51 protein-coding genes (1 of these 51 running past the window's edge) are annotated in these 57,671 nt (G+C 55.9%); 27 read left to right on the top strand and 24 right to left on the bottom strand.

The genetic code is table 11. The features are described 5' to 3' along the window. The 5 genes from LA5095_RS29375 to LA5095_RS29350 form a co-directional block, all read left to right on the top strand. Positions 1 to 317, top strand: the final stretch of a protein-coding gene (locus tag LA5095_RS29375; RefSeq protein ID WP_055391523.1) for a hypothetical protein. The gene continues 385 nt to the left of window position 1, outside the view; the window shows 317 of its 702 coding nt (coding positions 386-702); its start codon lies beyond the left edge, outside the window; its stop codon occupies positions 315 to 317. Between the two features lie 2 nt (positions 318 to 319). Continuing rightward, positions 320 to 1,066 carry a hypothetical protein gene (locus LA5095_RS29370; protein ID WP_055391522.1) on the top strand — a complete coding sequence of 249 codons (747 nt, stop codon included), beginning with the start codon at positions 320 to 322 and terminating at the stop codon, positions 1,064 to 1,066. Further along, entirely contained in the window at positions 1,063 to 2,901 is a 1,839-nt protein-coding gene (locus LA5095_RS29365; RefSeq protein ID WP_055391521.1) for a V-type ATP synthase subunit A, read from the top strand. Before LA5095_RS29370 ends, LA5095_RS29365 begins: the two co-directional genes overlap by 4 nt. A gap of 68 nt (positions 2,902 to 2,969) precedes the next feature. Then, positions 2,970 to 3,644, top strand: coding sequence for a Crp/Fnr family transcriptional regulator (locus LA5095_RS29360; RefSeq protein ID WP_055391520.1), 675 nt, complete (start codon positions 2,970 to 2,972; stop codon positions 3,642 to 3,644). A 521-nt stretch (positions 3,645 to 4,165) separates the two neighbouring features. Then, positions 4,166 to 4,558: a hypothetical protein gene (locus LA5095_RS29350; RefSeq protein ID WP_055391518.1), complete on the top strand. Its 393-nt coding sequence runs from the start codon at positions 4,166 to 4,168 to the stop codon at positions 4,556 to 4,558. Positions 4,559 to 4,863: 305 nt separating this feature from the next. Here the strand turns inward: LA5095_RS29350 and LA5095_RS29345 are convergent, their stop codons facing one another. Continuing rightward, positions 4,864 to 5,586, bottom strand: coding sequence for a cysteine hydrolase family protein (locus tag LA5095_RS29345; protein ID WP_055391575.1), 723 nt, complete (start codon positions 5,584 to 5,586; stop codon positions 4,864 to 4,866). Positions 5,587 to 6,026: 440 nt separating this feature from the next. On the opposite strand from LA5095_RS29345, the gene LA5095_RS29340 reads away from it, so the two are divergent. From LA5095_RS29340 to LA5095_RS29330, 3 genes are all read left to right on the top strand, one after another. Then, positions 6,027 to 7,016 carry an ABC transporter substrate-binding protein gene (locus LA5095_RS29340; RefSeq protein ID WP_055391574.1) on the top strand — a complete coding sequence of 330 codons (990 nt, stop codon included), beginning with the start codon at positions 6,027 to 6,029 and terminating at the stop codon, positions 7,014 to 7,016. Between the two features lie 124 nt (positions 7,017 to 7,140). Beyond that, positions 7,141 to 8,439 (top strand): SDR family oxidoreductase, encoded by a 1,299-nt coding sequence (locus tag LA5095_RS29335; protein WP_055391573.1) that lies wholly within the window; start codon positions 7,141 to 7,143, stop codon positions 8,437 to 8,439. Beyond that, the gene (locus LA5095_RS29330) at positions 8,439 to 8,912 is read left to right on the top strand and encodes a DUF2269 family protein (protein ID WP_055391517.1); all 474 of its coding nucleotides are present in this window, start codon (positions 8,439 to 8,441) and stop codon (positions 8,910 to 8,912) included. The genes LA5095_RS29335 and LA5095_RS29330 overlap by 1 nt, the downstream gene beginning before the upstream one ends. Before the next feature lie 124 nt (positions 8,913 to 9,036). Here the strand turns inward: LA5095_RS29330 and LA5095_RS29325 are convergent, their stop codons facing one another. The 8 genes from LA5095_RS29325 to LA5095_RS29290 form a co-directional block, all read right to left on the bottom strand. Then, positions 9,037 to 9,432: a hypothetical protein gene (locus tag LA5095_RS29325; RefSeq protein WP_055404504.1), complete on the bottom strand. Its 396-nt coding sequence runs from the start codon at positions 9,430 to 9,432 to the stop codon at positions 9,037 to 9,039. A 40-nt stretch (positions 9,433 to 9,472) separates the two neighbouring features. Further along, on the bottom strand, positions 9,473 to 10,984 hold the full coding sequence (locus tag LA5095_RS29320) for a BCCT family transporter (RefSeq protein WP_055391515.1): 1,512 nt from the start codon (positions 10,982 to 10,984) through the stop codon (positions 9,473 to 9,475). A 128-nt stretch (positions 10,985 to 11,112) separates the two neighbouring features. Then, positions 11,113 to 12,426, bottom strand: coding sequence for an NAD-dependent dihydropyrimidine dehydrogenase subunit PreA (preA, locus tag LA5095_RS29315; RefSeq protein WP_055391514.1), 1,314 nt, complete (start codon positions 12,424 to 12,426; stop codon positions 11,113 to 11,115). Then, a complete protein-coding gene (locus LA5095_RS29310; protein WP_055391513.1) occupies positions 12,419 to 13,810 on the bottom strand; it encodes an NAD(P)-dependent oxidoreductase in 1,392 nt (463 codons plus the stop codon). Before LA5095_RS29310 ends, preA begins: the two co-directional genes overlap by 8 nt. Positions 13,811 to 14,086: 276 nt before the next feature. Beyond that, positions 14,087 to 14,341 carry a hypothetical protein gene (locus LA5095_RS29305; protein ID WP_055391512.1) on the bottom strand — a complete coding sequence of 85 codons (255 nt, stop codon included), beginning with the start codon at positions 14,339 to 14,341 and terminating at the stop codon, positions 14,087 to 14,089. 226 nt (positions 14,342 to 14,567) lie between these two features. After that, the gene (locus LA5095_RS29300; RefSeq protein ID WP_055391511.1) at positions 14,568 to 16,232 is read right to left on the bottom strand and encodes a CRTAC1 family protein; all 1,665 of its coding nucleotides are present in this window, start codon (positions 16,230 to 16,232) and stop codon (positions 14,568 to 14,570) included. Next, positions 16,229 to 17,656 carry a di-heme oxidoredictase family protein gene (locus LA5095_RS29295; protein ID WP_055391510.1) on the bottom strand — a complete coding sequence of 476 codons (1,428 nt, stop codon included), beginning with the start codon at positions 17,654 to 17,656 and terminating at the stop codon, positions 16,229 to 16,231. Before LA5095_RS29295 ends, LA5095_RS29300 begins: the two co-directional genes overlap by 4 nt. Next, complete coding sequence (locus LA5095_RS29290) at positions 17,653 to 18,918, bottom strand: ROK family protein (protein ID WP_055391509.1); 1,266 nt, start codon at positions 18,916 to 18,918, stop codon at positions 17,653 to 17,655. Before LA5095_RS29290 ends, LA5095_RS29295 begins: the two co-directional genes overlap by 4 nt. A gap of 268 nt (positions 18,919 to 19,186) precedes the next feature. On the opposite strand from LA5095_RS29290, the gene xylF reads away from it, so the two are divergent. The 5 genes from xylF to xylA all read left to right on the top strand — a co-directional run bounded on the left by xylF (position 19,187) and on the right by xylA (position 25,375). After that, positions 19,187 to 20,218: a D-xylose ABC transporter substrate-binding protein gene (gene xylF / locus LA5095_RS29285; protein WP_055391572.1), complete on the top strand. Its 1,032-nt coding sequence runs from the start codon at positions 19,187 to 19,189 to the stop codon at positions 20,216 to 20,218. Positions 20,219 to 20,343: 125 nt separating this feature from the next. Further along, positions 20,344 to 21,639: a sugar ABC transporter permease gene (locus tag LA5095_RS29280; protein WP_055391508.1), complete on the top strand. Its 1,296-nt coding sequence runs from the start codon at positions 20,344 to 20,346 to the stop codon at positions 21,637 to 21,639. A 24-nt stretch (positions 21,640 to 21,663) separates the two neighbouring features. Beyond that, positions 21,664 to 22,431 carry an ATP-binding cassette domain-containing protein gene (locus LA5095_RS29275; protein ID WP_055391507.1) on the top strand — a complete coding sequence of 256 codons (768 nt, stop codon included), beginning with the start codon at positions 21,664 to 21,666 and terminating at the stop codon, positions 22,429 to 22,431. Between the two features lie 161 nt (positions 22,432 to 22,592). Continuing rightward, positions 22,593 to 24,044 carry a xylulokinase gene (xylB, locus tag LA5095_RS29270; protein ID WP_055391506.1) on the top strand — a complete coding sequence of 484 codons (1,452 nt, stop codon included), beginning with the start codon at positions 22,593 to 22,595 and terminating at the stop codon, positions 24,042 to 24,044. 11 nt (positions 24,045 to 24,055) lie between these two features. Next, positions 24,056 to 25,375 (top strand): xylose isomerase, encoded by a 1,320-nt coding sequence (xylA, locus tag LA5095_RS29265; protein ID WP_055391571.1) that lies wholly within the window; start codon positions 24,056 to 24,058, stop codon positions 25,373 to 25,375. 228 nt (positions 25,376 to 25,603) lie between these two features. On the opposite strand, the gene LA5095_RS29260 is transcribed toward xylA, so the two are convergent. Further along, positions 25,604 to 26,113 (bottom strand): MmcB family DNA repair protein, encoded by a 510-nt coding sequence (locus LA5095_RS29260; protein ID WP_055391570.1) that lies wholly within the window; start codon positions 26,111 to 26,113, stop codon positions 25,604 to 25,606. A gap of 132 nt (positions 26,114 to 26,245) precedes the next feature. Between LA5095_RS29260 and LA5095_RS29255 the strand changes: the two genes are divergently transcribed. Continuing rightward, entirely contained in the window at positions 26,246 to 26,746 is a 501-nt protein-coding gene (locus LA5095_RS29255) for a hypothetical protein (protein WP_055391569.1), read from the top strand. A 7-nt stretch (positions 26,747 to 26,753) separates the two neighbouring features. On the opposite strand, the gene LA5095_RS29250 is transcribed toward LA5095_RS29255, so the two are convergent. From LA5095_RS29250 to LA5095_RS29225, 6 genes are all read right to left on the bottom strand, one after another. Continuing rightward, complete coding sequence (locus LA5095_RS29250) at positions 26,754 to 28,538, bottom strand: SulP family inorganic anion transporter (RefSeq protein WP_055391505.1); 1,785 nt, start codon at positions 28,536 to 28,538, stop codon at positions 26,754 to 26,756. Between the two features lie 84 nt (positions 28,539 to 28,622). Beyond that, the gene (locus LA5095_RS29245) at positions 28,623 to 30,299 is read right to left on the bottom strand and encodes a bifunctional protein tyrosine phosphatase family protein/NAD(P)/FAD-dependent oxidoreductase (RefSeq protein ID WP_055391504.1); all 1,677 of its coding nucleotides are present in this window, start codon (positions 30,297 to 30,299) and stop codon (positions 28,623 to 28,625) included. 33 nt (positions 30,300 to 30,332) lie between these two features. Continuing rightward, the gene (locus tag LA5095_RS29240; protein ID WP_055391503.1) at positions 30,333 to 31,226 is read right to left on the bottom strand and encodes an MBL fold metallo-hydrolase; all 894 of its coding nucleotides are present in this window, start codon (positions 31,224 to 31,226) and stop codon (positions 30,333 to 30,335) included. A gap of 37 nt (positions 31,227 to 31,263) precedes the next feature. Beyond that, positions 31,264 to 31,701: a DUF6691 family protein gene (locus tag LA5095_RS29235; RefSeq protein WP_055391502.1), complete on the bottom strand. Its 438-nt coding sequence runs from the start codon at positions 31,699 to 31,701 to the stop codon at positions 31,264 to 31,266. A 4-nt stretch (positions 31,702 to 31,705) separates the two neighbouring features. Further along, complete coding sequence (locus LA5095_RS29230) at positions 31,706 to 32,137, bottom strand: YeeE/YedE family protein (RefSeq protein ID WP_055391501.1); 432 nt, start codon at positions 32,135 to 32,137, stop codon at positions 31,706 to 31,708. A 159-nt stretch (positions 32,138 to 32,296) separates the two neighbouring features. Beyond that, the gene (locus tag LA5095_RS29225) at positions 32,297 to 34,309 is read right to left on the bottom strand and encodes a bifunctional DedA family/phosphatase PAP2 family protein (RefSeq protein WP_055391500.1); all 2,013 of its coding nucleotides are present in this window, start codon (positions 34,307 to 34,309) and stop codon (positions 32,297 to 32,299) included. 238 nt (positions 34,310 to 34,547) lie between these two features. On the opposite strand from LA5095_RS29225, the gene pap reads away from it, so the two are divergent. Further along, positions 34,548 to 36,014: a polyphosphate:AMP phosphotransferase gene (gene pap, locus LA5095_RS29220; protein WP_055391499.1), complete on the top strand. Its 1,467-nt coding sequence runs from the start codon at positions 34,548 to 34,550 to the stop codon at positions 36,012 to 36,014. Here pap and LA5095_RS32840 read toward each other — a convergent pair. Then, a complete protein-coding gene (locus LA5095_RS32840; protein WP_158510452.1) occupies positions 36,011 to 36,178 on the bottom strand; it encodes a hypothetical protein in 168 nt (55 codons plus the stop codon). The two genes, pap and LA5095_RS32840, sit on opposite strands and share 4 nt — an antisense overlap. A gap of 19 nt (positions 36,179 to 36,197) precedes the next feature. Further along, positions 36,198 to 37,376: a pyridoxal-phosphate-dependent aminotransferase family protein gene (locus LA5095_RS29215; RefSeq protein ID WP_055391498.1), complete on the bottom strand. Its 1,179-nt coding sequence runs from the start codon at positions 37,374 to 37,376 to the stop codon at positions 36,198 to 36,200. A 378-nt stretch (positions 37,377 to 37,754) separates the two neighbouring features. Between LA5095_RS29215 and LA5095_RS29210 the strand changes: the two genes are divergently transcribed. After that, positions 37,755 to 38,813, top strand: coding sequence for an N-formylglutamate amidohydrolase (locus LA5095_RS29210; RefSeq protein WP_082442589.1), 1,059 nt, complete (start codon positions 37,755 to 37,757; stop codon positions 38,811 to 38,813). 19 nt (positions 38,814 to 38,832) lie between these two features. Here LA5095_RS29210 and LA5095_RS29205 read toward each other — a convergent pair whose 3' ends face one another. Then, positions 38,833 to 40,014, bottom strand: coding sequence for an NAD(P)/FAD-dependent oxidoreductase (locus LA5095_RS29205; protein WP_055391497.1), 1,182 nt, complete (start codon positions 40,012 to 40,014; stop codon positions 38,833 to 38,835). A gap of 68 nt (positions 40,015 to 40,082) precedes the next feature. Then, entirely contained in the window at positions 40,083 to 41,300 is a 1,218-nt protein-coding gene (locus LA5095_RS29200; protein WP_186009668.1) for an acyl-CoA dehydrogenase, read from the bottom strand. A 169-nt stretch (positions 41,301 to 41,469) separates the two neighbouring features. On the opposite strand from LA5095_RS29200, the gene LA5095_RS29195 reads away from it, so the two are divergent. Genes LA5095_RS29195 through LA5095_RS29185 form a run of 3 tightly spaced genes read left to right on the top strand, consistent with a single transcriptional unit; the run spans position 41,470 to position 44,122 of the window. After that, positions 41,470 to 42,393, top strand: coding sequence for a LysR substrate-binding domain-containing protein (locus LA5095_RS29195; protein ID WP_029063529.1), 924 nt, complete (start codon positions 41,470 to 41,472; stop codon positions 42,391 to 42,393). A 22-nt stretch (positions 42,394 to 42,415) separates the two neighbouring features. Beyond that, positions 42,416 to 43,333, top strand: a complete 918-nt coding sequence (gene yegS / locus LA5095_RS29190; protein WP_055391496.1) for a lipid kinase YegS — start codon at positions 42,416 to 42,418, stop codon at positions 43,331 to 43,333. A gap of 45 nt (positions 43,334 to 43,378) precedes the next feature. Further along, the gene (locus LA5095_RS29185) at positions 43,379 to 44,122 is read left to right on the top strand and encodes a sulfotransferase family 2 domain-containing protein (RefSeq protein ID WP_055391495.1); all 744 of its coding nucleotides are present in this window, start codon (positions 43,379 to 43,381) and stop codon (positions 44,120 to 44,122) included. A gap of 16 nt (positions 44,123 to 44,138) precedes the next feature. Here the strand turns inward: LA5095_RS29185 and LA5095_RS29180 are convergent, their stop codons facing one another. Next, positions 44,139 to 44,882 carry a hypothetical protein gene (locus LA5095_RS29180; protein WP_055391494.1) on the bottom strand — a complete coding sequence of 248 codons (744 nt, stop codon included), beginning with the start codon at positions 44,880 to 44,882 and terminating at the stop codon, positions 44,139 to 44,141. A 313-nt stretch (positions 44,883 to 45,195) separates the two neighbouring features. On the opposite strand from LA5095_RS29180, the gene gmd reads away from it, so the two are divergent. The 3 genes from gmd to LA5095_RS29165 are packed head-to-tail and all read left to right on the top strand — an operon-like array spanning position 45,196 to position 48,537. Next, positions 45,196 to 46,296: a GDP-mannose 4,6-dehydratase gene (gene gmd / locus LA5095_RS29175; protein WP_055391567.1), complete on the top strand. Its 1,101-nt coding sequence runs from the start codon at positions 45,196 to 45,198 to the stop codon at positions 46,294 to 46,296. Between the two features lie 18 nt (positions 46,297 to 46,314). Next, positions 46,315 to 47,280, top strand: coding sequence for a GDP-L-fucose synthase family protein (locus LA5095_RS29170; RefSeq protein ID WP_055391566.1), 966 nt, complete (start codon positions 46,315 to 46,317; stop codon positions 47,278 to 47,280). A gap of 9 nt (positions 47,281 to 47,289) precedes the next feature. Then, positions 47,290 to 48,537 carry a hypothetical protein gene (locus LA5095_RS29165; protein ID WP_055391493.1) on the top strand — a complete coding sequence of 416 codons (1,248 nt, stop codon included), beginning with the start codon at positions 47,290 to 47,292 and terminating at the stop codon, positions 48,535 to 48,537. A gap of 73 nt (positions 48,538 to 48,610) precedes the next feature. Here LA5095_RS29165 and LA5095_RS29160 read toward each other — a convergent pair whose 3' ends face one another. From LA5095_RS29160 to LA5095_RS29150, 3 genes are read right to left on the bottom strand one after another with little or no spacing between them, the layout of a single operon-like run. Beyond that, the gene (locus tag LA5095_RS29160) at positions 48,611 to 49,780 is read right to left on the bottom strand and encodes a DegT/DnrJ/EryC1/StrS family aminotransferase (protein ID WP_235808801.1); all 1,170 of its coding nucleotides are present in this window, start codon (positions 49,778 to 49,780) and stop codon (positions 48,611 to 48,613) included. Then, positions 49,777 to 50,568 carry a glycosyltransferase family 2 protein gene (locus LA5095_RS29155; RefSeq protein WP_055391492.1) on the bottom strand — a complete coding sequence of 264 codons (792 nt, stop codon included), beginning with the start codon at positions 50,566 to 50,568 and terminating at the stop codon, positions 49,777 to 49,779. The genes LA5095_RS29160 and LA5095_RS29155 overlap by 4 nt, the downstream gene beginning before the upstream one ends. Positions 50,569 to 50,577: 9 nt before the next feature. Beyond that, a complete protein-coding gene (locus tag LA5095_RS29150; RefSeq protein ID WP_199485859.1) occupies positions 50,578 to 51,456 on the bottom strand; it encodes an NAD-dependent epimerase/dehydratase family protein in 879 nt (292 codons plus the stop codon). A 213-nt stretch (positions 51,457 to 51,669) separates the two neighbouring features. On the opposite strand from LA5095_RS29150, the gene LA5095_RS29145 reads away from it, so the two are divergent. From LA5095_RS29145 to LA5095_RS29125, 5 genes are all read left to right on the top strand, one after another. Continuing rightward, a complete protein-coding gene (locus tag LA5095_RS29145; RefSeq protein ID WP_055391491.1) occupies positions 51,670 to 52,530 on the top strand; it encodes a hypothetical protein in 861 nt (286 codons plus the stop codon). A 40-nt stretch (positions 52,531 to 52,570) separates the two neighbouring features. Next, positions 52,571 to 53,509, top strand: a complete 939-nt coding sequence (locus LA5095_RS29140; RefSeq protein ID WP_144436212.1) for a glycosyltransferase family 2 protein — start codon at positions 52,571 to 52,573, stop codon at positions 53,507 to 53,509. Positions 53,510 to 53,678: 169 nt separating this feature from the next. Further along, positions 53,679 to 55,310, top strand: a complete 1,632-nt coding sequence (locus LA5095_RS29135) for a hypothetical protein (protein WP_144436213.1) — start codon at positions 53,679 to 53,681, stop codon at positions 55,308 to 55,310. Between the two features lie 354 nt (positions 55,311 to 55,664). Further along, a complete protein-coding gene (locus LA5095_RS29130; RefSeq protein WP_055391488.1) occupies positions 55,665 to 56,705 on the top strand; it encodes a glycosyltransferase family 2 protein in 1,041 nt (346 codons plus the stop codon). Between the two features lie 47 nt (positions 56,706 to 56,752). Then, positions 56,753 to 57,430, top strand: a complete 678-nt coding sequence (locus LA5095_RS29125) for a class I SAM-dependent methyltransferase (protein ID WP_055391487.1) — start codon at positions 56,753 to 56,755, stop codon at positions 57,428 to 57,430. The last annotated feature ends 241 nt before the right edge of the window (positions 57,431 to 57,671 follow it).

The raw sequence follows: 57,671 nt of genomic DNA, 5'->3' as shown, positions 1-57,671 counted from the left end.
CGAAGGAAAATGCTTCGGTGAGCAACACCGAACCAATGGAAATTGTGCTTCCGGAAAAGGTCGTCACCTTCGAGGAACTGAAACAGTCTCCCGAAGCGGTAGAACCGGGAACGCTGACGCATTTCGTGATTGCCCTGGCGGGCGAGGCGCTGCGCGGCGGTGTAACCTTTTCAACCGCACCGGGGTTCGCCGGAATCAAGGTGAAGCTGACCGACAGGGACGTTTCCATCGATCTGACCGAAGAAGCCGTCGCGACTTTGCTCAAACGCCACCTGCAGCCACGCCTGCGGGCCGTGATGGAAGGGGTCCTCAGGTAGCCATGTCGCAACCGCACCAATATATCGCACTTGTCACCAGTCTTCCCGATCTGGGCAAATTGTTCACGCGCAAAAGCGTGCCGATCTCCGAGTTCCGGTTGAAGCAGCGCATGTCGATGTTGGAAGCGGAGCACACAGGGCTCTTGCAGGAACTGGTGGAAATCACTGCCTGGGCAGGCGTCGCCAAATACGACCAGGACCTTGAGGTGATCCGTCGCGCAAACCAGGTGGTCAATGATTTGAAGGACTATCCGGATCTGCAGCATCTTGTAGGAACGCGCATGGAAACCCGCACCCTGATCGCGGCTCTTCGCCGGAGGCGCGACGGCCAGGAAACAGCCGGTGACATTGCTTCCTGGGGCTACGGTCGCTGGTGCGGCCGGATCAAGGCCAACTGGAGCGATCCCGCGTTTGGCCTCGGGCATTTCATGCCGTGGATCTCGGATGCGCATCGCTTCCTGCAGGCGGGCGATCACATCGGCATGGAACGTTTGACCCTGACCCAGGTTTTTCGTCAACTGGACCACTTCGGCGCGCTGCACGAGTTCGATTTCGAAGCCGTCGCGATCTACGTATTGCGCTGGGTTATTGTCGAACGTTGGTCACGTTACAACGAAGACGACGCAAGGGACCGACTTGCGACCCTTGTTGAGGCAGCGCTGGGCAACGGTTCTCCATCCGGCATCGACCCTGCCGTCACAGAATTTCCGACAGACAACTCATTCGCGTTTGAGGGAGCCACCTCGTGACCAGCCATGTTCAGCTTCCCGAACCGACTGCCGAGATCATTGCAGTCCAGGATGACCTCGTCACGCTTGCTCCGCTCGAGAACGCGCCGTTGATCAAGAACGAAGTCGTCTACATCATTCCGCACGGGCCGGAGCGGGAGGGAAAACCACGCGAATATCTGAAGGCCGAGGTGCTCCGAGTGCGCGGCAAGTCGGCCGAAGCGCAGGTCTTCGAAAGCACCGCCGGTGTGAGGGTCGGTGACAAGGTAATCCAGAGCGGTGAAATGCTGTCCGTCGCGCTCGGACCGGGATTGCTCAGCACGGTGTTCGATGGATTGCAGAACCCGCTTGCGGACATTGCGGCAGAGCACGGATTTTTCCTGCCAAGAGGTGTTCTGACCAACGCGCTGGACCAGAAGCGGAAATGGGCCTTTGAACCCAAGGTCAAGGCCGGCGATCCCGTGATGGCGGGCGATACACTCGGGACGGTCCCCGAGGGCCGTTTCGAGCACAAGGTGATGGCGCCGTTCACCCTGACCGGCAGTTGGTCGGTTGAACGGGTGCGCGAAGGAACGTTCACAATCAACGAGGTCGTCATCACGCTCAGGAACGACAGGGACGAGACACGTGATCTGACCATGGTACAGCACTGGCCGGTTCGCCGGGCCATACCGGAGGGCCTTGTCAGGTCCGGGCAGAGCGAACGGCTTTATCCGCGCGAACCTCTCATCACCACACTACGTCTGATCGATACGTTCTTTCCGATTGCGCGCGGCGGGATGGGTTGCATCCCGGGACCGTTCGGTGCCGGCAAGACCGTTCTGCAGTCGCTGATTTCCCGCTTTTCGGCGGTGAACATCGTGATCGTGGTCGCTTGCGGCGAACGTGCCGGGGAAGTGGTTGAGACCATCACGGAATTTCCGCATCAGCCGGACCCGTCAGGTGACGGCACGTTGATGGACCGCACGGTGATCATCTGCAACACGTCTTCCATGCCTGTGGCCGCCCGGGAAGCGTCGATCTACACCGGGATTACACTCGGCGAATATTACCGTCAGATGGGGTATGACGTGCTTCTGATTGCCGACAGCACGTCGCGTTGGGCGCAGGCAATGCGTGAAACGTCCGGCCGTCTTGAAGAGATCCCGGGAGAAGAGGCATTCCCGGCTTATCTCGACTCTGCCATCAAGGGAATTTATGAGCGCGCGGGTGTCCTGAAGACCGCAACCGGTGACACCGGCAGTCTCACGATGATCGGAACGGTTTCACCCGCGGGCGGCAACTTTGAGGAACCTGTCACCCAGTCCACGCTTGGCACCGTCAAGACCTTCCTTGGTCTGTCGTCCGAGCGCGCCTACAAGCGGTTTTATCCGGCGGTCGACCCCTTGCTGTCCTGGTCCAGATACCAAGGCCAACTCGGAGATTGGTACCGGGAAAACATCGGCCCGGACTGGGTGCCGCGTGTTGAGGAGATGATCGAATTGTTGCGCAAGGGCGACGAGATCACCCGAATGATGCAGGTCACCGGGGAGGAGGGCATATCGACCGAGGATTTCGTGCTTCAGCAAAAAGCGCTGTTCCTGGACATGGTCTATCTGCAGCAGGATGCCTTCGACGACGTCGACGTTTCCGCTCCACTGACACGCCAGCAGGAAACCTTCGACCTCGTCTACAGGATCGCGACGACCGAATTCGCCTTCGGGGACAAGGATGCCGTCCGGACGTTCTTCACCGAACAGACATCAACGTTCAAGAACCTCAACTACTCGGCGGACGGGAGCAATGAACGCAAGGACCTGTTGGAGAAGATCAACCGGAACCTGCATGCTGCGCCGACTCGCATGAATCAGGCTTGATTTCCTGATTTGCGAGGTGAAGGGGAGCGAGCGTCAGGTCCCCGAAAACCTGACTGATTGTTACTCACATGGACAATGACATCGAAAAAATCATACCGTTTGCGAGCGGCATGCAGCCGGAAACGCTGACCTATCTGAAAAACAACATTTCAAAAGCCGTCGTTGCGCCAGGTAATGACATCCTGCATCCGGGTGACGCCGTCAACGGTGTCTATCTGGTAAAGTCGGGCAGCATCCGCGTCTATTACATTGATCCGGAAGGCCGCGAGGGGACGCTGTACTGGATAGAGCCTGGAGAAAGCTGCGTTCTTGCCCTGAACAGCCTGTTTTCAGAGATGCCCTATCCCGCCTGGGCTGCTGCGGATACGCAGGGCGCGGAGTTTCTCACCTTGTCAGGCGCGGTTTTCAGGGAACTCTTTGCGAGGGACCAGGCTGTTCAGAGGTTTCTGTTCGAGCAACTCTCCGGACGGGTCTTTTCCCTCTTGAGCAGCCTTGAGCAGACCATGAGGCTGCCACAGGAAGACCGGTTGATCCTGTTGTTGTTGGCCCGGTCGGACGAAACCGGAGTTGTATGCCTGTCGCAAGAGCGGCTTGCCCGTGACCTCGGTACACTGCGTGAAGTTGTTTCCAGGTTGTTGCGCAACCTCGCGGTTCAGAACCTGATATCGCTTGCGCCCAAACGGATCACGATTCTGGACAAAGACCGCTTGAAGGCCTTGATCCGGGCGACAGAAGCAGACTGACGAACATGTTCTACTAAAAAGAAACTTTTTGTATCAATCTATGATGTGCAACGGGCGGATTGCCCGTGGTCATAGCAATCAGTAATTAGTGCAGCGTGCCCAAGGCTTTGTCCGCATTCTGTTGTGCCTTCGTGCTTCTCCTTTGCCGGGCAGCTTCCGCCTTGCGGGCTTTCCGGTTCAGCTTCAATTCACTTGATGCGGAGTTGTTCTGAAGACCAATCGGGTTGTTCCGGGGCATATCGTCGAACTGCTGGACGGAGAGCGGCTGAACCGGCCCGCTATCCATAGTCACTGGCGCAGGCATTTGAGGATGGACAACCACCAAAACCCCGTACTTTCTTCACACGCCAAAGTTGGTAGTCATCCATTTTCGTATTGAAGGGCGTGCACAGCTTTGTGGATGATCGCTTCATGAAGCGTAAACTGGTGGATTCCGCCGTCTTCATCGCGGTATCTTTGTTTTTGCAAATCGGCGAAATTCGAATCTATTGTGTTCGTTTGCTTATTGGATCTAAGTTTAGATGAGAATTAAGTACTTGGTATGTCCGATTGTTGCTTTGATTTTCGCACTTTTTTCATTGATTATTCTATTTCCCGCTGAATACATAGAAAAAACTGAAGGTAAATTCAATTTGGAATCGGTAGATAGATTGGCGTTCTATGTAGCGAAGTATTATACATTGAATGATTTTAGGTATAGCTGTGGAAGTGAATACTATTTTGGATTTTTTTTATCGTTCAGCAAAGGTGTTCTGGGTGTGCCAGAAGAAAAATTATCAAATCAATTGGAAAAAGGTGGTAGATTGGCATACTTTATAGCTTCAAGCTATCATTTCGATTCCAGTTTTTTGGCTCCCAATCACGAAGTCGAAGAATTTAACAAGATGTTGCTCACTAAATGTTCAGCAGAGTAGGTTTCAGAAACACAGCCAATAGCAAACGGTTGCAACATGCAGATAGCGGACAGGAAATTGGCTGCATTTCTGTCGTAGCCGCTATCGCCCTGTGTGCCGGTCCGCAAAAGCGACCACATCCCCCGAAAACTGCTCATCGCTGAGCAAGAAATACCCATCAGGCATCACAAACTCCTGTTCAGGAGCTTCAATCAAAATTCATATGAATTGCATAATCATTTCATGGATCGGAAGCCTGATTGGGTAAGGCGTCGTATTTATGAAAAACGCCAGTGAGCCCGTCCATCTCTCTGGCGCTGGGTGTTCTAGTTTTGAAGGGCCATGGCGGCTTCCTTCGTTGTCAGAACACCGTTGGCGATCATGCCATAATTGACCAGTGCGGCATTGTATGCCTCGCTGCCGGGTGCTCCGACAGCATCCTTGACGACATAGACCTTGAAGCCGTTTTCCATCAGCGCACGCATGTGTGAATCGACACATAAATTGGCCACGAGCCCACCGAGAATCACCGTATTGATCCCGCGTGCCCGCAGCTGATAGATCAGGTCGTTGCTTTCCGGCCCATACATCTTGTGAGGCGCGACAACGATGGTCTCACCGTCGTGAATGTACTGCTTGAATGGTTCGAAAAAGTCGGCTCCGGACCCTTCGAATCCTTCCGGACCGTCGAGCGAATCCCGGTAAAGCGCCTTCATGTCCAGCAATTGGCGTTGTAAGGCACCGGCGTTCGACCAGTCGATGTCGATTTTTGTGTAGACCAGCGGGTCGACTGCCAATGCAACGCCTTGCGACTTTGCCGTCTTCATCAGCGTTTCGATATTCTCGATCGTGCCGAGTTCGGCCAGGTTTTCGGCGACAAGCCCGTAAAGCTTGCCTTCAGGCGACAGAAAGTCATTTTGCGGATCAGTGATTACGATCGCAGTCTGCGTTTTGTCGAAGGTCGGCAGGCTATTTGGCGCTGCCGAGGCCACGGTCGTGGCAAGTGCCAGCGGCAGGCTGGCAGCAAGGGATAGGAATAGCGTTTTCATTTCTACAACTCTCTGATTTGTTTCGATATCCACCGGCGACATGTTGGCTGAAGTCGCCCGCGGCACAGTCGGTTGTAAAAACGTGCGGCAAGGCGCACTGGAACAATTGTTCCACGGTGTTGGTAAGCTACGTATGTGGAGACAATTGACTGCGGCAAAGCGCGCAAAAAGGCAATTTTGATGCACAATGAGCAACCAAATGGCCCGTGATCAAAAAATAACCTTGACCGGTGATGCAGCACCTTTCTAGATTTTCTTGACCATTTGGTCAGCGCGTGGACACTCAGAAGGCAGAATGCCCGGTGTCCATATGGAGATCAATGTGCTGCGTCCCATTGAAACGGTTGCGAATCGCATGATGATTGGGTCTGCAGCGAACAAAAAAACCAGAGAAGGACCCCGCTGATCGAGTCGGGTCCATAACCAGTAGGGGAATGGCAATGAAGACACTTAAAAGTCTTGCACTTGTATCTGTGATGGGAGCGGGTCTGATTTCCGGAGCAGCCCAGGCTGCCGATGAACTGACACTTCAGCTGAAATGGGTCACACAGGGCCAGTTTGCCGGTTACTACGTCGCAAAGGACAAGGGTTTTTACGAAGAAGAAGATCTTGATGTGACGATCAAGCCGGGTGGACCTGACATTGCACCTCCACAGGTGATTGCTGGCGGCGGTGCCGACGTGATCATCGACTGGATGCCGTCTGCCCTGGCATCACGCGAAAAGGGCGTGCCGCTTGTCAACATCGCGCAGCCGTTCAAGAAGTCCGGCATGATGCTGACCTGCCGCAAGGACACCGGTATTTCGTCGCCGGAAGACTTCAAGGGCAAGACGCTTGGTGTCTGGTTCTTCGGAAACGAGTATCCTTTCCTGTCCTGGATGAGCCAGCTCGGGATTCCGACTGACGGAAGCGACGGTGGTGTCACGGTTCTGAAACAGGGCTTCAACGTTGACCCGATTCTGCAAAAGCAGGCCGACTGCATTTCCACGATGACCTACAACGAATACTGGCAGGTCATTGATGCGGGGATCCCCGCTGACGAACTGGTCGTCTTCAAGTATGAAGACCAGGGTGTCGCGACACTGGAAGACGGACTTTATGTCCTCGATGAAAGCCTGAACGATCCTGCGATGGTCGACAAGCTTGCCCGGTTCGTGCGTGCGTCGATGAAGGGATGGGCCTACGCCGCCGAAAATCCGGAAGAAGCTGCTGAAATCGTTCTGGAAAACGACGCGACAGGCGCCCAGACCGAAAAACATCAGGTCCGGATGGTCGGGGAAATCGTCAAGCTGGTTGACGGATCTGACGGCAAGCTCGACATGAGTGCCTATGACCGTACCGTGAAGTCGCTGCTGGCCGGTGGCTCCGACCCGGTCATCACGAAGGAACCGGAAGGTGCAACGTCGACAGCCGTGACCGACAAGCTCTGACCCTGGGTCGGGCATGAAGCAATGCGTGAAAAGGCCGCCCGATGAGGCGGCCTTTTTTGTGTTTTACTAGACGGGTGTTCGAATTCGGGACATGGCCGCGAACTGAACTGCCAGGGCATTGCTGATGACAAAGAAAGCCGTCGTTCTTGGAGCCTATGGGTTCATTGGTGCTGCTTGCGTGCGTGCTTTGCAGCAGGAAGGATTTTCGGTATGCGGGGTCGGGCGTTCGCTCAGTACAGCACAAAAAATTCTCCCCGATCTCGTTTGGATAATCCGTGACATCGCCACGGCGACAGTGTGCGACTGGCAAGATATTTTTTCTGAAGCGGACATCGTTGTGAACGCATCGGGAGCGCTTCAGGACGGAACGCGTGACAATCTGACGGCGATCCACGAAACGGCGGTCGTCGCCATGTGCGAGGCGCTTGAGGGAACCAGGACGAAATTCATCCAGATTTCCGCAGCGGGCGTGTCGGATCAGGCGCCGACCGAGTTCTTTCGCAGCAAAGCCAGGGGCGATGCCAGGGTTATGTCCTCCCGGCTGGACTGGGTTGTCTTGCGGCCGGTACTGGTATTCGGGGCGCAAGCCTATGGGGGAACCGCCCTTTTGAGAGCTGCCGCTGCCTTTCCCCTGGTCGGGCCGAAGATTTACCCGGATGCGCAGGTCCAGACGATCCACGTAGATGACCTGGCAAAAGCTGTTGTGCAGGTGGCCCAGGGCGAACTTGGAGGCTGCTTTGTAGCTGAGCTTGCCGAGGAGGGGCGGCAATCATTTCCCGACTTGACCGCCAAATTGCGCGCCTGGCTTGGGTATCCCGCCTGGTCAACCCAGGTCGCAATCCCGGGATGGATGTTGACCTTGTCGGGACGGTGCGCGGACGCTCTCGGCTGGCTGGGCTGGCGCTCACCGCTCAGGACCAATGCGCTTTTATCGCTCGAATCCGGAATAACAGGCGATCCGGAAATCTGGAAAAGCTTGGGCGGAGTGTCGCTCAGGGCCCTCGGTGAATCACTGGCACAAATGCCCGCGACCGTGCAGGAACGCAGTTTCGCGCGGCTTTATCTGATGCTGCCGCTGGCGATCGGATGCCTGTCATTGTTCTGGCTCCTGTCAGGTGTTTTTGGATTGATTTCATTTAGTGCTGCCAAGGCCGTGCTTACCGGCCAGGGTATGTCCGGCGGATTTGCCGGGTCCGCGGTCCTCGGTGGATCGATGGCGGATCTGTTGCTCGGTGTCGCGGTTCTCTTCCGGCGCTGGACGAAAACTGCCTGTCTGGGAATGATTGCGGTTTCCGCAGGTTACCTTGCAGCCGGCACGTTGCTGACACCGCATCTTTGGGCCGATCCGTTGGGGGTGTTTGTCAAGGTTCTGCCATCAATGGTGCTCGCGCTCCTTGTCACGCTGGTTCTGGAGGATCGCTGATGTGGTACGAGCTCCTTCGATTTGCGCATGTGATCGGCGCTTGTGTTCTGTTGGGAACAGGGGCAGGCATCGCATTTTTCATGGTCATGTCAAACCGGACGCAAGATCCTGTCCTGATTGCGCATGTTGCAGGGATCGTCGTCCTGGCCGATACGGTCTTCACGGCAACCGCGGCTGTCTTTCAGCCGATAACGGGCTATCTGTTGACACGTGAAGTCGGCTGGCCGCTCCTGGAAGGGTGGGTCCTGGTTTCCCTTTGCCTTTACGTGATCGTCGGATTGTTCTGGCTTCCGGTGGTCTGGATCCAGATCAGACTGCGTCGGCTGGCGAAAAGTGCCGCACTTGCCGGCGAGGAGCTTCCGGCGGAATACCAGAGGCTCTACCGGATCTGGTTCGTCTGCGGTTTTCCGGCTTTCATTGCGGTCCTTGCCATCGTCTGGCTGATGCTGACGCGTCCCGATCTTCCCTTGTAGTAGGCTGGCAAGTCAGTTCGGCGACTTGCGCATCAGGATCCAGATCATCGCTCCGATGAAGGCGAAGGTCCCGATATTGAGCAGAGTATCAACCGGATCACCGATCAGCATGTTGCACCTTTCTCTATTTTAGAAGATAGCTTGGTTTAGGAGGCCATGACACTTTTGAGGGCTGGCCTGACGCAGACACGCCGAGTTCTGGGATCTGTTTCCACTCACCGTGAAACAGGTTGTTTTGATCAATAGAGCCTGCAATGAAGTACATTTTTCCTGTTGAAGCATTAAGGTCACGAGAACAGGAATGGCGCGCCCAGGCAACATTTAGAAACTGTCCATTCGTCACGCCCGACATGGACTTGATCACCTTAACTTTCAAGAACGGCTTCTCGTGAGTGACAGATTTCTCCTCAATGGAAACGAGCGCGATGACATCTTCATTGGCTGCGGCAGTTGGCAGATAGCTTAGAAAAGTCTGGGTTTCACTGCTTGCGATCCTGCACGCTTGCGCGGCAGACGGCATAGATATGCTCTGTATTAAAAGTACTATGAGAAAAAAGCCCTTAAATCGCATCACTGCCTTTCTTTCCCTTGCTGTCCTGCAGCAGTGCCTTGGTCAGGCAGGTCATCAGCAACACGGTAATAAATACAAACGGCAAGGCACCGAGCGCGATCAGTGTCTTGACCGCGTTCATCGAGCCCGACAGGATCATTGCAGCTCCCAGCATGCCCAGCAGGCCGCCCCAGATGACCCTGACCTTTGCGCTTGGGTCCGGGTTGCCGCCGGTGGAGAAAGTTCCGAGCACGAAGGCGGCGCTGACGACACTGGTGACGATAAACAGAAACGCCGCGGCAATCGTCGCGAGGGTCGTGAGCGTGGCGAACGGTAACCGGTCGAGCAATGCGAAGGTCATGCGCTCCACGTTGGTCTGTGTCAGGGCCAGAAGTTCGCCTTGACCGTTGATCGTTTCGTAGAGACCAACGCCACCGAATGCTCCAAACCAGATGGTCGAAAACAGCGTTGGGCCGATCAGCACGCCCAGGACAAACTCACGGATCGTGCGTCCTTTTGAAATCCGGGCGACAAACACGCCGACAAATGGCCCCCAGGCGATCCACCAGACCATATAGGTCAGCGTCCAGTCCCGGAACCACTGATTGGTTTCGTCACCGTAGAACGTAAAGGTCTGCAGGCCGCGCGGTATCACTTGCGAAATGTAGGTGCCGATCCCGCCGATGATGGAATTCAGCAGAAATTCCGATGGACCGAGGATGATGGTGTAGGCGACCAGAGCGATGGCAAGGGCCATCGCGATATTGGACAGCCGTGCCATCCCGCTGCCGAGGTCGACCAGCAGCGGTGGTATGTAGGCGGCAACCATGACAAGAAAGACGCCCCCGACCAGATAACCGGACGTTGTTTCACCACCGAACAGCACGGTAACGCCGTCGGCTACCTGAAACACGCCCATGGCGACGGAACCGCCAACGCCGATGGCAATGGCTGCAATCGCCATGAAATCGGAAAACCAGCCAACCATGCTGGCCCAGCGTTCACCCGGGAACAGGTTCTTGACTGGCGCACTGACCAGCATCGGCGTTCCACGCCGGAAACTGAAATAGGCGATTGTAAGTGCTGTTGTGCCGTAGATCGCCCAGGCATGAATGCCCCAGTTGAAATTGGCTGCAAGCAATGCCTGCTCCGCAGCGATAGGCGTCGGAATGTGCTCCTGGGCGACGTAAAAATGGGTGAGCGGTTCAGCAACGGCCCAGAAGAGGAGACCGACACCCATGCCCGCAGCAAAGAGCATGGCGATCCATGTGGGTGTTGAATACTCCGGACGGTCCGTGTCCGCACCAAGGCGGACGTCTCCGAACCGTGTCAATGTCAGGCCCAGGCAGAACAGCAGCATGATTGTGACCGACAACATCACGAACCAGCCGCGGCTGACGAAATACTGGTCGACAATTGTCTTTGCGATACTCTGCAAGCTGGCTGGATCGACCACACCCCAAATGCCGATGATCGCGCATAGGCCGATCGATGCTGCCAGAAGCAGACGGGAATCCTGCATGTGAGCCCACCTCGTGTCCGTGTCTGTTCACGCTAACGACATGGCAGGCCGACATCAACGCCGGTCTGAATGAAAAAACGCAGGCAGTCCTGAGACTTGCCTGCGCTGGAAGACCGTTGCCGCGAAATTTATTCCGCGGCGTCTTTCACTGCCATTGGATTGTTCGGGTGTGTGGTCCAGTTGGCGTAGTCCTTGTCGACCACCTTCTTGGTCCGGGGATCGATGCTGCCGGCGGCCATAGGCTCCATGGTGATGCAATCCTCCACCGGACAGACGCTGACACACAGGTTGCAGCCGACACATTCTTCATCGATCACCTCGAAGCGGCGTGCACCGTCGACCATGTTCGTGATTGCCTGGTGCGAGGTGTCTTCGCAGGCGATGTGACAGCGGCCGCACTGGATGCAGAGATCCTGATCGATTTTCGCCTTGGCGATGTAGTTCAGGTTCAGATACTGCCAGTCCGAGACATTGGGGACCGCACTGCCGATGAACTGGTCGACAGATGTATGGCCCTTGCTGTCCATCCAGTCGCTGAGCCCTTCGATCATGTCTTCCACGACCTTGAACCCGTAGGTCATCGCGGCTGTGCAAACCTGCACCGAACCGGCTCCCAGTGCCATGAATTCGGCTGCATCGCGCCAGTTTGTAACGCCGCCGATCCCGGAAATGGGCAAACCGTGTGTCACCGGATCGCGTGCAATTTCGGCCACCATGTTCAACGCGATCGGCTTGACCGCCGGTCCGCAATAGCCGCCATGGGCGCCCTTGCCGTCAACCGATGGCGACGGCGACATGATATCCAGGTCAACACCCATGATCGAGTTGATCGTATTGATCAGCGATACGGCATCGGCACCACCGGCTTTTGCTGCCTGTGCTGGCTTGCGGACATCCGTGATATTTGGTGTCAGCTTGACGATACAGGGCATGCGCGAGTGCTGCTTCACCCAGCGGGTGACCATCTCGATATATTCGGGAACCTGGCCAACAGCGGAACCCATTCCGCGTTCGCTCATGCCGTGAGGGCAGCCGAAATTGAGTTCGACGCCATCGGCTCCGGTATCCTCGACGCGCTTCAGGATGTTGATCCAGTTCTGCTCTTCGCAGGGAACCATCAGCGAGACCACAAGGGCACGGTCCGGCCAGTCGCGTTTGACCTGCTTGATTTCCTGCAGGTTGACTTCCAGCGGCCGGTCGGTGATCAGCTCGATATTGTTAAGGCCGATCAGTTGGCGGTCCTTGCCGTGAATGGCGCCGTAGCGCGGACCGTTGACATTGACGATCGCCGGATCTTCGCCGAGCGTCTTCCAGACGACGCCGCCCCAACCGGCCTTGAAGGCGCGAACGACGTTGTATTCCTTGTCTGTCGGCGGGGCCGAGGCCAGCCAGAACGGATTTGGCGACTTGATTCCGATGAAGTTTGTGCGCAGATCAGCCATGGACCCTCTCCCTTGATTCCGTAGTAGCGTGCGCTTGTTCGCTCAAGGCAGTGTGGATGCTTTCCGCCGCGATCTTTCCATCTTCAACAGCCGTGACCGTCAGGTCCTCACCGCCGAGTGCACAGTCGCCTCCGGCCCACACGTCGTCGAGGTTGGTCCTGCGGTCCGCGCTGACAACGATGCGTCCTTTTTCGATCGTGATCGACGCATCCAGATCTTCTTGAACGAGGGTTTGACCGACCGCCTTGAACACCATGTCGGCGGCAAGCGTGAGGTACTCGCCGGTTCCCTTGAGGGCACCGTCTTTGTCGGTTGAGGTTCGTTCAAGTTCGATGGAACTGATATGTCCGTTGTCGACGACCAACCTGTGCGGTTGCACGTTTGTCAGGATCTTGACGCCGGACGTTTGCGCCAGCTCCTGTTCATAGCGGGACGCGTTCATGCGCTCCTGCCCGCGACGATAGACGATCGTGACGTCGTCTGCGCCCAGCAGTTTCTTCTGGACAGCGATGTCGATGGCGGTCATGCCGCCACCGATGACGACGATGTGTCGGCCGACTGGAAGCCGCGCGAGGTCTTCGGCCTGCCTGATGTCGGAAATGTAGTCGACGGCACTCAAAACACCGTTCTGGCTTTCGTGTTCCTTGTTGAGTGCATTGACACCACCAAGCCCGACACTGAGGAAAACGGCATCATGTGTTGCTCTGAGCTCGGCAAGATCAAGGTTGTCGCCAAGACGCATTCCCGTCTTGAGTTCTATACCGCCAATGGAGAGCACGAAGTCCACTTCACGCTGTGCGAAATTGTCGACCGACTTGTAGGACGCAATTCCGAATTCGTTCAGACCGCCGGCCTTGTCCCGTGCATCGAACAGTGTGACATCGTGGCCATGTACGGCCAGGCGGTGTGCACAGGACAGTCCGGCCGGTCCTGCTCCGACCACCGCAATTTTCTTGCCGGTGGCGGCTGCGCGGTCAAACGGGGTCGCGTCGTGCCCGGCCATGTAGTGGTCGGTGGCGTGACGCTGCAGCTGTCCGATCTTCACCGGTTTGCCTTCGGCAACCTCGCGGACGCAAACCTGTTCGCACAGGGTTTCTGTCGGGCAGACACGGGCACACATGCCTCCGAGGATATTCTGCTCGAAGATGGTTTTGGCGGACCCGTCCGGGTTGCCGGTCGAGATCTGCCGAATGAACTGGGGAATATCGATGCTTGTAGGACACGCCTGCATGCAAGGTGCATCGTAGCAGAAGTAGCAGCGGTCGGCCTCGACCTGAGCTTCGTGCGGCTCCAGCAACGGATGCAGGTCGCTGAAGTTCTCTGAATATGCGTCCTCGTGCAGGCGTCCGGGTGCGATGTCCGGGCCGGCTTTTGACTGGGTCATGTAGATCTCCGGAAGGTTGGCGATCGTTTTTCAAGACGGCCTTCTTCATTTTTTGAGAAGGCTCATGTCCCTATTGGGCAAAAATTTGAACAGTTAGTCAAATATTTTTAGAACAATTAAAAACTTGAGTATTTTTCTCAAAGATTAAATTGCTTAAATCACAGTGAGTTAGGCGCAAAAGCGAGCCTGATTAAATTTTCACCATAGAAGGCTTCAGTCACCAAAATGTGTTGGCGGCAAAGTGGCTTGTCGTTTTGGTGGTGATTTTTGCGCCGATCAATATGGGCGGTGCGTCAAGCCGAAGCGTTGCGATTGCCCGGTGCGAAAGGACTGAATGCCCAGGCGCGTCACCAGAACCCCGATCGTGAGAATGACGATGGTGACCGGCCAGAAGACGGACATGAAAAAAACACGCGCCAGTCGTGACGCCGTGCTGGTGCAGCTTTCCTGCAATTCCGCCGAGGAGATAATCAAGACGACCAATGTGAAGGCGCCATAAAGAATGGCTCCGATAAGAAATCCAAAAAACATGTCACGGCCCACTTTCGGCTACGCGAAACCGCTATCCGTAAACTTGCCCGTTTAACCGGAAGCGATAAAACGCCGATGAACAAACACTTGCAACAATAGCGTGAAATGTGGCCGAAGCGCCGCATGGAAGGGCAGCCTGCGATCTTGTTTCAGGTTATACCCAAAAAAAGCCGGATTGTTTCAAGTGGCCGCCATGACACGAAGTTCTGCGTCAGGTGTCGCTGTTTCATTCCGGATACCAAAGGTGTGCCTTTTCCGCACCCCGTTCAATGATCACGTGACCATTGGCGAAAACGCGGTAGCCGTGGCTCCAGTCACCGTCAGGCCATTTAATCCTGATATTGGCCCGTTCCGCAACACCGAGGCCGAAATGCACAAAGCCGAGTTGACCGGACGCATGACCCGCGCCGATCTGGATGTCTTTCACGACGGTCCGGTTCCCGGTCTTCACACTGATCTTCGCGCCGACAGCCCGCGTATTGGCGCGGCCGGGCTGGCGAACGTCGATAGCAATCCAGTTGCCGAGCGGCTTGACGGTTGCGGTGGTCCCTTCTCCCAGATTCCGGAACAGGCTGACCGGAGCGGCACGATTGACGACAATGAGGTCCAGAAGTCCGTCGGCATTGAAGTCGGCAAGACCGGCTCCTCGGCCCCGACGGTCAAGGTCAATTCCAGCAACATCGCCGGCCTCGACAAACTTTCCGTCCCATTGCCCGATCAGCAGATTGTCAGGATCGTAGGCGGCAAAATCCGGCATGGCTTCAACGTTGCCCTTGGCAATGAAAAGGTCCCAGAGCCCGTCATTGTTTACGTCCTGAAATTCCGAATGCCATCCCGTGGAAGGTTTCAGATCGTCGCCGGTATAGGGTCTGTGCGCGGTCAGGCCGAGGTCAAATGCGATGTCCTGATAAACCGGCACTGTTTCATCCGCTTCGACATCGAGCGTCTGCAATTTGGTGTCACCCATACTTGTGAGCGCGTATTCGGGAAATCCGTCGACATCGAGATCGATCGACGCAATGCCCATTCCCCAGATTTTCAGGTGCTGCCAACCGTCGGTCTTGCGGAAGGGACGAGGGGGTCTGTTTGGAGAAACTGCCCACAGTTGCTCCTGTCCGCCACGATAGTAGTGCCGGTCGTTGGAGATGCGCAGGGACTGTTCACCTGACCGGTTCCAATCGGTGAACAGCATTGAAAGTGAACAGTAACCGGGTGAAAGACGGACGGGATTCGGGTAGCTAACCTGTCCCGCGGCAGACAGTTCCGGCCGGAACAGAAAGTTGTCATGACACGTGCCCCACGGAGATCCGGGCTGGGAGCGATCGACGTAATTTCCGAATGCGAGCGTCGGATGGTCGCTGGCGGCTTCATATGTCGCGGAAAAGGAAGTCGTCCATTCGCGGCCTCCGTCAAATCCAAGCGCTCGATTGGCAATTTCGAACGTACAGTCGCCCTTGCCTTCCAGCAGAAGATTCTCGCCGAGGCGCAATACAACGAGATCCAGCCGGTCGTCGTTGTTGAAGTCGAGCGGATAGGCACCGAGAACCTTCGCGGACTGCTTTCCGCTCAGACCGGTCTCCTTCGGTGAAAAACGCAAGGCACCGCCCGACGCACTTTGATTTACAAAAAGCTGCGCCGGATTGTTGCCGCCGGCGAGGAAAAGGTCGGGACGTCTGTCGCCGTTGCAGTCGAAGACCGCGACCCCGCCACCCACAAAAAACTCCCATGCACCATCATAGGTGTGATTTATGCCGGCTGCCCCTGCTTCTTCCGCAAAGACGGGAACCGGTGCCTGTGAGGTCCTTCGGTTGTCGGCATGTCCCGTGCTATTGAAAGCGGTGGTCGCCGCAAGGCCCAGCAGCACATTGGAGCACAGATGCCAAAAATTCATTGTGCGATCTCCAGGCTACGCAGAAAGGCGATGACGGACTGCCGGTCGCTTTCTGAAAGCGCCGAATAGTCTTTCCGGGACTGCGTTGCATCGCCGCCGTGGGCAAGAATTGCTTCGTTGAGCGTCGTCAGGTCGCCGCGATGGCCGTATGGAGCGGTGCTGCCGATCCCCCAGAGTTCTGCCGTAATGAAAACGTCTCTTGCAACAAATCTCTGCGCGAGTAGTTCGTTTCCGTAAGTCTCGTTCTGTGCATCGGCAATTTTGTGGCGCTTGAGATCTCCGAAAAGCGGCACCAGTGTGCGGCCCCTTTCGTCGCGCGGCAGGCTCTTGATCCAGTCCAGCGTTGCAAGGTCCAGTGCGAGGGGTTTTTCCATGTCGCTCTGGCGAAGCGTTCCGGCCGTGTCGAATGGGCCTGGATCGTGAAATATCAGCGATTCAAGCGGCAGCGCCGGAACATGACAGGAGGCACAGCCGATTTCGCCGAAGACACTCTCTCCCCTGGTACTGGCGGACTGCCAGATATCCGGCAGGTTTTTCTTGCGTGTCGGAGCCGGAAGCGTTGCCTGCCAGGCGACAAGCGCGGAAATCTGGCCAGGTGTCATTTCGGCCGAGACACCGTCGGCGTCAAAATCGTCGGTCCCGGTCCATCTGGGGCCGAAACGCTCGCTCGCCTGAATACCATGGTGGGCGTTCATGGCGTTGACCGTGAACTGACGAAGCGAGGCAAACACACCTTTCTGGCTGAAAGGCCGGATGGTCAGATCATCATCGATCCCGTCTAGGCGCGAAACATCAAGCGTTCCGTCCGGGTAGGCCGTCAGGCGGCCGAAGGATATTCCCTTGGTTTCGAGATCTGCCGTCTCCGGCCGTCCGTTGCGGCGCGCTAAGGAGAGCACGTCATGTCGCTGGCGGCGCAAATCTGCGGTCATTTCCCGGGCGAGCAGTTCGATCAGGCCTGCGCCCTGGATCGCATTCGTGTTGCGTTCGTTGGAAAACTGCGGGTCGATCGTATCGAAATCCGCGCTCTCAAATCCTTCTGAAACGAACACGTTTGCTGTAAAAGCACCCGCACCCCCGACGACAGGCTCGTTGTGGCAGGAGGCGCAGGCATTTGCATCCGGTCCGGCAAGCCGCTGAAACCTGAGGTGCGATTGCCGGCGCACTTTGGTTGGAACGCTCGCTCCGGTCGCGTCGGGACGTCCCGCTCCGTCCAGACTGGTGAACTTGGCAGCAAACAGATGCTCCCCGAGCGCTTGAAGCAGGGGGATGGGGTCCTGGCCCGAGGTAGCCAGTGATTCGATGTCGATATCGTCCTGGATCGCCCTTTCGCTCCAGGGCGGTAGGTCGGGATCTGCCAGAACCTTTGAGTCAAAGACTAGTGTAAAAACAAGGCTCAACAGGGCGGCTCTCGAGACCGGGGTCACGCCGGCATCTCCGCGTTGTCCCGTCTTGGCGCATCTTCTGCAGTTCTTTCTGCCGCGCCCAAAAAGTCCTTGTCGAGACGTTCCATAGACTGCGCGATGAGCCCGCTGCGAATGAAGTCCTCGTTCCAGGGCATGACATCGAGTGAAAAATTGTTGCGCAGATCGGCAACCAGGGCTTCTTCAAGCCCGTCCTGCATGCCCTTCTCCATGAAGGAAAAGGCGCGCATGGCCGCGCCGGTCAGAACGAGCCGCTTCGGGTCGATCATCGCGATAACCCGCGCAACGCCATAGCCAAGAACCCGACCTGCCTCGTGAAATGCCTTGAGCGCGTTTTCATCGCCTGAAGCCGCTTTCTCAAGCAGTTGGGCGAGGCCGCGCACACCGGCCCTGATGGTCATCGGATCGGTATCTTCCGGCAGGTGGGTTGCGGCGCGCACAAGCGCGTAGTCGGAGAGATAAGCCTCCAGGCATCCCCGTTTGCCGCACCGGCACAACGCGCCACCGGGGATATGGTTGGCGTGGCCGAATTCGGCGGCGGTTCCGCTTGCCCCGGAAAACAGCTGGTTGTTCAGATAAAGTCCCATGCCGACACCGTAATCGAGCATGATGACGGCAAAGGTACCGCTATACCGGTTCGGATCAGACCAGTGCAGGGCCTCGGTGATCATGTTGGTATCGTTGGAGATATAGCACTGCGCACCGAATGCGTCCTGCAGTGGTGAGACAATCGGGATTTTTCGACCGGCAAAGGCAGGGCTCCATGCGACCTGCCCGGTTTCCGTTTCCACCACACCTTGAGCGGCGATGCCGATTTCCTGTACGCGTCCCCGTTGAACACCGGCCTCCTTGAGGAAGTTGCTGATTGCGGTGATCAGGATCTCCGGAAAACTGCTCGCATCCGCAGCGGCGCTGTCGAATTTTGTGCGGTTTTCACGAACCACTTCGCCGGCAAAGTCGACCAGGGACAGGTCGATATTGTTTACCGACAACCGGGCGCCGATGATGAATGCGGCATCCGGATTGAGTTTCAACAGCGTTCTGGGGCGTCCGCGTGCCTGCGGTGTTTTGGGTTCCTCGCTTTCCAGGCTGAGGATAAGTCCCTGGTCAAGCAGGTCCGAGGTTATGGCTGTCACGGTCGCGGGACTGAGCCGTGTGATCTGGCCGAGATCGATCCGGGCCATCGAGCCTCCTCGGCGCAGGGCCTGGAGAACAATACTTCGGTTTTGCCGCCGGATCTGATCCCGGTCTGCCTTGCGTGTCATGTGCGCTCAGCTCTTCCCTGTTTGTTTCCACCAACCGGATTTTTCCCGGATTTTCGCCGTTTTTGCGAGAAGTTTCAATTCCCGAAATAAGAGTTTTGCAAAACCATGTTGACAGGAGCCACGCTTTCCTGCAACTTTTTTTCGGACACCAAAAAAAATAGCAACAAGGTTGTCCTATATGCGGCGGCGCACAATTGCCGGTCGCAAACAAGACGCATTTACAGGCGCGGCGAAACTGGAGACCGTGCCAACCGGAGGAAACATCGCGATGCGTAAAATTACCATTTTGCTGGCGGGCGCCCTTATGTCCGCGACCGCAATGACTGCAGCTCAGGCTGCCGATGTCGTTGTGGGTGTGAGCTGGTCGAACTTTCAGGAAGAACGCTGGAAGACCGACGAAGCAGCCATCAAGTCCGCCCTGGAGGCTGCCGGTGCAAAATACATTTCCGCCGATGCCCAGAGCTCTTCTGCGAAGCAGCTTTCGGATGTAGAGGCACTGATAGCCCAGGGTGCGAATGCGCTTATCATCCTTGCTCAGGATGCACAGGCCATCGGCCCGGCTGTCCAGGCTGCGAGTGACGAAGGCATTCCCGTCGTCGGCTATGACCGACTGATCGACGATTCCCGCGCCTTTTACCTGACTTTCGACAATGTCGAGGTCGGCCGCATGCAGGCGGCAGAGGTTCTGGCGGCTGCGCCGAAAGGCGACTACGTCATGATCAAGGGATCACCGACCGACCCCAATGCGGATTTCCTTCGCGGCGGTCAGCAGGAAGTTCTGCAGGCAGCGATCGATGCCGGTGACATCAAGATCGTAGGTGAAGCCTACACCGATGGCTGGTTGCCGGCGAACGCCCAGCGCAACATGGAGCAGATCCTGACGGCCAACGACAACAAGGTCGACGCAGTTGTCGCATCCAATGACGGTACTGCCGGTGGCGTCGTTGCCGCGTTGACGGCACAAGGCATGGATGGCATCCCGGTTTCCGGTCAGGACGGTGATCACGCTGCGCTGAACCGTGTTGCCAAGGGAACCCAGACCGTGTCCGTTTGGAAGGACGCTCGTGAACTCGGCAAGGCTGCCGGTGAAATCGCGGTTGCGCTTGCTGGTGGTTCCGGCATGACCGACGTTGACGGTGCCGGAAAATGGTCCTCACCGTCGGGCACCGAGCTGACAGCCAAATTCCTTGCTCCGCTTCCGATCACCAAGGACAACCTGAGCGCAGTGGTCGATGCCGGCTGGATCACAAAGGATGATCTTTGCCAGGGCGTCTCCAACGGTCCGGCACCTTGTAACTGATAGAAACGCCAACGCGCGGCCCCGGTTGCAGAACCGGGGCCATTGAAGGGAACGCTGCGACTGCAGTTCCCCGGGCGGACCACCCGATGCGAATGCACAATGGTCTCCAAGCAGGAGTTACCTCGATGTCCGACACAGCTCTGCCCGGTCCGAAAGGCCCGGCAGCCCGAAACTTTTTTGCCGCACTGCAGCTCGACACCCGTCTTTTGGGCATGATCGGGGCGTTCATCGTCCTGTGCCTGATTTTCAACGTGGTGACAGAGGGCCGCTTCCTGACACCGCGCAATATATTCAATCTGACGATCCAGACGGTCTCCGTGGCTATTATGGCGACCGGCATGGTTTTCGTCATCGTCACGCGACATATCGACCTTTCGGTCGGCTCCCTGCTGGCGACGGTTGCCGCCGTCATGGCGGTTGTCCAGACAGACATTCTGGCGCACCCGGATGCCCTTGGCCTCGGCCACCCGGCAATTTGGGTTCTAGCGCTGATCGCGGGGATCATAGTCGGTGTTACCATCGGTGCATTCCAGGGATGGATGATCGGTTATCTCGGAATTCCGGCTTTCATCGTTACCCTCGGCGGCCTTCTGGTCTGGAGAAACGTTGCTTGGTTCATCACGTCCGGTCAGACCATAGGTCCACTCAACGAGACATTTACAATGCTCGGTGGTATTGGCGGAACACTCGGTGAAAGTGCGTCTTGGATTTTTGGCATCTTGGCCGTCACACTTGTGCTTTGGCTGCAGATTGCGTCCAGGCGGCGAAAGGCGTCGCATGGCTTTCCGGTCAAACCCGTCTGGGCAGAAGTCACGCTCGGGGCAATCATATCAATCGCAATTCTGGGATTTGTCGGGACGCTAAACGCGTATCATATCCCGACTGCCCGTCTGAAGCGGATGTTCGAGGCGGCAGGCGAGACCATGCCGGAAGGTCTGGAGATCGGATACGGTATCCCGTACTCGGTGGTCTTGCTCATTCTAGTCGCGGTGGCCATGACGGTGACAGCACGACGAACCCGTCTCGGCCGCTACATCTTCGCGACCGGCGGCAATCCGGATGCAGCTGAACTGTCGGGTATCAACACCCGGTTTCTGACGGTCAAGATTTTCGCCATCATGGGCGGTCTGTGCGCGCTTGCGGCCGCGGTTGCGTCTGCCCGTCTGGGATTTTCGACCAATGACCTGGGCACTTTGGACGAGCTTCGGGTCATTGCCGCAGCGGTAATTGGGGGAACGGCTCTTTCCGGCGGTGTCGGCACAATCTATGGAGCTATTCTGGGGGCACTGATCATGCAGTCACTCCAGTCCGGCATGGCAATGGTCGGTGTCGATGCTCCTTTGCAGAACATTGTTGTTGGTGTCGTTCTGGTGCTGGCTGTTCTTGTAGACATCGTCTACCGCAAGCGCACGGGGGAGTAAGACATGGATACGCCTCTCGTAGAAATGAAGAACATGTGCATTTCCTTCGGTGGAGTGCACGCCGTGGATCACGTAACCGTCGATCTCTATCCTGGGGAAGTGGTGGGTCTTCTCGGCCACAACGGTGCCGGCAAGTCGACCTTGATCAAGATCTTGTCCGGTGCCTACAAGGCCGACAGCGGAGAGATCATGATCAACGGCGAGGAAGCGCACATCCATTCGCCGCGTGATGCCCGCTCCTACAATATCGAGACCATCTACCAGACGCTCGCGCTGGCCGATAACCTCGATGCCGCGTCAAACCTCTTCCTCGGGCGGGAGCTGACCACGCCGTTCGGTTTCGTCGATGACGACGCAATGGAAGCGGAAACTCGCAAGATCATGAGCAAGCTCAACCCGAACTTCAAGAAGTTCCATGCGCCGGTAAAGGCCCTGTCAGGTGGTCAGCGACAATCGGTTGCCATTGCACGGGCGGTCTATTTCAACGCCAGGATCCTGATCATGGACGAACCGACCGCGGCGCTCGGTGTCCACGAGACGCAAATGGTGGCTGAATTGATTCAGGAATTGAAGAAGCAGGGTCTCGGCATTTTCCTGATCAGCCATGACATTCATGACGTTTTCCAGCTCTGCGATCGGCTGGCCGTCATGAAAAACGGCCAACTCGTCGGATCGGCGAAGACAACGGATGTCACCGACGATGATGTGCTTGGCATGATCATCCTTGGCAAGTGTCCACCGGGGGCGACTCCGGGACCGGGTGCGCTTGTGGACGAGGAAGTGGTCGGCTAAACCGGAAGGAATTGCAGGTCTGATCCGGTTCCGGATCGGATCTGCAACCCACTCCTGTCAGGTCATTCCAGTCGGATCAGGCGGACAGCTGGCAATGCTCTTGCCGAGGCCCTTCAGCGGGTATCGGCCTTCTTTTTGATGAATTTTGAGGAACGCACCTCATGTATATCGGTCTCGACATAGGTACCAGTTCAGTCAAAGCCATCCTTCTTGGCGAGGATCAGTCGCAAATCGCCTCCGCGACCGCGGACCTGACGGTCGAGCGTCCCTTCCCCGGCTGGTCTGAGCAGGACCCGGGGAGCTGGTGGACAGCCTGCCAGACGGTATTGGACTCGCTGAAGGACCAGGCGCCGGTCGATATGGCAGCTGTCAAAGGCATCGGGCTTTCCGGTCACATGCATGGGGCAACGCTTCTGGATGAGGCCGGCAATCCGCTTCGGCCATGCATGCTGTGGAATGACGGCAGATCGGGTAAGCAGTGTGAAGAACTGACCCGCAAAGAGCCGAAGTTTCAGTCGCTGGGCGGCAATCTCGTGATGCCGGGTTTCACTGCGCCGAAACTGCAATGGGTGCGCGAGAACGAGCCGGAGATATTTGCAAGGACGGCAATGGTTCTCCTGCCCAAGGATTTTGTCCGCTTCATGCTGACGGGAGACTATGCGGGCGACATGTCCGACAGCGCGGGAACGCTCTGGATGGATGTCGCCAAAAGGGACTGGTGCGATGACCTTCTCGCCGCAACGGGTCTCTCGCGTCGTCAAATGCCGCGCCTTGTTGAAGGGTCGGAGAGTTCCGGAACGCTGAAAGCGGATCTTCGCGACCGCTGGGGGATGCAAACCGCACCGGTTGTCGCCGGCGGCGGCGGGGACAACGCTGCCTCTGCCTGTGGCGTCGGTGCTGTCGATCCCGGCTCGGCGTTCGTGTCGCTTGGCACCTCCGGTGTGCTCTTTGTCACCAACGATCGATTTTCACCCAATGTCGAAGGCGCTGTCCACGCGTTTTGTCACGCCGTTCCAGGCACATGGCACCAGATGGGAGTCATTCTGTCGGCGACCGACAGCCTCAACTGGCTTTCCCGTGTCGTAAAGGCATCGCCGGAAAAGCTTACGGCCGGATTGACCGGTGTCTCGGGGCCCTCCCAGGTTTCGTTTCTACCCTATCTTGGAGGCGAACGTACGCCGCACAATGATGTCGAAATCCGCGCCGGGTTTGCCGGAATTTCGCACGAGACCGACGAGATCGTGCTGACACACGCCGTTATGGACGGCGTTGCGTTTGCCCTGAAGGACTGCCTCGACGCGCTCAGCGTGGCCGGCACCGGGATTGACCGCCTGCTTGCGGTCGGAGGCGGCTCGCGTTCCCGCGTCTGGCTCGAAATCATCGCCAGCCTGCTCAATGTTCCGGTCGATGTTCCGGTCGACGGCGATTTCGGGGCGTCGCTCGGCGCGGCGCGCCTTGGTCAGGCAGCGGTGCTCGGCACAACGGACGGGATTTTCGCCAGGCCGGAAATCAAGGCAAGCATCGATCCCGTTGCTTCCTTGAGTGAAAACTATGCCGAGGCCTATGGCCGCTGGCGCAATCTGTATCCGGCATTCAAGCAAGCCGGCTTCTGAGGAGCATGAATATGAGCACTGGATTCTTTGGCGATCTGCAGCCGATTCGATACGCCGGACCGGGCAGCAAGGATCCGCTGAGTTATCGCCACTACAACAAGGACGAAGTCGTTCTCGGCAAGCGCATGGAAGATCACCTGCGGTTCGCCGTTTGTTACTGGCACAACTTCTGCTGGCCGGGTGGTGATCCTTTCGGTGGAGAGACCTTTCTGCGGCCCTGGATGGCTGCTGGTGGTGACCCGATGGATCAGGCGAGGCTCAAGGCCGACGTCGCATTCGAGATGTTCCAGATCCTGGACATGCCGTTCTTCACTTTCCATGATCGCGATATCGCGCCGGAAGGCGGGACCCTGGCCGAAAGCAATGCCAATGTGAACGCGATTGCCGATATCTTCGAACGCAAGATGTCGGACACTGGTATCAAGCTCCTTTGGGGCACCGCCAACATGTTCTCCAACCGGCGCTTCATGTCGGGCGCGGCAACAAACCCCGATCCGGACGTCTTCGCCTACGCGGCAGCCCAGGTGAAGAATGCGATGGACGTGACCCATCGGCTCAACGGTTCAAACTACGTGCTCTGGGGTGGCCGCGAGGGCTATGAAACCCTGCTCAACACCAATGCCGGGCAGGAACTCGACCAGCTCGGGCGGTTCCTTAACATGGTGGTCGAATACAAGCACAAGATCGGCTTCACCGGCACGATCCTGATCGAGCCGAAACCGCAGGAACCCTCCAAGCATCAATATGACTACGATGTCGGCACGGTATTCGGTTTCCTGAAGGCCTACGGCCTGGAAAACGAAGTCAAGATGAATATCGAGCAGGGACACGCAATTCTTGCCGGTCATTCCTTCGAACACGAATTGCACATGGCGCGGTCCTTCGGAATTCTCGGCTCGGTCGACATGAACCGGAATGATTACCAGTGCGGCTGGGATACGGATCATTTCGGCATGAACGTGCCCGAACTGGCACTTGCCTATTACGAGATCCTGATGGCGGGCGGCTTTACGACCGGCGGGACCAATTTCGACGCGAAACTTCGCCGTCAATCACTCGATCCGGTCGATCTCATCCAGGCTCATGTCGGCTCGGCAGATGCCATTGCCCGTGGCCTGAAGGCCGCGGCTGCGATCCTCGAGGATGGCCGTCTGAAAGGCTTCGTTGACGATCGCTATGCTGGATGGCAGAAGCCGGAAAATGCGGAGATCCTGAATGGTGGCTCGTCGCTCGAAGCCCTCGCGGACCGTGTCCACGCAGCCGACCTGGAACCTCAGCCGAAGTCTGGCCGGCAGGAATATCTGGAAAGCCTCGTGAACCTGTTCGTTTGAGTTGATCTGCCTCGAAGACGCACTGTGCTTGTTCGAGGCAGCTCCAATATGCGGACAATTCAGTGCGCTGAAACGTGTTGTTTGTCATCCATGCGAAGGCAGGGATCCGGCCATCCGAGGCAAAGGATTGGCCTCCGGCGTTTCGAACAGATCACCGGGTTTCGGCTTTCAGGCTCGTTGCGACCGGGATGACAAACACATGCACCCGGAATTTATTGACACAAATATTCAAAGACCCTCGAAAAACCGCCTGCCGTCCGGGTCGGACAGGTCGTGCAGGCGGTTGGCGGCATGGCGTGCAAAGCGGTGGGTCACCGATTTGCGCGTGGCAGCCGCCAGCTTGTGTTCCGGTGCTTCCCGCAGAATTTCCGCCCCAAATCCGTCGGACAGGATAAGTCCGGCCTCTTCGGGAAAGATCTCTGCTGGAACATCCGGGTGGGTCGCGAAAAACAACCGGTCACAATGCAGACGGTAGTCGGGCCATTTGGTATCTGCACGAAAATCGGCGATCGAGGATTTGACTTCGACGATCCACAACTGGTGTTTGGGGCCGAGCGCCAGCAGGTCCGCTCGCCGGTTAGAGGCAAGTGTAACTTCAGGAAGGCAGGCGAAATCGAGTTGGCGCAGCAATCGTGCGGTTCCGCGCCACACTTTCAGAGCAGTTTCCGATTGACGGCCGTCAATCAGCGGATCGTCCAGCTGAATGCGGCCTGGAGAGTGTTGAAAATCGCTTGCCATTGTGTATTTGTTCCATCTTTGTTCGCTTGTTGCAAGATTTTCAGCAGGGTTCATTGCTCGTTCTCGCGCAATTGCGTGTTTCGGGAATTGAATTGCACGGTTATGTTGAGCGACGTTGAGCCTGGAGGGGTTATGCATTTTGATTTTGGTTTGCGGGGTGTGCTGCTCGCCGCCATGGTCCTGGCACTGCCGGGGCTTGCGTTTGCGGCCAAGGGTGATTTGAAGGTCCAGGTGCCGAGATCCGCACCGCTTCTGAAGGGGCGGACGCTTGATCTGCGTTTTGCCGATTTTGCACAGGGTATCTGGGTTCGGGATCTGGAAGATTGCCCGGCAAAACGCATCGACCGGAGTGCACCGGGGAGCGCGTTGGCGATTTATCGTGGGCTCTGGGAAATGCCGGACCGGATCTGCCAGGTTTACGGCGCCGAACTCGGACGCCGGGATACACAACGCGCGGCCATCAACTGCCTCTTGAACAATGGTGCACAGTCGATCGAACTCGTCACGGTCCAGCCCCGCGGTACCAACGGGCTGATCGTTCAGGAGGGCGAAAGACCACCTGTCCATTTCCGCTTTTGCGAACAGATCACGCCGGTGCTGAAGGCCGCGGAGAACAACCAGGCAGCCCGGTGAACTTGTTCTAGATCTCCGGTCCTGCCCAGAGGTCCGAACGGGCGGTCTTTTTGGGTAGTCTCGATTCGGCAATATGTGCCGTCAGGGGATCGAGTGCGCATAGTGCATCATACTGACTGAGGAAAACCTCGCCGGTCAGGTTCTCGAGGAAATCGGTGCGTTTCAACCGGTCCATAACAGGGCCCTTGACTTCGGACAGGTGGAACGACACGCCTGAATCCTTGAGCCGGTGGTTGATTTCTTCAAGGCTTTCCAGGGCACTGGCGTCGATTTCATTGACTGCCGGGCACATCAGGACAACGTGTTCGATATCGGGCCTGTCCGCCACCAGCGCGTAGATCCTGTCTTCCATGTACCTTGAATTTGCAAAAAACAGGCTTTCATCGACCCTGAGTGCCAGAACGCGGTCTCCTGTCACGACCTTGTGCCGGTCGACATTCCGGAAGTGCTCGCTTCCCGGAACGACACCGACGATGGCCATGTGAGGACGGCTGCTCCGGTAAAGATGAAGCGCTATCGACAAGGTGACGCCGGCGACGACACCGGGTTCCACACCGAAGAACAGTGTGATCAGGATTGTCGCGGCCATGGCGGTAAAGTCGCTTTTGGAATAGGCGAATGTGCGTTTGATGGCACCGAAATCCACCAGCGACAAAACCGCGACGATGATGGTCGCGGCAAGAGTAGCCTGCGGCAGGTAGGTGAGGAGAGGGGTCAGGAACAGCGTGGCAAGCGCGATGCCGATCGCCGTGAATGCGCCGGCAGCCGGCGTGGCGGCGCCCGCGTCGAAATTGACGACCGAGCGCGCAAACCCGCCGGTGACCGGATAACCGCCTGAAATCGCGGATGCGATATTGGAAGCTCCGAGCCCGATCAGTTCCTGGTCCGGCTCGATCCGCTGCCGTTTCTTTGCCGCCAGCGTCTGCGCGACGGAAACCGATTCCACGAAACCGATCACCGATATCAGCAGGGCAGGTCCTGCAAGCGCCAACCAGAGGTCGGAATCGAAAGACGGCAGTTGCGGCACCGGCAGACCGGAAGGAATGTCGCCGACGATGCGAACACCTCTGTCACCCAGCTGGAAGACTGCCGAGGCAATCGTCGTGACGGCGACGGCGGCAACCGGGCCGGCCTTGGCAAGTCCATCGGCAAGAAACGGTTGGAGACCACTTCTCAGCAACAGTGCCCGGAGGCCCTTGCGGACCCAGAACAGGAAGATGGCGGATGCCGCGCCGATGCCGAACGTGATCCAGTTGATCTCGTTGAGGTGACTGATGATCGACAGGAGGATGTCGTAAAGCGTGTGGCCGTGTGCGGGTACGCCGAGAATGTGTTTCAGCTGACTTGAGGCAATCAGCAGGCCGGAAGCCGTGATGAAGCCGGAGATCACCGGGTGACTGAGGAGATTGGCTAGAAAGCCGAGCCTGAACAGGCCCATGGCAACAAGCATCAGTCCGGAGAGCAGCGCCAGGACGATCGCGGCGCCGAGATATTCGGGGGTGCCCTGTTGTGCCAGTTCGCCGACTGCCGAGGCCGTCATCAGGGAGACCACGGCAACAGGCCCGACGGCCAGCGCACGACTTGTTCCGAATATGGCATAGGCAACCAGCGGCAGGATGGATGCATATAGTCCGACTTCCGGCGGCAGCCCCGCCAGGAGTGCATAGGCCAGGGACTGCGGGATCAGCATGATGGTGACGATAACGGCGGCCACCAGGTCACTTGTCGCGGTCGACTTGTCGTATTTCTTGCCCCAGTCGAGAATGGGGAAATAGCGCTGGAGCAGGGTCATTTGATCAACTTGGTTGCCTTCACAAGCAACGAGCCGGTCACCCGGCCCGTCGCATGGTCCAGTTTTTTGCGGCAGATTTTAGCGTCAGGCAGCGGATACCTTTTCCGGTTTTGCCATCCATTCCTTGCCGCGCAACATGGCGCGCCAGTAGACCGGCGGCAGGATACGCTCCTTCAGCAGCCATGCCGTCCGTGTCGGCCTGGTTCCGTCAACCAGCCAACGCGGAAAGCTCGGCAACAGCGTCCCGCCATAGCCGAATTCAGCCAGCACGATCTTGCCGCGCTCGACTGTGAGGGGGCAGGAGCCATAACCGTCATATTGGGCCGTGGCGCTGTGTCCCCTGATATCGGACACCACATTCTCCGCGACAACGGGTGCCTGCTTTCTTGCGGCAGCCGCAGTCTTGGCATTGGGTGCGTTCATGACATCGCCGAGCGACCAGATGTTGTCATGTGTCTTGTGACGAAGGGTCGCCTGGTCGACATCCACCCAGCCCGCGCTGTCGGCGAGCGGCGAAACGCGGATGAAATCCGGGGCTATCTGAGGCGGTGTGACGTGCATCATGTCGAATTCGACGCCGACCTGCAGCGGCTCCTGCCCCGGCGCGATCACTTCGAAAGTGGCCTTTTTCGCGGGCCCGTCAATTGCAATCAGGTTGTGAAAGAAATTCAGGGAAACGCCATACCGTTTCACATAGTCCATCAAGGCCGGGACATAGTCCTTGACCCCGAATAGAACCCCTCCTGCATTCATGAACTGGATGTCGATTTCACCTAGTCGTGCGGTTCGGACCCAATGGTCGGCGGACAGGTACATCGCCTTTTGAGGGGCACCGGCGCACTTGATCGGCATCGGTGGCTGGGTAAAGAGCGCTCGGCCTGCCTGCATTTCCTGCACCAGCCGCCAGGTATAGGGGGCAAGGTCGTAGCGGTAGTTCGAGGTCACGCCATTCTTTCCGAGTGTTTCGACCAGCCCCTCGATACGATGCCAATCCAGTTTCAAACCCGGACAGACAACAAGCCGCCCGTATTTGACGACCCGGCAGCCGTCCAGAATGACTGCGTTGTCTTTTGGTTCGAAAGCGGCAACAGCGGATTTGATCCAGTGAACGCCGCGCGGGATCAGCGACGCCATCGTCTTGGCCGTGTCGGACGCTTCGAACACGCCACCGCCGACCATAGTCCAGCCCGGCTGGTAATAGTGGACGTCGGCTGGATCTATGATAGCGATCTCAAGATCGGATTTGCGGGAGAGCAGGCTTGAGGCGACCGAAATTCCGGCGGCGCCACCTCCGACAACGACCACGTCAAAGCGGGCATCTTCGGTTGATTCCGTAGGTGTCCGTCCACCATTTGCAATCCGTCTGACCACGCCTGCCATGTCATATCCGGCGGAATGTGTCTGTTCCAGGATATCGGCAACGGATAGGGTCTCGGCCTGCGAGAGCGACCAGAGCGTTGCCGAACGTGTACCGGTCCGGCAATAGGCAAGCACCGGCTTTGGCAGATTGTCCAGCAGATCGGCAAAGGCTGCAGCGTCCTCGTCCGCCACTTTTCCTGCAACAATCGGCAGATAACGCGTTTCAATGCCGAATTTTTCGGCCGCAGTCTCGATTTCCTCGAAAGTCGGTTGGTCGGCGCCTTCACCATCCGGCCGATTGCAAATCACCGAGCGGAAGCCCGACTGCGCGATATCTGCAAGGTCCTTGGGTGCGATCTGCGGGGCAACGGATATCTGACCGTTGATTTTCTTGCCTGCCATTGCGTATGCCTCCCGGCGTCTTGAATCGGGTGTTTAGAGCGAGTTCACCGGGACCTTGAGGAATGTCTTTCCGCTCTCATCCGAGGGTGGCAGTCTCCCGGCACGCATGTTGACCTGCAGGGACGGGATGATCAGCTTTGGCATGTCCAGCTGGGCGTCACGGTCCGTGCGGAACTTGACGAATTCCTCACGTGTCTTGCCGCCGCCGACATGGATGTTGTGCCGCTTTTCGTCTCCGACCGTGGTTTCCCACTGGATGTCCCTGCCGTTGGGGCCGTAGTCGTGGCACATGAACAGGCGAAGTTCTTCCGGAAGCGCCAGGACTTTCTGGATGGAATCGTAGAGCGTCGCGGCGTCCCCGCCAGGGAAGTCCGCGCGAGCCGAGCCGCCATCCGGCATGAACAGCGTATCACCGGTAAACGCGGCGTTGCCCATCACGTGTACCATGCATGCCGGCGTGTGGCCGGGCGTGTAAATGGCAAAGGCCGTCATGTTGCCGATCTTGTAGGTGTCTCCGTCCTGGAACAGCCGGTCGAACTGGCTGCCATCCCGTTGAAACTCCGTGCCTTCATTGAAGACCTTGCCGAATGTTTCCTGGACGACGGTAATCTGGTTGCCGATGCCGAGCTTGCCGCCGAGTTTCTGCTGGATATACGGAGCCCCGGACAGGTGATCGGCGTGAACATGCGTTTCGATCAGCCATTCAAGCTCGAGGCTGCTTTTCTGAATGAAGTCGATGATTTCGTCTGCATGTTCGTAGCTGATGCGGCCCGCCGCATAGTCGATGTCCATGACGCTGTCGACAACGGCACAGGCGTTTGAAGACGGGTCTTTGACGACGTAACTGATGGTGTTTGTTGCCGGATCGAAAAAGGCCTTCACGTCCGGTTTGACAGCCAAGTCGACGGGATAGTTCGAAGCGAGCATTTTTTTCTCCCTGATAGGGCCGGCAGCGTGCTCCAGGTCAGGCGCCAGCCGGCTGTTCCTTGATGGTCATTCGCGTGGCCAGTCGGGCGGCAAGCATTCCGGCAACGATTGCGGCGCCCGTCAGAAGCGGTTCACCCAGTCCCAGTCCAAGCACAGGAACCAGGCCACCCGGGCAAAAGCCTGTCATGCCCCAGCCGATGCCGAAGATGGCAGAACCGCCAATGAGCTTGACATCGAGATCCTGCTTCGTCGGCAAGGAAAATGTGCTGGAAAAAGCCGGGCGATCCATCTTGAAGACCAGCCGGTAGCCGATGGCAGTGACAAGCAGCGCGCCGCCCATCACAAAGGCAAGGCTCGGGTCCCATGTTCCTGCGACGTCAAAAAAATTCATCACCTTTGCAGGATTACCCATGCCGGAGATCAGGATGCCGCAACCGAATACCAGCCCGATCGCAAATGCGGATAGAAGCCTCATTGTCTTATCCTCCGAACACGTGGCGGATCAGGAAAACGGTCATGCCAGCCATTGCCATGAACGTAAGTGTTGCCGCGATGGATCGCACCGACAGGCGCGACATGCCGCAGACGCCATGACCACTGGTGCAGCCGGAACCAAGGGTTGTCCCGACGCCGGTCAGAAATCCGCCTATGACAAGCAGAAGCGGCGAGGACGGGATACTTATCTGCGGCAGCTGTCCAGTGGCCCCGAGCAGGATCAGCGGACTGGCGATCATGCCGGCCAGGAAGGCGAACCGCCAGGCCCAGTCCGGGCTGAGGCGGGTTGTCAGCAATCCGTTGACGATGCCGTTGATGCCGGCGATTCGCCCGTGCGAAGCCATCAGGGCGACTGTTGCCAGACCGATCAACAGGCCGCCTCCGAGGCTGAGGAAAGGGGTAAAGTTGGTCATCATGCCTCCATAGATAGTTTATATTCGAATATATGAAAGTAGACAGTTTGACGCAAGTAATTCCACTTAGCGCACGCTCGTTCGGGATCCCCTGTTGGATTCACGCGTTTGAAGCTTTTGCTGTCGGCCAGGCAAGAGGATGAAATGTTGAAGAATTCGGGGCTATTGCGCTCCGGAGCCTTTCAGAACGAGAACCACTGTCGTTCCATCCTGCCGTTTCTTTGACATTGCACCGGACATGAGAATTGCCGGGTTGTCGGACGCCGGCGGCACCTCGAGGTCCGTTCGCGGGCCGGAGAACTCTCCCATTGGCCTGAGAATGTGTTCGTGGACCACACTCCCCAGATAAAGTGGCTGCAGGCTGCCGCCCTGAAGGATCTGGTAGCGGCTTGGCCACAGACGAAGTACCCAGCGGCCGCCCCTGGTCTCGTCGGTATCCTTGCGGATCAACACCAGATCCGGTTGTCGACCGTTCTGACTGCGTGGCAATATCGGCAGGGAATCCGGCGGTGTTTTGCCTTCAACAAATCCGCCGGCTGTTGTGAGCGACCATTTCGGTGGAAGTTGCCATCCATCCTTTTCGGCTGCTTTGGCAAATTGTGGCAACGGGCCTGCAAACTGGATGACCAGCGGTTCCTCCCTGTCGCCGTTCAATTCAATCCGGCGGGCCGGCAGGAATTGCCATCCGTTGTCCCGCCAACCGGAAGCGGTGAGGACTTCCGTGTCTGCTTTTGGCTGGTAGGTCAGCAAGGCCTTGTCGAATGTCGACCAGATATGCCAACCGCCAAAGACAGTCAGTGTTGCGACGACAATTGCCGCAAGCGTTGCCCGGCCGATTTTCTCGTTGTGAATCGGGCCGAACACGAACGCGAATGCGGACACCATGGCAGTGCCGAAGAGGAGCCCGGCCAGGACATCGGACATCCAGTGCGCGCCGAGATAGACACGTGAAAAGCCAATGGCGATCACAAAAGTTGCGATAATGCTGAAAACGCTCGCCTTCAGCCATCGATTGAGATCATGAGCGATCAGGACGGCGCATATGCCGAACAGGACGGCAGTAAGGGTCGCATGACCACTCGGGAAACTGTAGGCGTCGGCACCGGCGTACAGTTCCATGGGACGCGACCGGTGCAGGAGCAGCTTGAACAGGGGAACGAACATTGCCGTTCCGGCCATGGCGATGATGAAACCAATGCCGCGGCGCCAGGCCTTTCTCAGGAAAAGATATGCGGCGACCGCAGTTGCTACGGCCGCCACCACCACGCCGTCTCCGAGCGTGGTGAAGAACACCATGATCTTGTCGCCGACGGGCGTGCGCAGGCTGTCGAAGAAGTTCAGGATCGACAGATCGGCGCGCACCATTGGTTCTCCCGGTGCTACCTGGCCAACGACCCAGAAAAACGCGGGCATCGTGATCAACAGCAGCACTGCCGAGGCAAGCATCCCGGCGGAGCGCGGGTGGTCCGGGTCGAAATTGCGCGCAATCCATTGTGATACCCGGTCGGGACGCCTGGAAAACCAGGCGACAATTAAAGCGTGGGCATTGGGAAACAGTGGCAGGATAATCAGGATGAGCCACCGTCCCAATATCACGAAAAGAAAGATGATCAGGAGCAGTGCGCCGAGAACAAAGGCCAGGCGTCCGCTGATCTGGCCAACGGCACTAAGCGCGGATCCGGCAATAATGCCGGGACCAATATGGGCAATTGTCCAGGCAAAGGCCGATGTGACGTTGACGATGGAAAAACGGGTGAAGTTCATACCCGCCATGCCGGCGATCCCGGGAACGACCGATTTGACGCCAGGGACAAAACGACCGATGAAAACGCTCTTGCCGCCGTGCTGCTGAAAGAACTTTTCACCGCTGTCGATCATGTGGCTGTACTTGTTCAAAGGCCACATGCTTTTGATCTTGTCCTTGAACCGGTATCCGATCCAGTACGAGATGGCATCGCCGGCTGTCGCACCGAGCGTCGTCCAGATGAAGAGGGGTACCGGATCCAGTTTGCCGAGGCCCACAAGCGTCCCGGCGCCGACGAGTACGACCGTGGTCGGCACAAACAGACCGACAATGAATAGAGCTTCACCCATGGCTGCCAGAAAGCAGATCAGACCGGCCAGCGACGGATTTTCCGCTATAAAGTTCAGGACGGGATCAAGAAATTCTGTCACGGACGTCTGTCAGTCTGATCTGTAAATCAACATGTGAAAGCCCATATTGTGCCCGGACCCAGTTCCGGAGTGAAATTGAACTCTGGCGATTCGGATACAGCTTCATATAAGCGTCCGACGGCTCAACCAACAGCGAAATTTCTGTTTCTCCTTCATTTGGGCAGTAAGATCTGAACAATGGTTTTTTGATGCCGGCTAGGACAAGATGCACTCAGCACGCCTTTTTTAGGAGATTTTGATGTTTGAATCTGCCCGTTTGCCGCAAAAGATGACCAAAAAGATATTCAAGAAAATGGAACCGGAACTGAGGGAGGCGCTGCTTTCGGCTCAACTGCCGGTCATCGAGAACAAGCCGTATTCCACATTGATACTGGTTGACGGTCTGGACGGTGCGGGAAAGGGTGAGGCGGTCGCCAGGCTGTACGGCTGGATGGATGCGCGTCATCTGGTCTGCAATGCCTACGGCGAACCGACAGACGAGGCTCGCCTCCGCCCGCCGCTGTGGCGGTATTGGCGCGACTTGCCGGCCAAGGGGGAGACCGCCATTGTGTTCGGCAGTTGGTATCAATCCGTGCTCCGGGACTGGATTTACAAGAAAATCGACGAAGACGCCTTCGAAAAGGCACTCGTCCGCATTCGCCGGTTCGAGGAAATGCTGTCCAATGAAGACGTTCTGATCCTCAAGTTCTGGTTCCTTCTGCCCAAGGATGTTCAGGAACAACGCCTCAAGAAGATCGAGAAAAAAAACGCGGCGCGGCATGTGCTTGCGGATTGGGCGGCATTGAAACACCACAAGAAAGCCAGCGAGGCGGGCGAAAAGATCGTTCTGGAAACCAGCAAGGGCTACGCTCCCTGGTTCGTCATTCCATCGCAGGATCCTGAATACCGCGACGCCGCGCTCGCCCAGACGGTGGCAAGATCGATGAGCCTGAAGCTGGATGACGGTGAGACGCGCTCCGTTTCAGCACCACCCGTGGTCAGCGGCGTGAAACGCGAAACGGCAGTCGATACGATCGACCTGACGGAGAAGCTCGAAAAGGAAGAGTACCAAGAGCTTCGGGAAAAATACCAGAGGATCCTGTCCGACCTCTCCGACCGCAAGTCGATGTCGAAAACCGGTGTTGTCCTCGCCTTTCAGGGTAATGATGCCGCGGGCAAGGGCGGTGCGATCCGGCGTGTCATTCGTCCGCTCGACCCGCGCCTCTACAAGGTGCATCCGATTTCAGCCCCGACCGACGAGGAAAAAGCCAGACCGTATCTCTGGCGGTTCTGGCGTCGTGTTCCCCGCAAGGGTCACTTCGCGATCTTTGACCGGTCCTGGTATGAACGTGTTCTGGTCGAGCGGGTCGAGGGATTTGCCGGACACGACGACTGGCTGCGCGCCTATAACGAGATCAACGAGTTCGAACAGGAGCTGACCGATTTCGGCTATATCGTCTGCAAGTTCTGGCTGGCCATTTCCGAAGACGAGCAGTTGCGCCGGTTCAAGGCCAGGGAAGACACTGCATACAAGCAGCACAAGATTACCGATGAAGATTGGCGGAACCGGTTGAAATGGGACCAGTATACCATCGCTGCCGGTGACATGGTCGACCGGACATCGACGCACTATGCACCCTGGACCCTTGTCTCTTCGGAAAACAAGAGACATGCACGCATCAAGGTGCTGAAGACCATTTGCAATCGTCTGGAAGAGCGGCTCTAGGACAGGCCGTTCACGTCTTTCTCCAACCAGAACATCGTTTGGCGCCAGGCGATATCGACGTTTGGAACACCGGTTTGCATCTGGTTTCGCGGCTGGGGGAGCGGGATCACTTTCGTGTTGATCGGCAATCGGCCTGATGCCGGCACGGTCCGTCCTGCCAGCATCGGGTTCGGTCCTGCGTTGCTAAATGGCTTCTGACAGGTAGCTGATGGCCGCCTGAACACCTCCCTTTCCATAGGGGATTTTCAGGGTTTCAAGTCCAAGCTCGATTGCGGAAAGGGTTCCGAGCAACATGACCGCGTTGACATGTCCCATATGCGCGATACGGATACCTTCGCCGGAGATCTCGCCGATTGTTCCGCCAATTGTCACGCCGCATATTTCCTTGGTGAAGGTGCGCAGGGCGGTGGCGTGGGCGCTGTCGAGACGAACCACCGTGACACTGTTGGAGCGGGCATGCGGTTCACTGATATTGAAGTCCAGCGCGCCCTCCCTGGACCATTCGGCAACGGCTCGCCGGGTCGCCTCGCTCAACAGGGCGTGACGGTTCCAGGCGTTCTCGACCCCTTCGCCAAACAGAAGCTCAAGTGCCTTTTGAAATGCATAAAGGAGATGTTCGGGCGGCGTACCGCAATATTTCTGGTAGTGCTCCGGACCTTGGCGAAACGTCCAGTCCGTGTAGTTGGTTCGAAGGTTTGCGTTTTCGTGCGCCTTGTCAGCCTTTGGGCTTGCGGCGACAAAGGACAGACCGGGCGGGCACATGAGGCCTTTCTGTGATCCGGTCAGCGCAACATCTACTCCCCAGGCGTCCATTTCAAAGGGCATGCATCCGAGCGAGGCGATGGTGTCGACCATGAAGAGTGCCGGATGACCGGCAGCATCGATTGCTTTCCGCAACGCCTCGATGTCGTTCCAGACTCCGGACGCGGTATCAACCTGAACGACCAGGATAGCGGCAATCTCGTGTGCGGTGTCCTGTTTCAGTCGATCTTCCAGCCGGGCGGGGTCGACGCCTGCTTTCCATGAGCCTGGCAGAATCTCGACCGTCAGGCCTGTAATTTCCGCTGCTTCGCCCCAGCCTAGTGCAAATCGGCCGGATTCCAGAACGAGTATTTTGTCGCCCCGGTTCAACGTGTTGCACAAAGCGGCATCCCACGCACCGTGCCCGTTTGCGGCGTAGATGTAGGTTCTGCCTTGCGTGCGGAAAAGCTGCTTGAGGCTCGTGAGGCAATAGTCTGTCGTTTCCAGCAGCGGGCCCTCGTAGATGTCGACCGCAGGGCGGTGCATGGCCCTCAGAACCTCCTCCGGGACGTTGGTCGGTCCTGGAATCATCAGGAATTCTTTGCCATGGCGAAGAGACATCCGGTTTCCTCTGTCGAAATGCGGGTCACGATGGAATGGTTGGTTTACCGGAACCCGGCGGGCTGGAAGGAATGAAATGAAAATTGCCCGCAATCATCGCCACGTCAAGGGAGCTTGAGCGCATCAGGTCGTTTGCCATTCTGGTTGTGCAAGTGCGAACTACCAAACCTGGCGTGTTCAGACGGGTCGGCGGATTCTGATAATATCTTGGAAAGAAGGATAGACTACTATAAGTCTATGATTCACAAGCAATTGCTGGAGCTGTCGACGTTCACCTTGTTGGCAGTTGTGTCAGAGCCGCAAAGAAAATGTCTTGTTTCCGTTAAGTAAATTCTTCAATCTAGCAGCGGCCCGGTGTCGTCAGTTAGGCGTTGCAACATGATATTGGTCGAAGAAGGACAGAGCCCGCTCATCCTGTGCCTGCCGCATAGCGGCACGGAGGTGCCGAAAGCCGTGGGCAATCGTTTTAACGCGACCGGCCGTCTGCAGGCGGATCTCGGATGGCGGCTGGAAAGGGTTTTTGGCCTCCGCTCTGATCTCGATTTGACCGTCGTGCGGTCTTCAATTTCGCGCTACGTCATTGATCTGGACAAGGATCCGGGCACGCAACTCCACGCTGCTGCCGATCCTGCCGTCGCGCTTTGTCCTGCGACCACACTTGACGGCAAACGGATTTATCAGGACGGGGAAGAGCCGGGTCCTACAGAAATAGAACAGCGGGTCCTTCTGTTTCATGCGCCGTTCCACAAGGCGTTGCGCCGCCAGATTGACAGGCTGATGCGCATCCACCGCAATGTCATAGTTCTGGACTGTCAGTCGATGCGTTCGCAGATCAAAGGCTTCGTGGACAAGGAACTGCCGATCGCCAGCATCGGTAGTTCCGGAGGAACGTCCTGCGATACCGATCTTCGCAATTTGCTTGTAGGCTCCTTCAGCGGAGTGAAAGGCTACACGGCTGCAGTGGATGAACAGACCAGCGGCGGATTCATCGTGCAGTCTTATGGCAGACCCGAGCGTGGTCTGCATTGTTTGACGCTTCTTCTGGCACAGCGTGCCTATCTACGACACGAATCGCCGCCGTTCGAGCCGGACAAGGCCCGGGTCGCGCGCCTCCAGACCGTTCTCGCTGACGGTTTGTCCAGGATCCTGGATTGGGCCGGTATACAGGCACGCGCACAGGCGGATGCCCCGGATCCGCACCCGTTGACCGTATCTGCGACCATGGAAAGCGTGGTACAGGCTCAAGGCCCGGCAGCAGATTTCGTTGATGAGGCCGATGATGAGGAGACCCGGCCAACGAGTCTCAATTCTCCTCAGCCTGAAAATGAAGCGCAAGAGAGTGATCTGGGTGAACCCTCGACATCACCTGAACTGTCCCTGGGTGACGACAGTACATCAAGCAGGGATGGACAATTCCCGCTTCTCGTTGCTGAATGAGGCGGTCTTTCCAGACCCTCTAAACGACATTCTTCTCAGATATGGGGGCGTTTTCCGTCAGGCGCCGGATGGAGAGCGGTTCCAGGTCCAGCGTCTGGTATGCTCCGGTTGAAATCAGTTCGGCAAGGCCCCGCCCGACGGCAGGGGCTTGTTGCAGGCCGTGGCCCGAAAATCCGAGCGCAACAAAGAAACCCTCCATTCCAGGAACACTGCCGACAAAGGCGTTGTGATCGAAGAGGTTCATGTCATAGGTTCCGGCCCAGGCGGCACCGGGCCTGATCGCTTCGAAGGCGGGAACGCGTGCGGCAAGCGTTGGCCAGATATGATCTTCGAAGAGAGTGTAGTCGACATCCAGGTCCGTGCAGTCCGGGTCCCGGTCTGCCGGTGGAGCCGATCCGCAGATGTAGCCCGGACCTTCAGGACGCACGTAAGTTCCGGTCGGATCGATCAACAAGGGAAAGTTCTCGAGCGGTTCCTTGCAGTCAAAGGTAAAGACGCAGCGTTTGCGCGGAACAACCGGAACATCCAGGCCGGCCTGCGCACAGATCTCCGTTCCACCAGAGGCTCCCGCACAATTGACGAGCACTGGTGTTGAAATCCGCTCACCGGAAGACAACAGAACGGACCAGCCGGCTTCCGGATTGTTTTCGACCGTTCCGCGAGCCGACACATATTCCACCCCGAGGGATCGTGCCTTCCTGCGAAAGGCCTGCATCAGCCCGTATCCGTCGAACCAGCCCTCACCCGTAAGACCATGGCAACCGGCCTCGAGATCCGAAACGGAAAGCCAGGAAAATTTCGACCTGAGCTCGCCAGTATCGAGCAGCGCGATGTCGGCACCCAGCTCCTGTTGGAGCAGGTGATTCCTTTGAAGGATTTCCGCCTTGTCGGGCGTAGCCAGAAACAGGTAGCCGCCTTCCTGCAGTCCGATGTCAGGTCTGTCGCCATCAACGGCTAAAGCTGCACCGATCTCTCGCAGGAACCGGATACCGTAAAGCGAAATCTCGATATTGACGGCAGTTGAAAACTGCTGGCGGATCGACGCGGCTGATCTTGCGGAGGCGCAGATTTCGTAAACCGGATCGGCTTCAACGACGATGATGCGTCCGCGAAAGTCATCCCGCTGAGCGAGATGACAGGCCACGGAAGATCCCATGACGGCGCCACCGATGATGACCACGTCCGCAGTTCGTTGCGCCATGTCGCCTCCTGGAGATGGAGTGTGGCTGCTCGGCACGTGTTGACCGCGCAGCCTGGTGCCTGGTTGACTTAGAAGAATGCCTGCAGGCCGGTTTGGGCACGGCCAAGGATCAGGGCATGAATGTCGTGCGTGCCTTCATATGTATTGACGGTTTCAAGGTTCTGGCTGTGCCGCATGACGTGATACTCTTCCTGGATACCGTTACCGCCATGCATGTCGCGCGCCTGGCGGGCAATCTCCAGGGCCTTGCCGCAATTGTTACGCTTGATGATCGAGATCATTTCCGGTGAGGCACGGCCCGCGTCGAAAAGCTGCCCGACCCGCAGCGCTGCCTGAAAACCCAGGGTGATTTCGGTCTGCATGTCGGCAAGCTTTTTCTGGAACAGCTGTGTTTGCGCCAGCGGCCGGCCGAATTGCTCGCGATCGAGGCCGTATTGGCGTGCGCGCATCCAGCAGTCTTCTGCAGCTCCCATGGCGCCCCATGCAATGCCGTAACGTGCCCTGTTCAGGCAACCGAACGGTCCTTTCAGCCCCGAGACATTGGGCAAAAGAGCACCTTCGCCGACTTCGACGCCATCCATGACGATTTCACCAGTGATGGAAGCGCGCAGCGAAAGTTTTCCGCCGACCTTTGGCGCCGAAAGGCCTTTCATGCCCTTGTCGAGCACGAAACCGCGGATGGCGCCGTCATGGGCCTCCGATTTCGCCCACACGACAAACACATCGGCGATGGGCGCATTTGAAATCCACATCTTCGTGCCGGTGAGCTTGTATCCACCATCCGTTTTTTCCGCACGGGTGCGCATTCCGGCAGGATCAGAACCGGCATCCGGTTCGGTCAGGCCGAAACATCCGACGAACTCGCCACTCGCCAGTTTTGGCAGGTATTTCTGTCGCTGGTCTTCGGAGCCATAGGCATGGATGGGATACATGACGAGCGAGGACTGCACGCTCATCATTGACCGATATCCGGAATCGACGCGCTCGATCTCACGTGCGACAACCCCATAGGAAACGTAGGAAGCCCCGGCGCAGCCGTATTCTTCCGGCAGCGTGACACCCAGCAGGCCAAGTTCACCCATTTCATTGAAGATGCCCCGGTCGGTCTTTTCTTCCCGATAGGCATCGATCACGCGCGGAAGAAGTTTTTCCTGCGCGAAGGCGCGGGCCGTGTCCTGGATGAGCTGCTCGTCTTCCTGAAGCTGTTCCCGAAGGTGAAACGGATCCTGCCAGTCGAACGTGCCGCCGCCGGAAGGAGAGGACTTTATCTGTGCTGGGGCGTTCATGGGTGTCTCCTGTGACGTGTCCCGGCAAAAGTTTGAGCCTGGGGCAAATTGAAGATGTGCTGATGCTCGAGGTCATTCTGTTTGAGCAAGTGTGGACGGATTTTTATTTGCGGAAAAGCGAAAGCTGGTTCATCATTCATGACGAAATGGAATGAACTAGGGCATTTGAATGAAGCGCGCCTTTATCCCGTCGGCAGACACTCTGATCGCTTTTGAATGCGCGGCCCGGCATCTGAGTTTTACCCGGGCGGCCGAGGAACTGCACCTGACACAGGGCGCAATCTCGAAACAGGTTCGCCATCTTGAAGACCGCCTCGGCGTCGAACTCTTTCGCAGGGTGCGACAGCGGATCGTGCTCACCGATGCGGGCCGGCTCTACCTGCATGACATTCGTGGTGCCCTGGAACAGATGACGGCAGCCACACGTCAGGTCATGTCCTATGCCGGCAGCGCGGATGTTTTGAATCTTGCGGTCCTGCCGACGTTCGGAACCCGTTGGCTGGCTCCCAGACTGGCCGAATTCGGCCGCCGGTATCCGGATGCCGGATTGAACCTGAGTGTCCGCTTGCAGCCGTTTGATTTCGACGAGGAGCCGTTTGACGGGGCAATTCACCACGGAGACCCGGTCTGGGCGGGCGCGATCACCGAAAGACTGTTTGCAGAAGAGGTTGTCCCGGTTGCTTCGAGGGCGTTCAGAGACAGGTTCGGGATCAGGACGCCACAGGATCTGGCACGTGTGCCACGATTGCAATTGGCGACACGGCCGCTGGCCTGGCGGCAATGGTTCGATCTCGCCGGCGTGGAAACGGATGCAGCCTTTCAGGGAGCACGTTTCGAACAATTTGTCATGATATCGGAAGCGGCGATCCATCATGCGGGCGCTGCCCTGATCCCGCGTTTCTTCGTTGAAGCCGAGCTTGCATCAGGGCGCTTGGTGCGTTTGTTTGATCTGTCTCTGGACCAGCAGACTGCCTATTATTTCGTCTATCCGGAAGGCCGGACCATGCGGCCCGTTGTGGCGGCATTCCGCAACTGGCTGATGGAAGAGGCAAGAACCGCCCGGATCAAACGAGAAATGATGTTGCCTGAATGAGGCAAAGTGAGACTGGGAAAGTATGAGGACAAACGAAAAGCAGCATTTGCGCTTGATCCTGAACGGAAAATCGGCGTCTCGTAATGATGTGCGCACTGCCGTCAGTGCGGTTCGGTCCATGGGACATGAAGTGTCCGTCAGGGTGACTTATGAAGCCGGTGATACCGTGCGTCTCGCAAAGGAGGCACTCAGGGATCACGAGGCCGATGCAATTGACACATTGGTAAGCGGTGGTGGAGATGGAACGATCCACGAGGTTGTTGATGCCGTGCTGCACGAACTGGAAGACGGCGCAAAACCGCCCTTTGCCTTTGCGGTATTGCCGCTTGGAACGGCGAATGATTTCGCTCGCCACATCCGGCTGGACCCGGCCGATGTTCCGGGCTGCCTGCGATTTGCCGCACGTGCAAGCGCAAAGCCGATGGATGTTGGCGAAGTCAATGGTTGCTGTTTCGTCAACATGGCGACCGGTGGGTTCGGGACGCAAGTAACGTCACAGACAGATCCCAAACTGAAGCGCGTGCTCGGCGGCGCAGCGTATCTGTTCACGGGCCTGAACCGGTTTTCTGAACTTGCGGCCTGCGAAGGACGGATCGAAGCGGAAGGGTTTTCCTGGGAAGGTGCGTTCCTTGCTCTGGCGATCGGCAATGGTCGACGCGCGGGCGGCGGTATCCGTCTGTGCCCTCGGGCAAAACTGGATGACGGATTTCTTGATCTGACGATCCTGCCATTTCCCAGGTCCGGGAAGGTTACCGATCTGCTTTCAACCCTTTTGGACAGCGGTGTGGATGGCATGAAAAACGGTCTTATTCAGCGAAAGGCGCGGGATATCAATATCCAGACAGCCAATCCGGTCCAGTTCAATCTGGATGGAGAGCCGATGAATGGACAGGACTGGAAGATTGGGATAAGGCACCACCAGATTGATATGCGGCGGTAGCCGTTTCCTCCTGCATCCGGCCGCCAAGAAGATCCAGAAGACATCATGGACGAGTATCAACTCAAGAATTTTCTGAAATTCGCCCCCTCGCGCCTCGGGCTTGTTCCCAAAAAGCGTCTCTTGGTGCACATTCCGAAAAATGGCGGTATTGCAATCCGTGAAGCATTGGCGCTGAAGAACAAGATTGTCATTGCCCACCGCAGGCGCCTCATAAGCAAGAAATACGCCAATGACCTCCTCGCATTCAAGAATTCCAACGGCCTGCACCCTGGATATGAGCACGCGAGACTGCGCGACATCGATCATTCCGTTCGGGCAGGCACGATCCCGTTTGCGATCGTCAGAAATCCTTGGGCGCGCACGTTTTCCCGCTACAAGTTCCATTTACAGACCGGTGGTGGTGACCTGCCGCAACGGGCGCTGTCGATCGAAGGGTTCGAGGAGTTTTTGGATACGCGGCATGAATTCGGAAAGCGAGAGTATTACTGGCACCGGGCGTCGCTCGGTTGGTATCCCCAGTCCGACTACATCATAGACGAATCGGGCGTATGCTCGGTTGATATATTGCGTCAGGAAAACCTGAGTGAGGAAGTGTCACGCTATTTTAGCGTAAGCGAACGACTGGAGAATCGCAATGTCTCTCGGAATGTGGGCGTGTCGTACAAGGAATTTTACACCGAAAGCTCAATCCAGCTGATCGCCGATTGGTATGCATCCGATATCGAGATGTTCAGATTCGATTTCGATACGCCTGCACAATGCGGCACCGTGTTTACGGAAAGTGCCTGATTTGGGGAGGAATGCATCAGCGCTCCTCGGCCCAAACGCTGATCCCCTTGACAATCCGTTTCGTCAGGCCGATGTCTTTACGGTGTTTCCTGCCGATGTCGACGGCGACGTATTCGCGGCGCTGACCTATGAAGCGGTTGCGGTATTGGGCGGTAAATGTGTTGAGCTCAGGATTGAGTGCATTCAGCTGTTTTTCAGGATCGAGGCCGTCCAGCATCAGCGCTGCGCACCGATGTACGAAATCTCGTTTCACGAAGCTCGGACTTGTGGTGAAGATCGGCCGTTTCTTGTTGAGACCCTTGCCGAGATCCTTTCCCAGGAGTTTTAACCGGTTTGGTTCAAAATGGTAGGGGGATCGGTAGCCCCAGTTCTTTTCTTTTGTCATGAGTGAAATTTGCGACACGCGCCGCGAGATCGACTGAGTAAATTCCTCATAGGTGACGTCCCGGTTCAAAACCCAATCGTCTTCGAGGTGGAAGACCCACGCTGCGCGCGGTTGTTGCCAGAGCCATTTCACCGCACGTGTGAAGTTCGGCCATTCGGGTTTGCGTGTTTCGATAGAAGGGAAGAAGCAGCGGCAAATCGCTTCACATTCGTCCACCTCGGCCTGACCACCTTCAAATGGGTCGATGTTGACGAAAAGCGTTTCGATGTTGAAATGCCGGAACAGCTTTTCGGAGAAGCTGTCGAGTGTCTTCTTCAGCAAACCGGGTCTGGCACCTGAGACGAGCGTTACGTCAATTGAAATCTTCTGTCTCATGGACTTGACCGGCGAATGACGACTGAAAGTAATACCCTTATGCCTAAGCAAAAGTCGAATTTCCAGAAATTAATTGTCTTAGGATTGGGGGGCGGACTTGAGACGATGGCAGGACCGTATCGCCGGAAGCCGCCAGCTTCGATTGAATTTTGGAGCTTTGCGCTTTTTTTTGCATTGGTGAGCGACTATAAGGCAGCGAATGGCACCTCGTTGGATTGCCGGTTGCTCGTTGAACTTCATGAGCATTCAAGTTCAATTGAATCAACCCGTGATCTTCCTGTCAACAGGAACTGGATGCGGACAAAAAAGCGCAATTCGAACAAATTCGAGAAAAATGACGAAAACAGCACTCATAACCGGAATCACAGGCCAAGACGGTGCTTACCTTGCCGGGCTTCTGCTTGGCAAGGGATACACGGTCCACGGTATCAAACGCAGGTCATCGTCTTTCAACACGGCCCGCATCGATCATTTTTATCAGGATCCGCACGAGCAGAACGTCAGTTTGCACCTTCACTACGGCGACATGACGGACGCGACCAATCTGATCCGTATCATGCAGGAAGTACAGCCGGACGAGGTTTATAACCTGGCCGCACAAAGCCACGTGCAGGTGTCGTTCGAAACGCCGGAATATACGGGAAACGCAGATGCGCTCGGAACGCTTCGCCTTCTTGAAGCGATAAGGCTTCTCAACCTGACGGAAAAGACAAGGTTTTATCAGGCGTCGACGTCTGAGCTTTACGGCAAGGTTCAGGAAGTCCCTCAAACCGAAAAAACCCCGTTTTATCCGCGCAGCCCCTACGCTGCCGCCAAACTCTATGCCTATTGGGTGGTTGTAAACTACAGGGAAGCCTATGGCATCCACGCAAGCAACGGCATCCTGTTCAATCACGAGAGCCCGATCCGTGGGGAAACTTTTGTGACGCGAAAGATCACGAGGGCGGCCGCCGCGATAAAACTGGGACTTCAGGAACAACTCTTCCTTGGTAACCTGGATGCCGAGCGCGATTGGGGGCACGCGAAAGACTATGTCGAAGGCATGTGGCGAATTGTACAACACGGCACTCCTGATGACTTTGTGCTCGCCACGGGCGAAAAGCACTCCGTGAGGGATTTTGCTGAGCGTGCCTTCGAAGAAGTGGGTATCGAGATTCGCTGGCAAGGTCAGGGCGTCGAAGAAAAGGGATATGACGCGGCCAGCGGCAAGTTGATTGTGTTGGTCGACCAACGCTATTTCCGACCCACGGAGGTTGATCTTTTGATTGGGGATGCACGCAAGGCGGAACGTCTGCTTGACTGGTCTCCGCAAGTGGCGTTCGGTGACATGGTCGCGCAGATGGTGCGCTCCGATCTGGAGACCATTACAGGCGAATTGAACGGAGGCACTAAGTCGTCACGAACAGGCGCTTGATGCTGGGCTTCGATGCAGATGGTACTGCAGACTGATCAGGGGAACAAAGCTGTGTTCGACCTTGCCGGAAAAAAGGTCTACGTCGCCGGGTACACGGGCATGGTCGGGAGCGCTCTGGTGCGCCGGCTGCAGTGCGAACAGTGCGACATCCTGACAGTGGGTCGGAATGACGTCGACCTGCGGCGGCAAGGTGAAGTTGAGGTCTGGATGGCGGAAGCCAAGCCGGACGTGGTGTTTCTTGCAGCCGCGCGCGTGGGCGGCATATTGGCGAACAGCTCGCAACCGGTCGACTTTCTGTATGAGAACTTGATGATCGAGGCCAACCTCATCCACGCTTCTTATCAGACGTCGGTCAAGAAATTGGTCTTTCTGGGGTCGACATGTATCTATCCCAAACTAGCACCGCAGCCGATTAGCGAGGATAGCCTTTTGACCGGGCCGCTTGAGCCGACCAACGAGTGGTATGCTATTGCAAAAATCGCCGGTATCAAGTTGTGCCAAGCCTATCGTGCGCAGCACGGGTGCGATTACATCTCGATCCAGCCTACCAACCTTTACGGACCGGGTGACAACTACGATTTGCAATCAAGTCATGTCCTGCCCGCTCTTTTGAGGAAGGCACATGATGCCAGGTGCCGCGGCAGTGAGGCGATGGAGGTTTGGGGCAGCGGCGAGCCCTTGCGTGAATTCCTGCATGTTGACGACCTAGCCGACGCTGTTGTCCATCTGGCAAGAACCTACTCGGGACCCAAGCCGGTAAACGTCGGATCGGGCGAGGAGATAAGCATCCGGTCACTGGCGGAACTAATCTGCGAGATTGTCGGCTTCACTGGCAACCTGGTGTTTGATGACAGCAAGCCCGATGGCGTGCCGAGAAAACTTGCCGACACCTCTTTTCTCCACGCGCTAGGATGGGACAGGGCGCGCAGTATCAGGGATGGAATTGCCCAGACTTATGCGAACGCGATATTCGAAAATGAGTGACTGTCATCGATGTCCACACTAACAAATGCTGCCAAAAACCGAATATTGCTTGTCGTGGAGCGAAAGCTTATCCGGCATCGCGGTCATCAGCACACTCAAATCGCGGCGTTGAAACAGCTTTTTCGCGGGTTCGATTGCCACCTCGTAGCAGGTGAGGATTATGACGGGTTTCTGGGTCAGGCAGCGGCCAGGATTTCGAACCGCACCCGAGCCCTGTCGACTTTGCACTGGCGGATGTCGAATGGGTCGGGCCGCCAGAAAGCGGACGCCTTTCTCCGGGCCTTGGCGGCCGGTCGTCTGCGCTCCTTGCCGGCGTCACCCTACGGAAACGCGCTGCTGGATGCGTGCGACAGGATTGGAATTGGCAAGTCCGACGTGATCGTGATTCCGTCCGCGGACCTAGAGTCGCTCGAATCTCTGGGTGAACTAGTCAGCGCCCAAAAGGCGAAAACGCCGCGTATGATCGTTCGGTTTCTTGATATGGAGTTGGGCGAACACAAGCTGGCGCGAAGACTGGCACGCCTAGAGAAAGTCCTTGAGATAATATCAGAGCATGGTGGCCTTTCGCTCTTCTGTGAAACAGAGGAGATGGCGTCCGAGATGAAGCGTTGTTACGGACTGAATGTGCGCGGAGGTTTTTATCTTCCGTGCAGTTTCGATCCCTCCGATCCGAGTGCCCGTCCGGGCAGAAAGCGCAAGACGACGTTCAGGGTCGGACTGTTCGGAGGACCGCGTCCCGGCAAGGGCTATGACCGGGTTCCTCGGATCGTTTCCAGCCTTGAACACCTGATCGGGACACGGTCGCTTCCGTTGCCGATCGAAATCCTGTTGCAGGGCAGCGAGCGCGACTACGGCCCTGGGGGTGTCTATGAGTTCGCCCGGGCATATGCTGCGGCCGAAGCGCCAGTTCGTGTTGCCGCGCTTTCTGATAGATTGAGCCCAGAGGAGTTCAAGGACTGGTTCCTTTCGACAGATGTGATCCTTTTACCTTATGACCCGCAAGTCTATGGTCTGCAGGGCTCCGGCATTATCCAGGACGCGGTCGCGGCAGAAAAATTTGTCATCCATTCAAAGGGCATTGCAATGCAGACTCTCCTGTCCCACGGAAATGCAATCGCTGCGGTCAGCGATGCGGAATTTGCAGAGGGAGTTGCCGAAATGGCTCGGTATCCTTGGAAAAACCGGGAGGGATGTCGGTTGGCAGCTGGTTTTTTCAAAGTCCTCTTAGATAACAATCCTGCGCTCAACGCGGAATGACCCAGGATGTTGCTATCGTCCGATGTGACACTAGGCTTCCTGAACCGATTCTGAAACGATCTTTCGTCGTCAATTAGGCGGCAATTGCTACTTTCGCAAAGACTTCGGCAACACGCTCGATATCGTCCAGCGCTATGTTGTGATGGTTCGGAAGGTAGATTCCGTAGTCGTGTACCTTGTCGGCATTCGGCAAAACAAGTGGGCCTTGCGAATTCAGCCAAAACGGATGTTTTGCAATGTTGCCGCAAATGAGTGGGCGACACTCAACCGAGGCGCTCTTTAGCGCATTGAAGACTTCAAGCCTGTTTTTCACATATGTTCCATATGCGAAAGACGAAAGAATGGTGGTGTCGCTTGATTGACAGAAGTATTCCGGCAGGAGTTCGGCGTAAGTATTAAAATTCTTTTGTCTGGCGGCTACGATCTCGTTGAGTTTTTGCAACTGCGAACGACCGAGGAAGGCCTGCAAATCTGTTGATCGCAGATTGTAACCTGGATAGTAGAACGTATAAAGGTTCCTGAACTCATCCACCTCGTATTCGGCGGTCAGCTGGTTTCGCCTTTCCAGGGACAGGTCCCTCGACCAGCCATGAGATCTCAACGAAAGCATAACCTGGTTCAGGTCGGTGTCGTCGGTTACCACCATGCCACCTTCGATCGTCGAGATGTGGTGACCGTAGTAGAAAGAGAACGAACCCGTTACCCCAAGCGTTCCAAGCTTCTTGTCCTCGTATACGCTTCCCAACGCCTCACAACTGTCTTCCACAATCAGCACATTGTGACGGTCGCAGATTTCCATGATTTCGTTGATGGAGTTCGCGTGCCCGAGCACGTGGCACAGAACCACCACAGAGGGCTTTTCTTTTTCGCAAATCTTTTCGAATTGCATTAGGTCCAGGCCGAGATTTTCTTTGTCGCAGTCGCATAGCGTTACGTCGAAACCGAGTTGCAACAACGGTGCGACCGTCGTAACCCAGCTGACCGAAGCCGCGACGACCTTGTTGTTGCGCAGCCGTCCGGATTCCTTAAGGGAAGCGATCATGAGGAGGTTGGATGAAGAGCCGGAGTTGGTGAAGATAGCATGCTTGCTTCCGATCCACTCGCTGAATTCACGTTCGAATTCGAGTGTTTGGTTGGATTTCGTTAGACGATTGCCCGCAAGGATCCATTGGCAAAGGTGTTCCAGTTCTTGCCGGGAGATCGTGTCTTCCGCCAACATAACGGCTTTTTTTGCTTCATTCACTTTTGTATCAATCCCTTCAGTCGTCGGATCTTTTTTACCAGCTTCAGGTCACTGTAATAGCGCTTCACTTCCCGGTATGCATCATTAATTCGTTGCTTTTTTTCAGGATCTGACTTTGCGTCGATCGTGATGGATTGAGGATGCGCTTGAAAGACCGCAAGCGGCTTTTTGACGTACCCGATCTTGGCGTATCGCAGGAGCGCCAAAAGCGATACGAAGCAATCGGGCCCAACCCCGTGATACGTCGACTCTGACAACGGCAACTGGCCCTGATAGAGGGCGTCAATCATCAATTGCTTGCGGTAGATTGCTGAGCCCGGCGAAATCAACGACGACAGGATCTTTTTTTCCAGCGCTGCGACCGGATAAATGCCAGTCTTGGGAAGCCAGTCTTCGAATTGGATATCGATGACGTCGCCAGATGTTTCTCTAACAATTTTAGCTGCACTGAACGCAAAACCGGTGTCGGAGTCGATCTGGGTGATGCAAGCTTCGATGAAATCCGATTCGATCCAGTCGTCGTCATATTGCAGGTGCACGAACTCCGCGCGCGCATGCAGGACACCTTCCAACCAGCAGAAGTGCGGTCCGAAGTCACGTTCCCGGCGGATATACGTGATAGAGTCACCGAATTGACCAGCAACCTGCGGGGTTGAGTCTCTTGAACCGTGATCGACAACGATGACTTCGCAATCTGCGGTCTGATCAAGTGAAGACTGGATCGCTTTCGGGAGCAGGTCTGCCCGATTGAACGTGGGAATGACTATTGATGCACGCGGTTGGTCCATGTTTGGCCTTCAAGGGTTTGTTCCCACGATCGACTTCAGAAGTCGAGTGTCGGCAACGAGTGAGTCAGTTGCTCCGAGATGAACGATATTAAGTTTTTGGGAACAAAGCGATTGAACGAAATCGCGTACCTTTGTTCCTTTGCCGGAAGCGATGTTGATGATCCCCTCCGCACGCTTGTAAACAAGCTCAGCGATTAACCGTGCTGCATCCTCTGCAGTCAGAAAATCTCTTACGCTATTGGCACCGTGGAGTTCAAATGGTTCGTTTAGATCCTCGTCCCGAAATCGCCTCTCGATACTCGGCCGCAGGTAACTTCCAGTTTGGTTCGGATCGTGGATCGAGAACAGGCGTCCAATGCAGAAAGGCAACCCGTTGGCTTTACAGACATCTTGCGTCACGGCCTCCGCCATGAGTTTGGTGCGTCCATAGACAGAGACCGGTCCCGTTCTGTCGGTCTCACGGATAGCGCCCTCGCTGGGTGCATAGACATGGGATGTGGAACACTGAAAGAAGTAAGGGAACTGTCCGCTACTTTCTAGCTCCGACAAAAGATTGAGCACGCCACCAGCGTTCACGAAATATGCGATGTCAGGCCTTTCTTTGGTGGACTTCACCTCAACCTTTGCCGCGAGGTTTATGACGACATCGATGCGCCCAATATCCGCAATGCAGCGGCGAACGTCGTGCTTCGATCGAATGTCACCGTAAAATCGTGTGACATGAAACTCGTTGGCGGACTGTGCCAAATGATGGAAGAGATGGCCGCCAACAATCCCCCGGGCACCCGTCAGGAGAACTGAACTCACGTCTGGTTTTCCGCCCATCAAGTTTTCTCCGTTTTCACATCGGGCATGGCGGGCAATTTGCATAGCGCTGCGTTGCTGCACACCAATGTCGCGATGCCGCCGAACGTTGTTGGAATGCGGTTGCATTTCAGATATGGAACACACGGTGGGCAGCGCTGAGCGGGGGTCTTTTGAATTCCCGCGTTCATGCGATCATCGAAACGAGAACGCGTGATTCAGAGCCAACCAACATAGGCTTTTATTCGCAGTGGGCATGTGTGTTCAAGAAAAAACGTGCCGAAGTTGTAAGGACAAATGAAGAAAACATTGCTTACATTTGCAAGTTCAGACATGAATCGCTCTGTGCTTAGGCTCTGTCGCCAGGCCGACGAAATGGGTGTTTTCGATACCGTTATCGGAAGTGACGAGCGCGACTTGAGCGTTGATTTCCAAAAACGCTTTCAGGCGCATTTGAAGCGGAACACCAGGGGCTTCGGGTATTGGTGCTGGAAGCCGCAAATTGTGATTCAGTCCCTGCTGGATATGGATGAAGGCGATATTCTGCTCTATCTGGATGCCGGCTGTCATCTGAATATCCGTGGAACATGGCGGATGAAGAACTACATAGACATGACAAAGGACGCCGCGTCCGGGGTGCTGGGGTTCCAGGCAAGAGCTCCCGAGTTGCCGTTCTTGCATGATGGCCGCAGTTTGTTGGATCTTAGGGACTGTCGCTGGATAAAGGGAGATCTTCTGGACCATTTTGCTCTCCGGTCGAGGAAGGACATCTTGCAAAGCCAGACGATTGGTGCGGGCATTATTTTCTTTCGCAAATGTGCTCGGTCGTTGGCACTGCTGAATGACTGGAAAGCGGTGATCGAAACAAACTTTGCGCTACTTGATGACACGCCTTCCGTTTCTGAAAATCATCCTGAATTTGTTGCACACCGGCATGATCAGGCGATTTTCTCTATTCTCGGCAAACTGAACGAAATTGATACGGTGTCGGCATACGAGTACTGGTATCCGCAGCCGGGCTCTAAGAAACCGGATTGGGAGGCTTTGAAGGAATATCCGATACTGGCGATGCGCGACAAGGATCTTGGGCCGTGGATTAGGCAACGGCAGCGCATCAAAAGAAAACTTCGCAAAATATTTAATATCAAGGAGCTTTAGCAATAAAGCGAAGAATCCTCTCTGTCCGGAAACGCAAAAAATGCTAAACGCTGCGCCTGTTGTTCTATTTTCCTACAAGCGGCCTGATCATACAAAAAGAACGTTGGAGTGTTTGCGCGAAAACGAACTGGCCAGGTTCTCCGATCTCATTGTCTACAGCGATGCGCCGAAAACCCCGGACGACAAGCCTGGGGTAGACGGCGTCCGGGAACTGCTAGCGCGTATCGACGGATTCAAGTCCGTGAAAATCATTGAGCGGCATACGAACTACGGCCTCGCAAAATCCATCACCACGGGTGTTTCTGATGTGATTGATAGCCATGGCAAGATAATTGTCGTCGAGGATGATGTGGTTTCGAGCAAATATTTTTTGAATTACATGAACAAGTCATTGGAGATATTCAAGGAGAACAAAGAGGTCTGGCATGTGAGCGGATTCAATTATCCGATGGGTATACAGGTCGGTGCAGACGCTTTTTTTTGGCGGCTCATGATTTGTTGGGGGTGGGGGACCTGGGCTGACCGTTGGAAACATTTCACTCGGGATCCCGAGAGACTTATAGAAAAGTTTGACGAGCAAGACATTTTCCGGTTCAACCTGAACGGAAGTCACGATTTTTGGCGTCAGGTTTTGGACAATCAGAGCGGCAAGATCGATACGTGGGCGATATACTGGTACGCAACGATATTTGAACGAAATGGCTTTTGCCTGAATCCGGTCAACTCCTACTGTTCGAACATCGGTGCGGATGGCAGCGGCGAGCACGGTGCCAAAAAGTGGGCCAAAAAGAAATTCGAAGCCATGAAGCTAAGCGAACAGCGTGATTTGCATTACCCGGAAATCATCAAGGAGTCGCCCGAAGCTTTGCTTGCATTTGAAAAATACATAAAGAGTTTGAAGGGTGGGAGGTCACGAGATTTAAGAAAAAAAAACAAGAAAATACTGGGTCGCTTCAAAAGATTTTTCTTCAACAACTAAACTTTCGAATTTGACCGGTCGATGTCGTTTGACTAGGACATGCGCTCCTCAAGATGGCGGCGATGGCTTGGCAAACGGCAGTGAGATGTCTTAAAAAGCGCAGAAAAGCAGGCTCTCCAGTCTGTTGCTAACGTCGAAATAACCTGTAAGTTCGCCTGGATTCAAACCAATGCACGGAACACGGATTACCATTCACAGATCTCTTCTACACGTTTGTGCGATTTTGCTGACCGTGTTCTGTGTGGCGTTTGTTCTGACGCAGACAGTCGAGGCGACAATAAAGCACGATCTGTCTTCCTACCTAGCACCGGCGGTCGCCTATATCGAAGGATACGGTGCGCCTTATGTTGATTTTTTTGACATTAAACCGCCTGTGGCAATATTTTTTCTTGTCCCTTGGACAGGTGTCTTCGGGTTCTCTTTGATAAGTATGGTCGTCCTAGACGCGATTACGCTATTTTTGTTGTTTTATTTGTTCTTTCGGCTTTTGTCGATCTGCAAATCAGACTTGTTTGTTTACTTTATTTTTTTGTATGCGCTTGTCTATGCGTTGAGCTACCGGTTGTTTGGGCTGATGCTACTAACAGAAACGGTCGGGCTTGTTTTCGTGTTCTTCTCGCTCTTGCTGGCGTTTTCACAACAGTCCGGCATGAAAAGCTGGTTCTTGGCCGGAATGCTGCTGCAATTCGCGGGCCAGGTGAAAGAAGTTTACGCGTTCACGCCGATTATCTTCGCGGCGTTTGTCTGGCTTGATAACCGTTTCTATTTGAGAGAGGCGCTGACTGCTTTTTTGGGTTGGTGCGTCGGTGGATTGGTAGTATTTTTTTTACTATTTTCGAGCGACTCGCACGTCGCATACCTCGATGTCCTGGCATTCAAGGCAGATGCATTTCGGGTTCAGGATCTTGTCACAATGGTACTGCGGATGATTAAGGGCCTAGCTGCGTTTAGCGGGTCGAGGCTCAAGTTCTACCTGTTTTTCGTTCCCTCTCTCATCCTGCTAATTGTGTTTGTTTGGTGGATTCATGCGCAAAGGAAACCGTTTGGATTGCGCGCCGGTTCGAGGGCACATATCGCCAGCGTTTTTGCACTTTTGCTCCTTGCGGTGATAGTTGGATTTGCGTGGCAGGGAAAGCCTCCCAGCGGCCACTACGCTGTCAGCATTTTCTTTCCCTATATGTTGTTCATCTGTGCCTGGTTCGCGGCCCTTCGCGAAATGCTTCCGGCAATCGCGAAACCAAAGAAAATGGGTCTCGGAACGGGAACCATTAGCATGGTGTTGCTGGTTTGGTTCTGCGCGGTGCTGACACCCGGACTAAAGTTGCCTGCTCAAACGTCGCAACAGATCGTGTCCCACATAAGGGGAGGTGGATTTTCGATTCCGGAATTGGAGGGCGAAGAAGCCCTGTCGAGATATCGATTTGTGTCCAGTAACCTTCAAGAAGGAGATTGCTTGCAACAAGCTTATGGCTGGGCTGCTGGTACCGCTTACCTCTATACAGGTACCAAGCCGTGTTCCCGACACTTTCTCGCGAATCTGATCACAAATGAAACCACGGTCAACGAATACGTACAAGACTTGCAGCAATCCTCGCCGACCGTAGTAATCTATAACCCGGCCGGAGCGGATCTGGATGTGGAGTTATTCGAGAAAAGTATATTTCCTTGGGGCGAAATAGTTTCGAACTGCTATCTGCCCACGGAGTTTGCTACGATATTCGTCGCATCCGTTCAATTGGATGGATTGGAAAACTGCATCAAGGTAGTGCTTCGCCTTAAAGGAATTGCAACTGAACCCTGATGGGTTCAAGAGGTGTGATTACAAAAAAGCTGCTGTGCTTCCCCGGTCGTATTCGCGCTAAGCCGATCACAAAGATATGCATCGCCGTCATCGGTCAACAGTTAACCGCGCACGTGTTCGTCAAAAACTACTAAAAAAACTAGTTATCACACGAGAAAATTTGGTATGTGCAGTACCGCAGCAAGGCAGGACCACACTTTCGCAAAACTAGCGCAAACCGCGTGAGGTTGTGACTCGCATGCAAGCGCCTTATCGAAGCCAGCGAGCAATAGAGTATTGACTACATCTGAAGCGTTTTGTGACGCATTTGAATGCACAGAGCCGCCGGAATTTCGTGCGTCTGAGCATGAAGTCGTGGCTGTTATTCTGGCTTACAACGAAGCGATTCGGCTTCCGTTTTTTCTGCGGCACTATCGGGAACTGGGCATAAGCAAATTTATCGTCGTTGATAACAACTCAGATGATGGTACTGAGAGTATCGTCAGCCATTGCGAAGACATTCTTTGGCTGAGGACTGGGCTGCCCTACAAAGAATTCAAGTCCAAATGGCGCCATCTAATCTGCGACCGGTATTTGGATGGAAAGTGGGTTGTTTTCCCAGACGTTGACGAACTTCTTGTGTTTCCCGGGTGGCCGCAAATCGGCGTCGATACTCTTGTAAAGTACCTAGATCAGAAAGGCTACGATTGCCTGTTTTCGACAATGGTGGACATGTATCCGAAGGGGTCGCTCGAAGACTTGGCCTACAAGGCAGGTGACTCCTTCATAGAAGTCTGCCCCTATTTCGATGCCGGCGGTTATCGGCATGTGCCGTTGAAGGGAGCCGGTGGGCGTAACTTCAAGACACCAATGCGGCATGTGTTCGGCGGCGCGCGCGAGCGCCTGTTTCATCATACCGCGAAACGCAGCCAGAACGTCCTCGACAAGTTGTTGCTGGCCACAAGGTTCTCAATAGAGAGCCGGGTGCCAGAAACAGATTTCGGCAAATATCTCGACCGCCGCATGTTCAAGTTGGTCAAAAACGGATTGCCCGGAGTGGACCCTTTAATGAGCAAGGTTCCGCTCGTAAAGTGGCGCAAGGGCTACACTTTTTCGGGCGGTGTTCACAATTTGACTCAGGAGTTGAAGATGGCGCCCGATTGGGGTGCGCTATTGCACTTCAAGTACCTGGAAGATTTCAAGACCAAGGTGGACGATGCTCTGGATCGGCAGCAGCATGCGGTTTCAAGTCGGTTTTACAAAGACTACGTTCCACACCTTGACAGGATCATGTCAGAAGGCGCTTTCTTTGAAGGCAGTGAACGATTCGAAAACGTCCAATCTCTTTTGAACAACGGCTTGATGAGAAAGAGCCCGGCGCTTGAAAATTTCTTGCTGTACAAAGGCGCCACGTAAGACCGTTCGGGGATTTGCAGTTCAAAATAGAAAAGCAGGGCGCGGGTATGTCGTGGATTTCAAAGAAACTAAGAAATTTTGCCGGAACGCAGTCAAAGAAGGTTTCCAGAAAAAACCTTTATGAGTTCATTTCAAGCAGTGCATCAAGCCTGTCGCGCAGCAATGCTGATTGCCTAAACATTGGCTCCGGGGGTGAAATCGAAGCGATATTGAGATCCTATGATTTAAGACTGACCAGCATTGACCTGGATGCGAACCGCCAACCTGATATTGTGATGGACGCTTGCGATCTGAATTTCAAGGATGGCACTTTTGATGCAGTACTGATGTTTGAAGTTCTGGAGCATGTTCCAACACCTCATTTAGCCGTTACCGAGATACACAGAGTATTGAAGCCCGGAGGACATCTTTATTTATCTACACCGTTCGTGTTTGGAATTCATGACGCACCGCACGATTACTTCAGGTACACAAAATTTGGTCTTCAATTTCTCTTCAAGGAATTCGATGATTTGAAGATTTTAGAGCGAAATTCGTATTTAGAAAGTGTTGTTGTGATATTGCTTCGATTGGGAATGGCTGCGGACAAGAGCAGCCAGCGTGTGGGGGTCTGCTTCGCTGTTTTGAGCGTGGTGTTTGCCCCGCTGCTCTTTCTTGGAAAGTTGCTGGTTAATTCCGATTCCGCCACGAGCGGATACACGATGGTTGCCAGAAAAAGGACCTAGCAGGCGCTTCTCGAAGTCGGCAGTCATGGGGAAAGAGAAATTACTTGGATACCAAGCATTAGATTTCAGGTAACCGCCCATTTTCTAACGTTTTAACCAAAAAATGTCCGGCAAATTCACGAATTCTAGAGCGTTTTGACGTCAATCAGAGTCGTTTAGGGATTCCCAAATCAGTTTATCGGGTGATGATCAGCCCCACTTGAGTGGTCCGTTTTGATTGTTAGTGCATGACTGGGCTGCG

The organism is Roseibium album, from assembly GCF_001404515.1.
GTDB lineage: Bacteria > Pseudomonadota > Alphaproteobacteria > Rhizobiales > Stappiaceae > Roseibium > Roseibium album.
This window is presented reverse-complemented; position numbering and strand designations above follow the sequence as displayed.

Bases quoted from the DNA above. Each gene is read 5' to 3' on its own strand.
- LA5095_RS29370 (WP_055391522.1), top strand. From the start codon at position 320: ATGTCGCAACCGCACCAATATATCGCACTTGTCACCAGTCTTCCCGAT.
- LA5095_RS29360 (WP_055391520.1), top strand. From the start codon at position 2,970: ATGGACAATGACATCGAAAAAATCATACCGTTTGCGAGCGGCATGCAG.
- LA5095_RS29350 (WP_055391518.1), top strand. From the start codon at position 4,166: ATGAGAATTAAGTACTTGGTATGTCCGATTGTTGCTTTGATTTTCGCA.
- LA5095_RS29345 (WP_055391575.1), bottom strand. From the start codon at position 5,586: ATGAAAACGCTATTCCTATCCCTTGCTGCCAGCCTGCCGCTGGCACTT.
- LA5095_RS29340 (WP_055391574.1), top strand. From the start codon at position 6,027: ATGAAGACACTTAAAAGTCTTGCACTTGTATCTGTGATGGGAGCGGGT.
- LA5095_RS29335 (WP_055391573.1), top strand. From the start codon at position 7,141: ATGACAAAGAAAGCCGTCGTTCTTGGAGCCTATGGGTTCATTGGTGCT.
- LA5095_RS29330 (WP_055391517.1), top strand. From the start codon at position 8,439: ATGTGGTACGAGCTCCTTCGATTTGCGCATGTGATCGGCGCTTGTGTT.
- LA5095_RS29325 (WP_055404504.1), bottom strand. From the start codon at position 9,432: ATGCCGTCTGCCGCGCAAGCGTGCAGGATCGCAAGCAGTGAAACCCAG.
- LA5095_RS29320 (WP_055391515.1), bottom strand. From the start codon at position 10,984: ATGCAGGATTCCCGTCTGCTTCTGGCAGCATCGATCGGCCTATGCGCG.
- preA (WP_055391514.1), bottom strand. From the start codon at position 12,426: ATGGCTGATCTGCGCACAAACTTCATCGGAATCAAGTCGCCAAATCCG.
- LA5095_RS29310 (WP_055391513.1), bottom strand. From the start codon at position 13,810: ATGACCCAGTCAAAAGCCGGCCCGGACATCGCACCCGGACGCCTGCAC.
- LA5095_RS29305 (WP_055391512.1), bottom strand. From the start codon at position 14,341: ATGTTTTTTGGATTTCTTATCGGAGCCATTCTTTATGGCGCCTTCACA.
- LA5095_RS29300 (WP_055391511.1), bottom strand. From the start codon at position 16,232: ATGAATTTTTGGCATCTGTGCTCCAATGTGCTGCTGGGCCTTGCGGCG.
- LA5095_RS29290 (WP_055391509.1), bottom strand. From the start codon at position 18,918: ATGACACGCAAGGCAGACCGGGATCAGATCCGGCGGCAAAACCGAAGT.
- xylF (WP_055391572.1), top strand. From the start codon at position 19,187: ATGCGTAAAATTACCATTTTGCTGGCGGGCGCCCTTATGTCCGCGACC.
- LA5095_RS29280 (WP_055391508.1), top strand. From the start codon at position 20,344: ATGTCCGACACAGCTCTGCCCGGTCCGAAAGGCCCGGCAGCCCGAAAC.
- LA5095_RS29275 (WP_055391507.1), top strand. From the start codon at position 21,664: ATGAAGAACATGTGCATTTCCTTCGGTGGAGTGCACGCCGTGGATCAC.
- xylB (WP_055391506.1), top strand. From the start codon at position 22,593: ATGTATATCGGTCTCGACATAGGTACCAGTTCAGTCAAAGCCATCCTT.
- xylA (WP_055391571.1), top strand. From the start codon at position 24,056: ATGAGCACTGGATTCTTTGGCGATCTGCAGCCGATTCGATACGCCGGA.
- LA5095_RS29260 (WP_055391570.1), bottom strand. From the start codon at position 26,113: ATGGCAAGCGATTTTCAACACTCTCCAGGCCGCATTCAGCTGGACGAT.
- LA5095_RS29255 (WP_055391569.1), top strand. From the start codon at position 26,246: ATGCATTTTGATTTTGGTTTGCGGGGTGTGCTGCTCGCCGCCATGGTC.
- LA5095_RS29250 (WP_055391505.1), bottom strand. From the start codon at position 28,538: ATGACCCTGCTCCAGCGCTATTTCCCCATTCTCGACTGGGGCAAGAAA.
- LA5095_RS29245 (WP_055391504.1), bottom strand. From the start codon at position 30,299: ATGGCAGGCAAGAAAATCAACGGTCAGATATCCGTTGCCCCGCAGATC.
- LA5095_RS29240 (WP_055391503.1), bottom strand. From the start codon at position 31,226: ATGCTCGCTTCGAACTATCCCGTCGACTTGGCTGTCAAACCGGACGTG.
- LA5095_RS29235 (WP_055391502.1), bottom strand. From the start codon at position 31,701: ATGAGGCTTCTATCCGCATTTGCGATCGGGCTGGTATTCGGTTGCGGC.
- LA5095_RS29230 (WP_055391501.1), bottom strand. From the start codon at position 32,137: ATGATGACCAACTTTACCCCTTTCCTCAGCCTCGGAGGCGGCCTGTTG.
- pap (WP_055391499.1), top strand. From the start codon at position 34,548: ATGTTTGAATCTGCCCGTTTGCCGCAAAAGATGACCAAAAAGATATTC.
- LA5095_RS32840 (WP_158510452.1), bottom strand. From the start codon at position 36,178: ATGCTGGCAGGACGGACCGTGCCGGCATCAGGCCGATTGCCGATCAAC.
- LA5095_RS29215 (WP_055391498.1), bottom strand. From the start codon at position 37,376: ATGTCTCTTCGCCATGGCAAAGAATTCCTGATGATTCCAGGACCGACC.
- LA5095_RS29210 (WP_082442589.1), top strand. From the start codon at position 37,755: ATGATATTGGTCGAAGAAGGACAGAGCCCGCTCATCCTGTGCCTGCCG.
- LA5095_RS29205 (WP_055391497.1), bottom strand. From the start codon at position 40,014: ATGGCGCAACGAACTGCGGACGTGGTCATCATCGGTGGCGCCGTCATG.
- LA5095_RS29200 (WP_186009668.1), bottom strand. From the start codon at position 41,300: ATGAACGCCCCAGCACAGATAAAGTCCTCTCCTTCCGGCGGCGGCACG.
- LA5095_RS29195 (WP_029063529.1), top strand. From the start codon at position 41,470: ATGAAGCGCGCCTTTATCCCGTCGGCAGACACTCTGATCGCTTTTGAA.
- yegS (WP_055391496.1), top strand. From the start codon at position 42,416: ATGAGGACAAACGAAAAGCAGCATTTGCGCTTGATCCTGAACGGAAAA.
- LA5095_RS29185 (WP_055391495.1), top strand. From the start codon at position 43,379: ATGGACGAGTATCAACTCAAGAATTTTCTGAAATTCGCCCCCTCGCGC.
- LA5095_RS29180 (WP_055391494.1), bottom strand. From the start codon at position 44,882: ATGAGACAGAAGATTTCAATTGACGTAACGCTCGTCTCAGGTGCCAGA.
- LA5095_RS29170 (WP_055391566.1), top strand. From the start codon at position 46,315: ATGGTACTGCAGACTGATCAGGGGAACAAAGCTGTGTTCGACCTTGCC.
- LA5095_RS29165 (WP_055391493.1), top strand. From the start codon at position 47,290: ATGTCCACACTAACAAATGCTGCCAAAAACCGAATATTGCTTGTCGTG.
- LA5095_RS29155 (WP_055391492.1), bottom strand. From the start codon at position 50,568: ATGGACCAACCGCGTGCATCAATAGTCATTCCCACGTTCAATCGGGCA.
- LA5095_RS29145 (WP_055391491.1), top strand. From the start codon at position 51,670: ATGAAGAAAACATTGCTTACATTTGCAAGTTCAGACATGAATCGCTCT.
- LA5095_RS29140 (WP_144436212.1), top strand. From the start codon at position 52,571: ATGCTAAACGCTGCGCCTGTTGTTCTATTTTCCTACAAGCGGCCTGAT.
- LA5095_RS29135 (WP_144436213.1), top strand. From the start codon at position 53,679: ATGCACGGAACACGGATTACCATTCACAGATCTCTTCTACACGTTTGT.
- LA5095_RS29125 (WP_055391487.1), top strand. From the start codon at position 56,753: ATGTCGTGGATTTCAAAGAAACTAAGAAATTTTGCCGGAACGCAGTCA.